This is a genomic window from Vibrio sp. B1ASS3 (assembly GCF_905175355.1).
GTDB lineage: Bacteria > Pseudomonadota > Gammaproteobacteria > Enterobacterales > Vibrionaceae > Vibrio > Vibrio owensii.
Window position 1 is genome coordinate 922,746 of the sequence record NZ_HG992743.1, and the last position, 57,671, is coordinate 980,416.

Annotated in this window: 43 protein-coding genes, 1 tRNA gene and 5 pseudogenes (2 of these 49 cut by a window edge); 41 read left to right on the top strand and 8 right to left on the bottom strand. The window is 44.3% G+C overall.

Annotated elements, in window-relative coordinates:
• The 28 genes and pseudogenes from tagH to KJB05_RS22740 all read left to right on the top strand — a co-directional run.
• On the top strand, positions 1-73 hold the final stretch of the coding sequence (gene tagH / locus KJB05_RS22610; RefSeq protein WP_208445922.1) for a type VI secretion system-associated FHA domain protein TagH. The gene continues 1,097 nt to the left of window position 1, outside the view; 73 of the gene's 1,170 nt are visible here — the last part of the coding sequence; the start codon falls outside the window, past its left edge; it ends in the stop codon at positions 71-73.
• Positions 74-82: 9 nt separating this feature from the next.
• Positions 83-537: pseudogene (tssJ, locus tag KJB05_RS22615) on the top strand (type VI secretion system lipoprotein TssJ).
• 20 nt (positions 538-557) lie between these two features.
• On the top strand, positions 558-1,883 hold the full coding sequence (tssK, locus tag KJB05_RS22620; RefSeq protein WP_208445923.1) for a type VI secretion system baseplate subunit TssK: 1,326 nt from the start codon (positions 558-560) through the stop codon (positions 1,881-1,883).
• Between the two features lie 14 nt (positions 1,884-1,897).
• On the top strand, positions 1,898-3,190 hold the full coding sequence (gene tssL / locus KJB05_RS22625) for a type VI secretion system protein TssL, long form (RefSeq protein WP_039985830.1): 1,293 nt from the start codon (positions 1,898-1,900) through the stop codon (positions 3,188-3,190).
• Between the two features lie 14 nt (positions 3,191-3,204).
• Positions 3,205-6,723: a type VI secretion system membrane subunit TssM gene (gene tssM / locus KJB05_RS22630; protein WP_208445924.1), complete on the top strand. Its 3,519-nt coding sequence runs from the start codon at positions 3,205-3,207 to the stop codon at positions 6,721-6,723.
• Positions 6,705-7,400 carry a type VI secretion system-associated protein TagF gene (tagF, locus tag KJB05_RS22635; RefSeq protein ID WP_208445925.1) on the top strand — a complete coding sequence of 232 codons (696 nt, stop codon included), beginning with the start codon at positions 6,705-6,707 and terminating at the stop codon, positions 7,398-7,400. Before tssM ends, tagF begins: the two co-directional genes overlap by 19 nt.
• Before the next feature lie 10 nt (positions 7,401-7,410).
• Entirely contained in the window at positions 7,411-8,205 is a 795-nt protein-coding gene (locus tag KJB05_RS22640) for a protein phosphatase 2C domain-containing protein (RefSeq protein ID WP_208445926.1), read from the top strand.
• Positions 8,198-9,337, top strand: coding sequence for a type VI secretion system protein TssA (gene tssA, locus KJB05_RS22645; RefSeq protein WP_208445927.1), 1,140 nt, complete (start codon positions 8,198-8,200; stop codon positions 9,335-9,337). Before KJB05_RS22640 ends, tssA begins: the two co-directional genes overlap by 8 nt.
• A 15-nt stretch (positions 9,338-9,352) precedes the next feature.
• The gene (gene tssB / locus KJB05_RS22650) at positions 9,353-9,883 is read left to right on the top strand and encodes a type VI secretion system contractile sheath small subunit (protein ID WP_005426987.1); all 531 of its coding nucleotides are present in this window, start codon (positions 9,353-9,355) and stop codon (positions 9,881-9,883) included.
• Complete coding sequence (tssC, locus tag KJB05_RS22655) at positions 9,883-11,376, top strand: type VI secretion system contractile sheath large subunit (protein ID WP_208445928.1); 1,494 nt, start codon at positions 9,883-9,885, stop codon at positions 11,374-11,376. The genes tssB and tssC (KJB05_RS22655) overlap by 1 nt, the downstream gene beginning before the upstream one ends.
• 81 nt (positions 11,377-11,457) lie before the next feature.
• Positions 11,458-12,819: a type VI secretion system contractile sheath large subunit gene (gene tssC, locus KJB05_RS22660; protein WP_244142961.1), complete on the top strand. Its 1,362-nt coding sequence runs from the start codon at positions 11,458-11,460 to the stop codon at positions 12,817-12,819.
• Positions 12,820-12,921: 102 nt separating this feature from the next.
• Positions 12,922-14,130, top strand: a complete 1,209-nt coding sequence (locus KJB05_RS22665; protein ID WP_001352368.1) for an IS4-like element ISVsa5 family transposase — start codon at positions 12,922-12,924, stop codon at positions 14,128-14,130.
• Between the two features lie 8 nt (positions 14,131-14,138).
• Positions 14,139-14,306 (top strand): annotated as a pseudogene (locus KJB05_RS22670) (type VI secretion system contractile sheath large subunit); the annotation flags it as partial.
• Between the two features lie 9 nt (positions 14,307-14,315).
• Complete coding sequence (locus KJB05_RS22675; RefSeq protein ID WP_208446211.1) at positions 14,316-15,113, top strand: type VI secretion system accessory protein TagJ; 798 nt, start codon at positions 14,316-14,318, stop codon at positions 15,111-15,113.
• Between the two features lie 8 nt (positions 15,114-15,121).
• Positions 15,122-15,586: a type VI secretion system baseplate subunit TssE gene (gene tssE, locus KJB05_RS22680; protein WP_005426975.1), complete on the top strand. Its 465-nt coding sequence runs from the start codon at positions 15,122-15,124 to the stop codon at positions 15,584-15,586.
• Positions 15,583-17,406, top strand: coding sequence for a type VI secretion system baseplate subunit TssF (gene tssF, locus KJB05_RS22685; protein ID WP_208446210.1), 1,824 nt, complete (start codon positions 15,583-15,585; stop codon positions 17,404-17,406). Before tssE ends, tssF begins: the two co-directional genes overlap by 4 nt.
• Positions 17,403-18,305: pseudogene (gene tssG, locus KJB05_RS28810) on the top strand (type VI secretion system baseplate subunit TssG); the annotation flags it as partial. The gene tssF and the pseudogene tssG, both read left to right, overlap by 4 nt.
• Positions 18,306-18,374: 69 nt before the next feature.
• Positions 18,375-20,939: a type VI secretion system ATPase TssH gene (gene tssH / locus KJB05_RS22690; RefSeq protein WP_208446208.1), complete on the top strand. Its 2,565-nt coding sequence runs from the start codon at positions 18,375-18,377 to the stop codon at positions 20,937-20,939.
• Positions 20,940-21,146: 207 nt separating this feature from the next.
• Positions 21,147-21,626 carry a type VI secretion system tube protein Hcp gene (locus tag KJB05_RS22695; protein WP_005426862.1) on the top strand — a complete coding sequence of 160 codons (480 nt, stop codon included), beginning with the start codon at positions 21,147-21,149 and terminating at the stop codon, positions 21,624-21,626.
• Positions 21,627-21,676: 50 nt separating this feature from the next.
• On the top strand, positions 21,677-23,512 hold the full coding sequence (gene tssI / locus KJB05_RS22700; protein WP_208446207.1) for a type VI secretion system tip protein TssI/VgrG: 1,836 nt from the start codon (positions 21,677-21,679) through the stop codon (positions 23,510-23,512).
• Between the two features lie 12 nt (positions 23,513-23,524).
• Positions 23,525-23,814, top strand: a pseudogene (locus KJB05_RS22705) (PAAR domain-containing protein).
• On the top strand, positions 23,815-24,645 hold the full coding sequence (locus KJB05_RS22710; RefSeq protein WP_208446206.1) for an NAD/NADP transhydrogenase beta subunit: 831 nt from the start codon (positions 23,815-23,817) through the stop codon (positions 24,643-24,645).
• Positions 24,646-24,653: 8 nt separating this feature from the next.
• The gene (locus KJB05_RS22715) at positions 24,654-28,889 is read left to right on the top strand and encodes an RHS repeat-associated core domain-containing protein (protein WP_208446205.1); all 4,236 of its coding nucleotides are present in this window, start codon (positions 24,654-24,656) and stop codon (positions 28,887-28,889) included.
• A gap of 10 nt (positions 28,890-28,899) precedes the next feature.
• The gene (locus KJB05_RS22720; protein WP_033006457.1) at positions 28,900-29,175 is read left to right on the top strand and encodes a hypothetical protein; all 276 of its coding nucleotides are present in this window, start codon (positions 28,900-28,902) and stop codon (positions 29,173-29,175) included.
• 15 nt (positions 29,176-29,190) lie between these two features.
• Entirely contained in the window at positions 29,191-29,613 is a 423-nt protein-coding gene (locus tag KJB05_RS22725; RefSeq protein WP_208446204.1) for a hypothetical protein, read from the top strand.
• Positions 29,614-29,941: 328 nt separating this feature from the next.
• Entirely contained in the window at positions 29,942-31,081 is a 1,140-nt protein-coding gene (locus KJB05_RS22730) for an exonuclease SbcCD subunit D (RefSeq protein WP_208446203.1), read from the top strand.
• A gap of 9 nt (positions 31,082-31,090) precedes the next feature.
• Positions 31,091-34,147 (top strand): SMC family ATPase, encoded by a 3,057-nt coding sequence (locus KJB05_RS22735; RefSeq protein ID WP_208446202.1) that lies wholly within the window; start codon positions 31,091-31,093, stop codon positions 34,145-34,147.
• Positions 34,148-34,291: 144 nt separating this feature from the next.
• Positions 34,292-35,305, top strand: a complete 1,014-nt coding sequence (locus KJB05_RS22740; RefSeq protein WP_213053086.1) for an IS110 family transposase — start codon at positions 34,292-34,294, stop codon at positions 35,303-35,305.
• Positions 35,306-35,565: 260 nt separating this feature from the next.
• Here KJB05_RS22740 and KJB05_RS22745 read toward each other — a convergent pair whose 3' ends face one another.
• A complete protein-coding gene (locus tag KJB05_RS22745) occupies positions 35,566-35,946 on the bottom strand; it encodes a cystatin domain-containing protein (RefSeq protein ID WP_032802381.1) in 381 nt (126 codons plus the stop codon).
• A 375-nt stretch (positions 35,947-36,321) separates the two neighbouring features.
• Here KJB05_RS22745 and KJB05_RS22750 point away from each other — a divergent pair, with 375 nt between their 5' ends.
• Positions 36,322-38,007: an immunoglobulin-like domain-containing protein gene (locus KJB05_RS22750; RefSeq protein WP_208446502.1), complete on the top strand. Its 1,686-nt coding sequence runs from the start codon at positions 36,322-36,324 to the stop codon at positions 38,005-38,007.
• Between the two features lie 332 nt (positions 38,008-38,339).
• Here KJB05_RS22750 and KJB05_RS22755 read toward each other — a convergent pair whose 3' ends face one another.
• Positions 38,340-39,719, bottom strand: a complete 1,380-nt coding sequence (locus KJB05_RS22755; protein ID WP_213053131.1) for an IS4 family transposase — start codon at positions 39,717-39,719, stop codon at positions 38,340-38,342.
• Positions 39,720-39,990: 271 nt separating this feature from the next.
• Between KJB05_RS22755 and KJB05_RS22760 the strand changes: the two are divergent.
• From KJB05_RS22760 to KJB05_RS22785, 6 genes and pseudogenes are all read left to right on the top strand, one after another.
• Positions 39,991-40,531 (top strand): annotated as a pseudogene (locus KJB05_RS22760) (adenylate kinase).
• 117 nt (positions 40,532-40,648) lie between these two features.
• Positions 40,649-40,894, top strand: a complete 246-nt coding sequence (locus tag KJB05_RS22765; protein ID WP_208444724.1) for a hypothetical protein — start codon at positions 40,649-40,651, stop codon at positions 40,892-40,894.
• A 70-nt stretch (positions 40,895-40,964) separates the two neighbouring features.
• Positions 40,965-41,618: an aspartate/glutamate racemase family protein gene (locus KJB05_RS22770; RefSeq protein ID WP_208444725.1), complete on the top strand. Its 654-nt coding sequence runs from the start codon at positions 40,965-40,967 to the stop codon at positions 41,616-41,618.
• Positions 41,605-42,033, top strand: coding sequence for a hypothetical protein (locus tag KJB05_RS22775; RefSeq protein WP_208444726.1), 429 nt, complete (start codon positions 41,605-41,607; stop codon positions 42,031-42,033). The genes KJB05_RS22770 and KJB05_RS22775 overlap by 14 nt, the downstream gene beginning before the upstream one ends.
• Before the next feature lie 27 nt (positions 42,034-42,060).
• Entirely contained in the window at positions 42,061-42,588 is a 528-nt protein-coding gene (locus tag KJB05_RS22780; protein ID WP_208444727.1) for a histidine phosphatase family protein, read from the top strand.
• Positions 42,589-42,644: 56 nt separating this feature from the next.
• Positions 42,645-43,166, top strand: a complete 522-nt coding sequence (locus KJB05_RS22785; protein ID WP_208444728.1) for a lipocalin family protein — start codon at positions 42,645-42,647, stop codon at positions 43,164-43,166.
• Between the two features lie 17 nt (positions 43,167-43,183).
• Here the strand turns inward: KJB05_RS22785 and KJB05_RS22790 are convergent, their stop codons facing one another.
• Positions 43,184-43,963: a helix-turn-helix transcriptional regulator gene (locus tag KJB05_RS22790; protein ID WP_244142906.1), complete on the bottom strand. Its 780-nt coding sequence runs from the start codon at positions 43,961-43,963 to the stop codon at positions 43,184-43,186.
• A 136-nt stretch (positions 43,964-44,099) separates the two neighbouring features.
• Here KJB05_RS22790 and KJB05_RS22795 point away from each other — a divergent pair, with 136 nt between their 5' ends.
• Positions 44,100-45,221: a multidrug effflux MFS transporter gene (locus tag KJB05_RS22795; RefSeq protein ID WP_208444730.1), complete on the top strand. Its 1,122-nt coding sequence runs from the start codon at positions 44,100-44,102 to the stop codon at positions 45,219-45,221.
• A gap of 111 nt (positions 45,222-45,332) precedes the next feature.
• On the opposite strand, the gene KJB05_RS22800 is transcribed toward KJB05_RS22795, so the two are convergent.
• From KJB05_RS22800 to KJB05_RS22820, 5 genes are all read right to left on the bottom strand, one after another.
• Positions 45,333-46,328: a succinylglutamate desuccinylase/aspartoacylase family protein gene (locus KJB05_RS22800; RefSeq protein ID WP_208444731.1), complete on the bottom strand. Its 996-nt coding sequence runs from the start codon at positions 46,326-46,328 to the stop codon at positions 45,333-45,335.
• A 145-nt stretch (positions 46,329-46,473) separates the two neighbouring features.
• Positions 46,474-48,006 (bottom strand): putative basic amino acid antiporter YfcC, encoded by a 1,533-nt coding sequence (yfcC, locus tag KJB05_RS22805; RefSeq protein WP_005443800.1) that lies wholly within the window; start codon positions 48,004-48,006, stop codon positions 46,474-46,476.
• Between the two features lie 218 nt (positions 48,007-48,224).
• On the bottom strand, positions 48,225-48,551 hold the full coding sequence (locus KJB05_RS22810; protein WP_020196259.1) for a cytochrome c: 327 nt from the start codon (positions 48,549-48,551) through the stop codon (positions 48,225-48,227).
• A gap of 78 nt (positions 48,552-48,629) precedes the next feature.
• Positions 48,630-49,634, bottom strand: coding sequence for a low-specificity L-threonine aldolase (ltaE, locus tag KJB05_RS22815; protein WP_208444732.1), 1,005 nt, complete (start codon positions 49,632-49,634; stop codon positions 48,630-48,632).
• 24 nt (positions 49,635-49,658) lie between these two features.
• The gene (locus KJB05_RS22820) at positions 49,659-50,174 is read right to left on the bottom strand and encodes an NUDIX hydrolase (RefSeq protein ID WP_017818795.1); all 516 of its coding nucleotides are present in this window, start codon (positions 50,172-50,174) and stop codon (positions 49,659-49,661) included.
• Positions 50,175-50,445: 271 nt separating this feature from the next.
• Between KJB05_RS22820 and KJB05_RS22825 the strand changes: the two genes are divergently transcribed.
• The 5 genes from KJB05_RS22825 to KJB05_RS22845 all read left to right on the top strand — a co-directional run.
• Entirely contained in the window at positions 50,446-52,107 is a 1,662-nt protein-coding gene (locus KJB05_RS22825) for an ATPase RavA domain-containing protein (protein WP_009696114.1), read from the top strand.
• Between the two features lie 9 nt (positions 52,108-52,116).
• Positions 52,117-53,571, top strand: a complete 1,455-nt coding sequence (viaA, locus tag KJB05_RS22830) for an ATPase RavA stimulator ViaA (protein ID WP_208444733.1) — start codon at positions 52,117-52,119, stop codon at positions 53,569-53,571.
• 234 nt (positions 53,572-53,805) lie between these two features.
• Positions 53,806-53,879 (top strand) — tRNA-Cys (locus KJB05_RS22835).
• Positions 53,880-54,449: 570 nt separating this feature from the next.
• Positions 54,450-57,563 carry a glycoside hydrolase family 3 protein gene (locus tag KJB05_RS22840; protein WP_208444760.1) on the top strand — a complete coding sequence of 1,038 codons (3,114 nt, stop codon included), beginning with the start codon at positions 54,450-54,452 and terminating at the stop codon, positions 57,561-57,563.
• Between the two features lie 14 nt (positions 57,564-57,577).
• A protein-coding gene (locus KJB05_RS22845) for a hypothetical protein (protein ID WP_208444734.1) crosses the window boundary here: on the top strand, positions 57,578-57,671 show its 5' portion. The gene runs 53 nt beyond the window's last position; the window shows 94 of its 147 coding nt (coding positions 1-94); the start codon lies at positions 57,578-57,580; the stop codon falls past the right edge of the window.

Genomic DNA, 57,671 nt, shown 5'->3' on the forward strand with positions numbered 1-57,671 from the left:
AAATAAAGAATCGCCATTTTATTTAGAAGATTTTGCAAAGCATTATGAAAGCGCGCTAAAAACTAAAATTTAAGGGATGATGATGAAATCGATAATGAAAACTCTAGTTCTACTTTTTACTGCACTGCTTACGGGCTGCTCCGCTGCAAACCTTGTGGTTGCCCCTTACGCTGATTTAGAGCTAGCTGCAAAACATAACATCAACCCTGATTCAATGGTAGACCTTCCCCAGTCGTAATTTATGTGTTTGAGCTCACTTCTTCGACGGTGTTTGAAAGCCAAGATTTCTTTTCAATATATGAAAACTACGACACGGTTTTGGGGCCAGATTTAGTGAACAAGTATGAGATATCGCTAACGCCTGGCCAAGAAGAGGTTTATCACGCAAGTATGTCTGCTAAGACGAAATATCTTGGCTTAGTTGCTGCATTTCGAGATATAGAAAACTCAAATTGGCGACAGGTGATTAAGGTTGATCAAACTGGGTACAACACCTACCAAATTCAACTAGACGATTTGTCTTTGTTCGTTAACTAATCTTGATTGGCGATAAAATCATGACACATTACTCCCGCACAGCATGGTGTGAGGGGATGTTTTTACGTCCTCAACATTTTCAGCAAAGCGAACGTGCGATTGAACAAGAATTCAAGGGGCTAAATCGCTTTCAACACCCCTATAATTGGGGCGTTTACAAAGTCCGTGTTAACTCAAACAGTCTTAAAGAAGGGCTGGTGGAAGTTGAGAGTATAGACGCAATTCTGCCTGATATGACGGTCGTCCAACTACAGAATACGAGCGCTGAGCTCAGCCCTTTGAGCATTGAAAAAGGTACGCAAGACACGCTCGTTAAGCTAACCGTGCCGGCGAAGAGCTTGAAAGAGAAAATGGTCGCTGATGTTAGCGAAGGCTTGGTGTCGCGATATTTGTTGAAAGATATTGATGTTATTGATGTTCAGACAGGTCAAGACGAAGAGTGTATTCAAGTCGCATCATTGAACATGGCGTTGAAAGCGAATAATGAAAAGCTTTCTGGTTTTGTTGAATTGCCCATTCTAAAAGTTAAAGGGGTAACAAGTGAAGGCGTCGTTATCTTGGATGATGAATTCACGCCACCGAACCTAAATGCGCTTAATGATCAAGCCATGATGAACTGTCTTAAAAACGTCTCCGCAATGACTAAGATTCGTGCAGATGTTGTATCTCAACGCCTGCTTCAAGGAAAGATGGCTTCTGCATCAGCGGTGGACTTCATCATGCTACAAATGCTAAACCGATATGAGATGGTTCTTAAGCACCTAGGAAAATTAGATCAAATTCATCCGCTCGAGCTTATTACTTTATTGAAGGGCTACGTCGGCGAACTCTCGACATTTTCAAGCAAGACGAAACGTATCCCTGCGTTGTCTGATTATGATCATATAAACCTGACTCCTGTTGTTCAGGAACTTAACCAAGTGTTAAGCCAATATTTAAGCGTTGTACTCGACCAGACCGCTAATAAGTTACCGTTAGAGGCTCGCCAACTCGGTATACACGTCACACCATTACCAGACAAGCGACTACTTGATTCCAGTCAGTTCGTATTGGCTGTTAAGGCTGATACGAGCACCGAAGAGATTAGACGATTGGTACCTACGCAACTTAAGTTTGGGCCAGCAGAACAAATTCGTGACCTCATTAACAACCAGATCAATGGCATCAATGTTGCGCCACTCAATGTCGTTCCGAGGCAGATTCCTTATCAAACCGGGTACGTCTATTTTGAAGTCATCAAAAAAGGACCTTTCTGGAATAGGCTAAAAGAGAGTGGAGGCATCGCTCTACAGTTATCTGGCCAATTTCCAAATGCAGATATTGAGCTTTGGAGCATTAACCAATAACGGGTGACGTCACTATGGAACAGACAATTATTAAGCCAACGCCAGGCGGAAGGCCAGTAAGCGCTAAAGTATCTCAGCCACAATCGGCAGACAGTACCGTGGTGATTTCAAAAAGCACCGAGGTTGTGAACAATGACACGGTAGTCGCCTTTGGCACTAACCCAATACTGGCGGAAGCTAATGGCATCCTTTCTATCATTGGTCAGATAAGAGCAACGGCGATGCACTCTGATGTGTTCTTTTTAAAAGAAACGTTAGCGCAGAAATTAAGAGATTACGAGAATCGACTACGACAGAAAAACATTAACTTAGAAACGATAGATACGGCACGTTACTGTTTGTGTTGTGCTATTGATGAAGCGGTATTGAATACAAATTGGGGTAGCCAATCAGCTTGGAGTCACGATTCATTATTAACGTCGTTTTATTCTAGCAGCCAAGGTGGTGAGGCATTTTATCAACACCTTGAGAAATGTATCTCTTCTCCTGAGTCTCATATAGATCTTCTTGAGTTAATGTATGTTTGCTTGTCCTTGGGCTTTGTCGGTCAATATCGATTAGAGAAGAACGGACTCGAAGCGCATCGTCGTTTGAGAAAGCAGGTGATGGCGACGCTCAAAAATCATGGTCGAGGTCTGCAACAAGGCTTGAATGATAATGTTGAAGCCCGTCTTCTTAATGGTGCGCAAATCTCTGAACGAGCGCCTTTATGGGTTGTTTGCTCAGTCACACTTGCTTTGTTGGTGTGTATTTTTATGTACTTTAGTTATGACCTAAACAAAGCCTCCAACCAAACCTTTACCAACTTAATCAACTTGATCGCTCCGGCACAAGTCGAGTCAACGGCTCAAACTGATTCTCAAGTTACCGATATTGCTGAACGTGTTTCCATGTATCTCGCGACAGAAATAAGTAAAGGTTTAGTCACGGTCGACGCGCTTCCAGATCGAGTTCGAATCTCCATCAAAGCTCAAGATCTCTTTGAGTCTGGAAGTGCCGAGGTTGTTGAATACATTCAGCCCGTGATATCCAAATTGGCTCGAACCTTAGAGGCGACAGAAGGGAAAATCTTGGTCGCAGGACATACCGATGACAAGCCAATTTTTACCAGCAAATATCCTTCTAACTGGCACCTCTCTTTGGCTAGAGCCACCGCGATGTCTGAGCAGTTAATCGCGAATAGTGCGTTAGAAGGACGTGTGTTGCCTGAGGGGTTAGGGGATGCGAGGCCGTTGGTAGATAACACTAGCGACGAGAACCGAGCGCTTAATCGCCGTATCGAAATTGATCTAATGGTTGCGAACTAAGGAAAGTGAGATAAATGAGTATCCGAGAAGTAGGCAAAATCTTTACTCAACGCTGGTTTATCGGCTTAGTTGGTGTCGCAGCTTGTTCAATCTTTATATGGGCTGTTGGGCCCCTAATTACCGTCGCAGGTTATGAACCGTTAAAGACGGATTTTCAACGTCTCGTCAGTATTTTAGTGTTGGTTTTCGTTTGGGGGATCTTCAATCTTACGAAACAACACAAGCAAAAAGTAAAAGAAGACGAGAGTATTCAGACTTTGTTAGAAGTTGACTCTCAATCGGATAAAGAAGCCGCTTCTGAAATCAATGTCTTGCAAGATAGGATTGAAAAGGCAATTAAACTCGTGACTAAAACGCATAAAGGGAAACGCAGCCTTTATGAATTGCCTTGGTACGTTTTGATTGGTCCTCCTGGTACGGGTAAAACAACTGTTCTCAAGCAGTCTGGATTGGAATTTCCTTTGGCTGAGTCAATGGGTACAGATTCGGTCGCTGGGGTTGGTGGCACTCGACATTGCGATTGGTGGTTCGCGAACAAAGCGGTGTTAATTGATACTGCAGGGCGCTACACCACGCAAGACAGTCAGGAAAAGGTCGACTCAAAAGCTTGGCATGGGTTCCTTGGATTACTTAAAAAGTACCGAACCCAGAGGCCAATCAATGGCGCTATCGTGACGGTGAGTTTGGCCAGCATGATGTCGCAGACTCGCACTGAGCGCAGCTTGCACGCAAGAGCAATTAAGGCTCGTTTACAAGAGTTGAAAAATCAATTGGGCATGCAATTTCCAATCTACGTACTGCTTACTAAGATGGACCTCGTCGCAGGGTTCAATGAGTTTTTTTCTGACTTGAGTAAAGAAGAGCGAGACGATCTCTTTGGTTTTATGTTCCCTCAAGATTGCGAGGATGAGAAAGGCGTTATTTCTCTTTTTAATAAAGAGTTTCATCACCTATTAGAACGTCTTGATGCTCGAATGTTGAGGATTCTTGAAACTGAAGATGATCTTGATAAGCGTGCGCTTATCTTTGAGTTTCCAAAACAACTGCGTGTACTGCAGGCCAATTTAGACGAGTTTCTAACCGATATTTTTGCTCAAAACAGCTTTGAAGAACCGACTCTCATCCGTGGTGTGTTTATGGTGAGTTCAGTTCAAGAAGGGATCCCTGTTAGCCGTTTAATGAATGAGTCCACAAGTGGGTTGGGGCTTGGCAAGCTTGGGCTATCAATGAGCAGTCGAAGTTCTGATAGTTATTTTGTCAAAAACCTGTTTGATCGTGTGATTTTCAAAGAGCAATTGCTTGGTACTGTGAATCGTCATTATCAAAAACAGTCTAGTTGGCTTCATCGAGGCGTTTATATCGGATGTGCAGTAGCACTGGCCGGTGCCACGGGCGTTTGGTTCACCAGTTACCAGTGGAACGTGAACCTTATTAATCAAACCAATAAGCAGACTGACCATATCAACGCAATGATAGGCGCGGATAGCTTGGACTTTGATTCAGATATTATCAGTGCAATAGAAACGCTTGATCGCATCATGATGTTACCGCTCGGTAAACAAAGCGATTATGAAGACGAAACGGCGATCAAAAAGTTTGGCCTATATCAAGGGGATAAGGTCTCTCAAGCGGCGAACAACGCTTATACCTCTGCGTTAAATAAGCACTTTGCCCCTATGGTACTTAAGAGTCTTGTCTCTGAAATGGAAGGGAACCAAGAGCATCGTCAATATCTATACGAAACACTCAAAACTTATTTGATGCTGTTTAACCCAAATAAATATCAGCAAGAGGAAGTTCTGAGTTGGTTTGGTTTCTACTATGAACGTCATTACCCAGGTGTACTTAATGAGGTGCTAAGAGAGCGCTTAATGACGCACACTCGAAACTTGCTGGACAGCAATGAGCGAGGGCTTTCTTACGACGAATCATCGGTAGCGGAGGCTCGAGAAGTCTTAACGCAAATGTCTTTGCCGGAACGTGCTTACCAACGTATGAAGTTGCAGTTTGCGAAAAGCCATGTGCCTTCATTTAGGTTGACTGACGTTCTAGGACCGAAAGGTTTAGATCAGTTCGAACGAAACAGTGGTAAGCCACTATCGCAAGGTATTTCCGGTTTTTACACTTACAACGGATTCCATAGCATTTTTCAAATTCAAATTAACCGCACGGTAAAAAGTTTGATGGAGGAAAACTGGGTCTATGGGGACGATTTAAAAGCGCATGAGATTGACCATGCAAGCGCTATTCGAGGTGTACAAGAGCGCTATTACCAAGATTATATCAATGAGTGGAAAAACCTGATTGAAGACATCCAGCTTAAACAGGCGCCAAGTTTAGAGTTGGCTTCCGCTCAGGCGAGGGTGCTCTCTGGTGTCGAAAGGCCAATTGAATCACTACTGCGTGCGATTCAAAAAGAAGTGGGCTTAACGAAAGTGGCTTTGTCAGAAAACCAAAAAGCCGCCTCTGAGGTTGCGGGAAATGTAGCAAAGGTGAAGTTTTCAAATACGGCTGACAAGCTCGATCTGTATTTACCTGAGGAAAATGCATTTAACGTAGCCTTGCCCGGGAAAGAAGTGGAGCAACACTTTACTGAAATTCTACGTTTGGATGAGCAAGATTTTGACGACATTCAGCAAGCAATGGTTAATCTGCGTTCTTACTTGTCTGATCTATCAAGCTCGGGGAACAATCAAAAAATTGCTTACAAGAGTATCCTGGATGGAACGGTTACCCAAGATGTAGCAGCTTCTTTTGAGCGGGCGCGAGAGTTGCTACCAAAGCCATTTAATCAATGGTTAGGTAAGTTGTCTCAAGAGTCAGTGAAATTTGCTGAGAGTGGTTCTAAAGACCACCTAAACCAGCTGTGGCAAACGCAAGTAGTAAAACCGTATCGTCGCTCTATCGCAGGACGTTATCCCTTTGTTTCAAATGCGGCCAAGGAAGTGCGACTTAAAGATTTTAAACGTTTCTTCGGCTACGGCGGAACGATGGACTCTTTCTTTAAAGAGTATCTTGAACCATTTGTGGACACCTCCTCTAGACGCTGGAAACTTGAGAAAGAAATTGGTGTGAGACCTGAAACATTAGCGGTGTTTCAACAAGCAAAGCGCATTAGACAAACGTTCTTTGAATCTGATAACTCGCTGAGAGTGGAGTTTGGAATGAAGCCAGTCTATCTAGACCAACACATCACTCGCTTTGTATTTGAGTTAGGTGAACAAGACCTCGTTTATAAACATGGCCCAGCACGTGCTAAATCGTTGAGTTGGCCTGCAGGTCAAGATCAAACCCGAATCGTATTTACGCCGCCGGAATCAAAGCGAGAAATTGCCCATACATATGAGGGTGAATGGGGCATCTTTAGATTGCTAGACCAATCACTTAAAGCACGTCCGGAGTCACGGAAAGACAACATCGTGATGATTGATCTCAATGGTAATAAAGTTCAGTTGGAGCTGATCCCTTCGAGCACGGTAAACCCATTCTGGTCAAATGAAATGGAGAGGTTCCGATGTCCACAAACGCTTTAACTTCTTCTTGGGGATACATAGGAAAAATGCCGGCTAAAGGGGATTTCGTTAAAGACGGTTTGTCCCAAGAATTTACTGGTCGTTGGCACGACTGGCAGCAAGCAGTGATCGCCGTTAGCCGTGAGCAATTGGGAGAAAGCTGGAGTGAGTATTTTTTGACTGCTCCTATCTGGCATTTTGCGCTCGATGTTTCTTACATGGAAGACGCCACTTATATCGGCAGTGTCATTCCGAGTGTGGATTCGTCAGGTCGTTATTTCTTTTTTACGGTGGCGCGCGCAGTACAGGGACCTGCGGTGAACTACTGGCAACAGAGTGACTGGACACAGCATAGTCAGGACCTTGCAGTTGCCGTATTGAGTGATGAATTTGTTTTCGATGCGTGGGCACAAGGACTGACAGACTCTGACAATCTACCAACCGAAGAAGCAGACGTAAGCCAAGTTCCAACGATGGTTTATGAAAGTGAACTTTCCGCCATTTATCAGCATTCGTCGCAGCTATCAGTGAGCAACCTTTTGAATCGAATGATTGGTAAGGGTTACAAAACGCCTTGCTTTTGGTGGACAGACGGCTCGGACAACATCGAACCGTGCATGTTGGTGACATCTGGCTTGCCCTCGATAGGACAATATTCAGCAATGCTAGACGGCAATTGGCAAAAGTGGAACTGGTAGGAAGCGAAGAATGAATTGGAATTACTTTACTTTTGCTAAGACGCACCCAGGCAAAGTGCGACCTTATAACGAAGATGCCTTGCTTGAGATGTCTGAAGCTGGACTTTGGGTTGTAGCGGATGGAATGGGTGGACACAGTGCGGGGGATATTGCGAGTCAGATGTTAGTGGATCGTATCGCTCGCCATATCAAAGACAGCAAAACGACGAATATCGATGAACTAAGAACGGTTGTCCAGCAAGCAAACAAAGAGATTTTTGATTACGCACAAGCCCACTTAGAGGGCAAAACCATGGGAACGACTCTTGTCTTATTGTTTATGCAAGATGGCTACTTCCACTGTTTATGGGTAGGAGACAGCCGCATCTATCAACTCAGAGAAGGTCGCTTCTCCCAAAAAACCAGAGATCACAGTCAAGTCATGGATTTGGTTGAGCAAGGTCTATTGGCTTTTGAGGATGTAGAGTCACATCCACTGGCCAATGTCATTACACGAGCGATTGGTGTGGACGAAATTGTCACGATAGACCAAGTATCAGGCCAGCTTGCAGACGGTGACCAATTTCTTTTGTGCAGTGATGGATTATCAAAAGAACTAACCAACGACGAGATGCACAAGACACTTTATGCAGACTCGGTTAATCAGGCGGGCTTAGCTTTGATGCATTCTGCATTAGTGAGAGGTGCGAGTGACAATGTCACGTGTGCTTTGATCAAAGCCTGTTGTGAGAGAAGCGAGTTAGACGGACGAACACAAGACGATGCCACTATCCCAGTATTCTTGAGGAGCAAGTCGAATGGTTGATTCAAAAAGTGTATCTGACTCTAGCAGAGTATTCGATTGGTTGGCTCCGATTCTATTGCCAGTATCAGAAGAGCGCCCAACAGGTGTAGACCCACGCGAAGACGTGTCACCTCAATCAGCATACTACCGTTTAAAAGACAGTCGAATGGCGGCACGCAATGCTGAGCGTAATGCGATTATCGAAGAAGAGAGCATATTAACGCACACTAATTTGTGGCGTGTCTTTATTGACGAAGTTCCGGACATTCTTTCTCATCAATCAAAAGACTTAGAATTTGTTGCATGGTTAATTGAGGCCCTCACGCGTCTTTATGGATTTCGTGGCATGGGGGTTGGCTATGAAATTGCCTCAAACTTCATCGACAATTTTTGGGAACAACTGTATCCAATGCCTGATGAAGACGGGATGGAGACGCGTATCTCTTCCATTATTGGCCTAAATGGCATCGATAGTGAAGGAACGTTGATTTTTCCTTTAGCGTCCATTCCCCTTACTGACATGGGGGTAGAGCAACCGTACGCCTTTTGGGAATATCAGCAAGCGATTGAGCTAGAGAGACTTGATGAAGACAAGCGCCGCTATAAGGTCGAGCAGGGTGCTGTTGAAATGTCCAAGATTAACGACACGGTGAAATCTACATCTGACGAGTTTTATCGTGAACTTATCTCTGACCTTGAGTTTGCGATGGCTGCGTTTGGCCAATTTAGCCAAAAGCTTGATGATGCGGTTGGGGATGTTACCCCAAGCTCATACATTTCCAAAAAACTAGATTCAATACATTCGGCATTAAAGCATCTGTTGGGAGTTCGTTTTCAAACTCCATCAGAAGTGACTGAAGTTATTCAGCTCGATCCGACTGAGGAGCAGGAAGCACCAACGGTACAGGGGCAAAACGGCGCTTTATTGATGACAAACATGCAATCGCGTGAGCAAGCGATTGAGCAGTTACAAAAGGTGGCAGACTTCTTTAGAGAAAGTGAGCCTCATTCACCAGTTTCTTACTCCATCGAACAAATCATTCGTTGGTGTGGAATGCCTCTGCCGGAATTACTGGCGGAATTGATCTCCGACGGAGATGCAAAGAGAAGCTATTTCCGTTTAGTTGGCATAGCAGAACAAAATGAAAATTAAGAAAGGGAGAACGGTATGACGAGTATCCACTCGAAACTGTCACGAGTAAGGAAGCCTCGTGTTCACATTACCTATGATGTTGAAACTGAAGGAACAACGCTGAAAAAAGAGCTTCCTTTTGTTGTTGGTGTAATGGGCGATTTCGCAGGACAAAATACGGAAGCGCTGAAGCCACTCAAAGACCGTCGCTTTATTCAGATCGACAGAGATAACTTCGATGACGTTCTTAAGAAAATGAACCCATCGGTTAAGTTTAAGGTTGCCAACAAACTCGCGAAAGATGACTCTCAATTTGAAGTTGATCTGAGCTTCAAGTCGATGCAAGACTTTGAGCCAGCAGCGATCGTTAATCAAGTTGACCCACTGCGCCAGTTGATGGAAACACGCAATAAGCTACGTGACCTAATGACCAAGGTGGATCGTTCAGAAGAGTTGGAAAATATCCTTGAAGATGTCTTAAACAACACGGATAACTTAACCAAGCTGGCAGGCGAGCTAAAACTAGGTGACGCTCACCCAACGGATAATCCAGAGGGGGTGAAGTGATGACAACGCAAATTGAAAAGCAGCTTGATCCCACCGTTGGTGAGCAGACTTCCTCTTTTCTAGAGCAAGCGATTGGCGCAACAAAGCAAACAGAAGCTTCACGTGCTGAAGAGCTGATTAAGACGTTAACTGAAGAAGCAATGAAAGGCACGGTCTCGTGGAATAAGAACCTAACCGTGACTTTCCGTGAAGCGATCAACTTACTTGATCGTCAGATTTCTGAACAATTGTCCGAAGTCATGCACCACCCAGAACTGCAAAAACTTGAAGGATCTTGGCGTGGTTTGAACTACTTAGTCATGAACTCAGATACCAGCTCGACATTGAAAATTCGCATGATCAGCATGACGAAGAAAGAACTTCATAAAGATTTGAGCAAAGCGGTTGAGTTTGACCAAAGCCAGATCTTCAAAAAAGTTTATGAGTCGGAATTCGGCAGTGCCGGTGGTGAGCCATATGGTGCACTGATTGGTGATTACGAATTTACCAACCACCCAGAAGACATTGAATCACTTCGTTTAATGTCGAATGTGGCCGCGTCTGGTTTCTCTCCATTCTTATCTGCGGCTTCACCTGCATTGTTTGGTTTTGATGAGTGGACAGAGCTTTCTAAACCTCGCGATTTGGACAAAGTTTTCGAATCACTGGAATATGCTCAATGGCGTTCTTTCCGTGAAAGCGCAGATTCTCGTTTTGTAAGCTTGACCATGCCTAAAGTACTGGCGCGTTTGCCTTATGGACAAGCAACTTCGCCGGTGGAAGAGTTTGGCTTTGAAGAGTTTGACGTTGACTCAGTGTCGGGTATAGCAACGAATGCTGAACATAATGATTACTGTTGGATGAACTCTTCTTATGTGCTGGGCGCGAAGCTAACCGATGCATTCTCGAAATATGGCTTCTGTACCGCTATTCGTGGTGCAGAAGGTGGTGGCCGAGTAGATAACCTACCGACGCACTTCTTCATGAGCGATGACGGCGACCCGGATATGAAATGCCCGACAGAAATTGGCATTACGGACCGACGTGAAGCGGAACTAGGTAAACTTGGCTTCCTTCCTTTGTGCCACTATAAGAACACCAACTACGCGGTTTTCTTTGGTGCACAAACCTGCCAAAAAGCAGCTAATCACGATTCTCCTGATGCGACTGCGAATGCGGCCATTTCAGCACGCTTACCTTACATGATGGCAACGTCACGTTTTGCTCATTACTTGAAGGTCATGGCACGCGATAAGATTGGTAGCTTTATGGAAGCTGAAGACGTGGAGTCGTGGCTAAACCGTTGGATCTTAAGCTACGTGAATGCCTCAGAAGGTGGTGGTCAAGAAATCCGTGCGAAATACCCACTTGCCGATGCTCGTGTTCAAGTGAAAGAAATTCCGGGTGCGCCAGGTTCCTACAATGCTGTGGCATGGTTGAAGCCTTGGCTGCAAATGGAAGAGTTGACCACGTCACTACGCTTGGTCGCAAAGATCCCTCAATCGGGTGGTTAAATAATAGGTGGTTGGCCTTTGGGTCAACCACTCCTTCCACGCTTGGGGATAGAGATTGAGTATTAAAAATGACGATTTGGAATGGCTAACGATATGACATTGAATTTCTTAGACCCAAGTGAACTGAAACACGAGTTCAGTCCACTTGGGTGTGCGGAACTTGATAGTCACTGGGTTACTCAGTTTGTCGAGTCAGTAGATTCAATACATTCGGCAAAAATTTGGCTAGAGGGAACAAAAAGTTCAACTGTTGATGATTTTCAATATAGCGTGTTGATGGCAATCGATCAGATTGACCAAATATTGGAAGAGCAATTGAATGAGATTATTCATCATCAAGTGTTTCAAGCATTGGAAAAATCATGGTTAGGTGTTCGCTATCTGTGTGAGCAAACTGCCAGCCAATCCAGTGAGCCTGTGAAGATAAAAGTTCTTTCTGCAACATGGGATGAGGTCAGCAAAGATGCACTGAAAGCCATCGAGTTTGATCAATCTGCGCTGTTTAAATTGTTGTATCAGAATGAATATGGCATGCCGGGTGGTGAGCCTTTTGGGGTGGTGATAGGTGACTATGAACTAAGACATGACCCAACGAAAAATCACTTTGATCGAGATTTAACGGTGTTAAGTAAGGTTGCGCAAACTGCGGCAGCGGCATTCAGTCCATTCATTCTGTCTGCGCAGCCAAGTGTGTTTGGTGTTAATCGATTTTCAGAGCTGTCATCGACCACTGATATCGGTGCTCAGTTTGAACAAGTTGAGTACATAAAATGGCAAAAATTACGAGAATCGGAAGATGCTAAATTCCTCGGTATTGCTGCACCAAACGTGCTGTTTCGCTTGCCTTATACCAGAGACGGTTCTCGTATTGAAGGGTTTGATTTCGAAGAAGCGATCAATGATTCTGAGCGCGAATTGCAGTGGGGAAGTGCTGCGTTTTGTTTCGCTGCGATTGCGATTCGAACGTATCAAGAACATGGCTGGTTTACTCACATGAGGGGCGTTAAGCAAGGAGATTACACACAAGGAACAATTTTAGCGCCCACGCGAAGTTCAGTGCATTTCACTAGCAAAAGTACCCGTGATAGAAGTCCTTTGAACTTAAAAGTTTCAGAGCGCAAAGAAAAAGAAATATCGGATTGTGGATTTATCACCATGTCACCGGTTGCAGAAACCTACATGGTGGGGATGACATCCAGCGTGTCCATTTATAAGCCAAGACAATTCGAAGAGCAGCATATCACTATGAACGCCAAGTTGACCTCGATGCTGCAATACACGCTTTGTGTTTCACGAATCGCCCATTACATAAAGGTCATGGGGCGAGACAAAATCGGTGGTTATCAAGATGCAGATTCAATCCAACGAGACTTCCAAAAGTGGCTTCATCAATACACAACAGCCTCTGACGAAGCTTCGGATGAACTGAGGGCAAAGTACTGATGAATCCCCTAATGATTTTATCAAAATCATTAAGTTAAGGTAGATACACATCTTGTCATATGATCAAATGGTTTCGCCAAAAATCAATAATCAGACAACAAAATGTGCGAACTCGATATTTTACACGACTCTCTTTACCAATTCTGCCCCGAATTACACTTAAAACGACTCAACAGCTTAACGTTGGCTTGCCACGCCTTACTTGACTGTAAAACTCTCACTCTTACCGAACTTGGCCGTAACCTGCCAACCAAAGCGAGAACAAAACATAACATCAAACGAATCGACCGATTGTTAGGTAATCGTCACCTCCACAAAGAGCGACTCGCTGTATACCGTTGGCATGCTAGCTTTATCTGTTCGGGCAATACGATGCCCATTGTACTTGTTGACTGGTCTGATATCCGTGAGCAAAAACGGCTTATGGTATTGCGAGCTTCAGTCGCACTACACGGTCGTTCTGTTACTCTTTATGAGAAAGCGTTCCCGCTTTCAGAGCAATGTTCAAAGAAAGCTCATGACCAATTTCTAGCCGACCTTGCGAGCATTCTACCGAGTAACACCACACCGCTCATTGTCAGTGATGCTGGCTTTAAAGTGCCATGGTATAAATCCGTTGAGAAGCTGGGTTGGTACTGGTTAAGTCGAGTAAGAGGAAAAGTACAATATGCAGACCTAGGAGCGGAAAACTGGAAACCTATCAGCAACTTACATGATATGTCATCTAGTCACTCAAAGACTTTAGGCTATAAGAGGCTGACTAAAAGCAATCCAATCTCATGCCAAATTCTATTGTATAAATCTCGCTCTAAAGGCCGAAAAAATCAGCGCTCGACACGGACTCATTGTCACCACCCGTCACCTAAAATCTACTCAGCGTCGGCAAAGGAGCCATGGATTCTAGCAACTAACTTACCTGTTGAAATTCGAACACCCAAACAACTTGTTAATATCTATTCGAAGCGAATGCAGATTGAAGAAACCTTCCGAGACTTGAAAAGTCCTGCCTACGGACTAGGCCTACGCCATAGCCGAACGAGCAGCTCAGAGCGTTTTGATATCATGCTGCTAATCGCCCTGATGCTTCAACTAACATGTTGGCTTGCGGGCGTTCATGCTCAGAAACAAGGTTGGGACAAGCACTTCCAGGCTAACACAGTCAGAAATCGAAACGTACTCTCAACAGTTCGCTTAGGCATGGAAGTTTTGCGGCATTCTGGCTACACAATAACAAGGGAAGACTCACTCGTGGCTGCAACCCTGCTTACTCAAAATCTATTCACACATGGTTACGTTTTGGGGAAATTATGAGGGGATCTCTCAGGGCAAAGTACCCTTTAAATGAGGCAAACATCAGCGTTAAAGAAAAACGTGACTCCCCCGGACACTATTATTCGGTGGTTCATTTACGGCCTCATTTTCAACTCGACCAGATGGTGTCGGCAGTCAAACTTATTACGGAATTATCACCAGAAAAAGTGGTGTAAGGGAAGACAATGAAAACATGGAAAAATGCGCTTTCTGAGGGCAACTTACAACAGGCTATAACACTGATTATCGAAGACATTAAAGCTTCACCAAAAGATGCAGGGTTACGCAGTTCTTTTATTGAACTGTTGTGTATTGACGGTGATTTTGAACGTGCTGACGATCAGCTCATACAGTCGATAAAATTGTTCCCTGAATATTTATCTGGTGCGAGTCAGTTACGTCATATGGTGAAAGCGGCACAAGCGCGAAAAGACTTTACTGGTGGGGCTGCCACTGCACAGTTTATTGAATTTGATCAGCAGGCCAACGAGCTTGTTGTAGACCTTAATTTAGCCATCAAAAATGAAGAGTTTGACCATGGCTATGAACTCGCTCAGTCACTGGAAAACATGCGAGAGCAAAAGCCTTTCCTACAAGGAACTCGAGAGTTTGAGGATGTAAGAGATATTGACGATCGTTTATCCGGATACATCGAACTTTTCTCGACGGCAGGTAACTACTTTCTGGTGCCGATCAAAAACATTAAACATCTAGACATAAAGCAAGCGAGCTCAATGCTTGAACACATCTGGCGACCTGTTGAGTTTGACATTGAAGGCTTGGGTGAAGGTGAGGGGCATATGCCTCTGACTTACATTGATTCCATTACCGACGCGCAAAAACTTGGCCGAGAAACAGATTGGAGACAATTAGGTGAAAGTGAACTGTTTGTCGGCCTAGGTCAAAAATGTTGGCTTGTCGGTGATAAAGCACTGCCTATCTTTGAGCTGAACACCTTGTCAGAAAGCAAGGCATTGGCATAGAGGTTTTTATGCCATTGGTCGCTTCTTTACTCGACAAGCTGATCGATAACGATCCACATCTTAGAGAAGACAAGGATTTTCCGTTGGGTCAGCAAGCATTGGTCGACAATCTTCTAAGAGACTTGGAGTCTATGCTGAACAGCCGTATCGGTTGGACGGAAATTTCGGATGATCTCAGAGAAGTAAAGTCCTCAATTTTAAATTATGGATTACCTGACTTTTCGTCTATGCCATACAGCAGCAAGCAGGGGCAAGATCAACTGTGTGAAATCGTTCGTGATGCGATTTTAGAGTTTGAGCCTCGCCTAGAAAGCCCGAACGTTAGCATTCTAGATGAAAAGAGCGCAGTAGACAGAACCTTGAGACTAAAGATCAGCGCGACTTGTCTGATTGGCAATAACACACACGAAGTGACATTTAACTCAGAAGTAGAACCCGTGAGTTTAGGCATGAAGTTGAGCAGAATGAAATGAGTGACGAGTTTCTTAAGTATTACAACCGAGAGTTAGCTTACTTACGCCATAAAGGGCAAGAGTTTGGCGAGCAGTACCCCAAAATTGCTTCTCGATTGGGGATCAGTGAAGAGCAAGTCGATGACCCTCATGTGGAGAGGCTTCTTGAAGGCTGCGCTTTCATGACAGCTCGTATACGTCAAAGTCTCGATAACAGTTATCCGCAGTTTACGGAATCTTTGATGGGGCAGTTGCATCCGGATTTTCATGCGCCAATCCCTTCAATGTCGATCATTAAAATGAAATGTAATGAGTCGACCTCTGCTCCCTTTGATGTTTCTAAGGGGGAAAAGGTGATGGTTGGCGCGCCGGGTTACAAAGAATGTGAATTCAGAACGTGTTATGAGACAAGAATGTATCCCTTCGATATATCGGCAGGAACCTTTGAAAATGCCCCGATACAGCCGATTGGTTCTCCTTGGGAGCGTTCGTCTAAATCTGTACTTAAGGTAAAGATCAATGCTAATGATGGTGAGTCTGCATTAAGTGAGATTGGCGTCGAGACGCTCAGATTCTACCTCAATGGCCAAGCACAGCTTACTCAGCGGTTATATCAGCTATTGTTCCAAAGCCTAATCGGGATCTCTGTCTCGGTGAATGGTTGTGAGCAGGCTTCGTACACTCCACGTCACTGCCAAGCTGTCGGTTTTATCGATAGTCAACAAGTCGTGCCCTACAGCAAGCGAAGCTTTTCTTCTTCGAGGATGTTGGTGGAATATTTACACTTCCCCGAGAAGTTTATGTTCTTTGATGTCGTTGACTTAAATCTCGAAAAGCTAGGTATTAACGAGGAGTTGGAACTCAACTTTTACTTTGACTGCAATGATGACTGGCTCCCAAAGCAAGTTGACAAAGACAGTGTGTTATTAGGTTGTGTTCCCATCATCAATCTGTTCAAAACAACAATGGAGCCAAAGCGACTAGAGCCAGCCGAGTACGAATACCAACTGTCTCCACAATACCAAGAAGCAGAGAGCAACGAAGTGGTGTCTATTTCGAATGTCACGCTTAGGAATTGGAATAAAACATACGAGAACTTGCCCAGTTATTTTGCCGGTGAACACACTCATTACATGAACAAAAGCGAGATTTTTTGGGTCATGAGGCGAGAGGATAAGAATTGGGCAGGTGGGTTCGATGAACCGGGCCGAGAAAGCTACATTTCATTCGTGGATAAAAAGCACCGATTATTTGCTCCTGAAAGTCGTGAAAACTGGCTGATGTACGTACAGGCGGAATGTTGCAATCGAAACTTACCGCAGAAACTGCCTTTTGGTGGCGGCCTGCCAGAGGTCTCGCTACCGAGTGTCAATGACAATTTTGCTGAGCTTCGATGCCTTGTTTCTTTGTCAGAAACGGTGAGGCCGGAAATGGATGAGAGCACGCGTTGGCAACTAACCAAACTGCTTACCCTGACTCATTTTACCGATGAGGATGGACTCTCTACGCTCAAGCAATTACTCAACTTGTATGCGTTTACAGGTACAGCGGAAACGAAATCGCTGATCGATGCTCTCGTAAATTTCGAGTATCAGCAAACAACGGGAAGGGTCAACGAAAAAGGTAAAGTTGGATTTGCTCATGGTGTAAAGCTCATATTGACCGTCTCTGATCAAATGATATCTAAAGAGCAAGTCTTCCTTTTAGGTTGCGTCTTGTCGGTGTACTTCTCTCAGTTTGCGGAAGTAAACATTTTTACGCAGTTAGAAGTAAAACTGAAATCGACAGGCCAGTTATTTCATCGGTGGCCAGCACTGATCGGAAACAAAGCTTTATTATGAAACCAGAAGAATTCTTAATTCAGCTGAAAAAGCGACCGTTGTTCGAAGCGATTCACTTAATCGAGCAAGCGTTGCTTCGTTCGCAAGCTCAACTCGGCTCAGATGAGTTACCCAAGAAGGAGAAGCTTGAGTTAAAAGTAAACGCCTCATTGGGTTATGAGAATGCACAACTGGTTAATGCGACACTTTCTGAGCATAAAGTTTTCCTAGAAACGAACTTGCTTGGCTTAACGGGTGAGCAAGGTGTTTTACCAAGCTACTACAGTGAATTGGCCATAGGTCGTGAAAAGGCTGGTGATGGTGCAATGGTCGATTTCTATAACATTTTCAATCATCGCTTGTTGTCACTGTACTACCGAAGTTGGCAGCTAAGTCAATTTGCGGTGCAAGCACGTGAGCACAATAAGGGCGAACGAGCACCTCTATTGAGCAGTCTTGAAGCGGTAACTGGGCACGAAAAGCACCTGAACAATTACTATGCAGGATTGTTTGCGCAGAAAGGTCGCGGTAAAGGTGCGCTAAAAGACTTAATTGAGCACCTCACCGACTGTGAAGCTAAATTACACGAGCTTCAGGGGCAGTGGATGAGTGTATCGCAAGATGAGCAAACTAAGCTAGCTGGAGGATCATCGCCTGAAGGGCAGTTTGCTCAATTAGGGCGAGGAGCTTCTATCGGTGCCAAGGCATGGAATATCAATGCAGGAATTACGATTGAGCTGTTTCCGACGAACACATTACAGGTTGAGCAATTACTGCCAAATAAATCGAGCTTAGCAACCATAAAGTCAGTTGTGCAGGACTATGTTGGTAAGCATAAGCGCATTAATTGGAAGCTCACGACACGTCATAAACATTTACCTCAAGTTCGTCTTGTTAAAGGTTCTGGTCAATTAGGGATAGGAACCGTTTTGGCAAAACATAAACGAACCAAAGATCGAAAAATAACAATTACCATTAAGGGAATCAAAATGGCTTTACTCTCACTTTCAGCGTTGGTCGAAAGGTTATCACCTGTTGCACGAGAAACACTTGAGCAAGCAGCCGCTATGGCCAGTTCGCGTACTCACCATAGTATTGAAATGACGCATTGGTTACTCACCATTGTCCAAAATCCCAATCAAATCTATGCTGAAGTTTTCGATAAATTTAATGTTGACGCGCAGGTAGTTGAATCACAGCTACTATCTCAATTAGAAAAGTATAAAACAGGTTGTGAGTCAGTTCCGGGACTTTCAGCACATACAGTTTCGGTGATGCAAAACGCCATGATGGTCTCGACGATTGAGTTTCAAGCAACGGATCTTGATTGTATCCATCTGCTAAGTGCTTATTTGTCAGATGAAAGCTTGGCGAACGTGATGAACCAAGTCAGCACAGAGCTAGACAAAGTAGAGGCAAGTGCACTCCTTGGATTATCAGAGGCGAATTCGCCACATCAAGCTGGCGTTACTGGAACTAAAGGGTCGCACGCGGCGTTGGATCAGTTCACCGTGGATCTCACTGAACAAGCAAAGGCAGGGAAGATTGATCCAGTAGTTGGACGAGAGAATGAAATCCGTCTAATGATTGATATTTTGCTTAGAAGGCGTCAAAACAACCCAATTCTGACGGGTGAAGCTGGGGTCGGTAAAACAGCGGTTGTCGAAGGACTGGCTCAAAAAATCGTCGACGGAGATGTCCCTCCAGCGCTAGAAGGCGTTTCAATTAAGTCTCTTGATATGGCTCTGCTTCAAGCAGGAGCGGGCATGAAAGGCGAATTCGAAAATCGGTTAAAAAACGTAATTAAAGAGGTTAACGAGTCTTCCACGCCAATCATCCTTTTCATTGATGAAGCGCATGGTTTGATTGGTGGTGGCGGGCAAGCCGGTCAAGGTGACGCTGCGAACATTCTCAAACCCGCTCTGGCAAGAGGTGAGCTGCGAACGATAGCAGCAACGACCTGGGCGGAATACAAAAAATACTTTGAGAAAGACGCAGCCCTGACAAGACGATTTCAAGTCGTCAAAGTGGAAGAGCCAACGCCAGCGGTTGCCGTAAACATGTTACGTGGACTACTGAGTGTTATGGCTGAACACCATGGTGTTTACATCACCAGCGATGCTTTAGAAGCCGCTGTACAGCTCTCCTCGCGTTACATAAATGGAAGGCAGTTGCCAGACAAAGCCGTGTCCGTTTTAGATACCGCATGTTCCCGCGTAGCCTTGAGCCAAAATGCCATTCCGGGGTTGCTCGATAGCAAAAGGAAATCTGTTCAACTTAAACAAGACGAGTTAAAGCAGCTTGAGAAAGAGTTTCAATTTGGCTCGGAGAATACTGAATCAGTCCAGCGCATAAGACGAGATATTGATGAGTTATATACTCAGGTCTCTGACTTGGAGTTGCAATGGAACCAAGAACAAGCGTGGGTTGAACAAGCGATAGCGTTACGCGAAAAAATTGCTCTAGAACCATTAAGTGAAGATAAGAAAAAATTAATGGAAATCGAAAGCGACTTAAACGCGAGTGCGCAGCCTTTAGTGTTTTCCCATGTTAGCGAGGCTTTGATTGCTGAAGTGATATCAGACTGGACTGGGATTCCACTAGGCAAACTGCAAGATGATGAAATAAAAGCTGTTCTAAACCTAAAAGAGAGTTTAATCGAGAGGGTTGTTGGCCAAGACCACGCGCTAGAAATCATGTCTGAGGTGATCAAAACGGCGAGTGCGCAATTGACTGATGAATCCAAGCCAAACGGAGTGTTTTTATTAACTGGTCCAAGTGGTGTGGGTAAAACGGAATCTGCGTTAGCGATTGCGGAAAAAGTGTATGGTAGTGAGGACAACGTTACGACAATCAACATGTCGGAGTTCAAAGAAGAACACAAGGTCTCATTGTTGTTAGGTTCTCCTCCAGGATACGTGGGTTATGGTGAAGGTGGTGTATTAACCGAAGCCGTCAGACGTAAGCCGTATAGTGTAATACTGCTGGATGAAATGGAAAAAGCACACCCAGGAGTTCAAGATATTTTCTACCAAGTCTTTGATAAAGGGATAATTAAGGACGGCGAAGGCAGAGATATAGATTTCAAAAATACGATTATTATCATGACAGCGAATACAGGGACGGATACCACCATGTCACTGTTCGATGACCCAGAACTTGCTCCTGATCCAAGTGCACTAAAAGGCGCACTACAAGATGACTTACTAAACGACTTTAAGCCCGCCTTTTTGGGAAGAGTGAATGTCCTTCCGTATGTGCCTTTGGATAAGGAAGTACTTGCCCAAATTACACGCCTCAAGCTGAAAAAAGTTTCAGACAGGATCGAAAAACACTATTCGGCTGAACTTCATTTCAGTGATGCCCTTATAACCGACATAGTGAATAGCAGTAACGAGTCTGGGAGCGGGGCAAGAGTCGTGCAAACAACCATTGAAAATACGCTATTACCGAAGGTTTCTCATGAAATATTGAACGCTATTCTTAATGATAAGACATTTGAAATAATTAATGTTGAAGGTTCTGTTAAATCATTGAGTGTCTCACTTATTTAACAGTTTTTCTAAAGTAAAAATTATTTGAGAGTCGCTTCATAATAAACATTTTTGATCAGAAATAGCGCTTAATTTAATTCTTAATTAAAGATATAAAAGAGCGTATTTAAAATGAAGTTTTTGATACATAAATCATTAATTATCAAAATAAAATAGATAATTAAAACATTAAGCAATATGTCATTAATAATGCTATAGGAGATTAGCATGCAGTCTAACACGTATCTTAAATATGCAGATATTAAAGGTGAAGCAACTGCTGAGCAGTACAAGGATCTAATTACACTACTATCTGTAGATTGGAGTGTTGGTCGTGAAATTTCATCATTCACTGGTACTGCTATGGACCGTGAAGCAAGTGCAACACGTCTATACGACCTGACAATCACTAAGCTTCAAGACCGCGCGTCACCGGATCTATTTAAAGAAGCGACCATTGGTAAAGGTAAACCAGCTGTATTCCACATCACCAAGCAAGGTGAGAAAGTGGAAGAAATCATGAAAATCGAGCTTACAGATGCAATGATTTCAAACTATTCAGTGTCAATTCAAGATGACCGCCCAATTGAAACTATCACTATTTCATACACTGAAATGATGATGACAGTGACACCAACTGACGATAAGAACAACACATCTGCACCATTAGTATATGGCTACAGCGGTGTGAAAGGTCAACAAATGTAATTGAATTGCGGGAAGTCAACGCTTCCCGCTATTTTATAAAGAAGTATCTAATGAAAAAAGCGACACAGAAAAATAATTTTATTCGTATTTCTACACCATTTGGTACAGATGCCATTATTCTAAATTCATTTGAATATAAGGAAAAAGTATCAGATCTTTTTTCATTACATGCGCAAGCTTATTTCAACGGGCAACATGAAGAGCTCAATAATATTATTGGAAAAGAGGTTGTTATCGCTATGGACAATGATCCAAGTGTTAGCTTTCAACCTCGTTACTTTCATGGTGTCGTTTCACGAGCTAAGTTAGCAGGATCGCGGGTGACCACTGCTCATCAAGGTGAAAACTATCGAAATATCGATTTACTTATTGAGCCTAAAGTTCGCTTTGCCGATTATCGAGTCCACTCCCGTATTTTTCAAAACAAAGACATTAAAGAAATTGTGTCGGAAGTATTATCTGAGCATGACGTAAGCTTTAGCCTAAAGCTTACCAAGTCGTACTCTAAATATACTTATAAAGTTCAATATGAAGAATCTGATCTGGCATTTGTTGAACGACTTCTGTCTGAAGAAGGGATTGCTTACTGCTTCTCACATACAAATTCAGCACACATACTGGAATTGTTTGATGATCTTAACTTTTACATACCTGGCTCAGAGTTTCTTGTTGAACATACGACGGGAACAGGTCAAGCAAGCCACATTTACTCTTGGAATGAAACGCAAATACTGACGACAAAAGCCGCACACAAGTCCGGCTTTAATATGCTCAAGCCTTTATCACCTCCACAGAATCTTACTAGTGGATCTGCACAACTGTTTTCGGTGCCAAATAGTGAGCACTACGAATACTTAGCTGAAGCTGAAACTGACGATGAGTTTGTGTTGCGAAATACACACGCGATCGAATCGCTTCAGCAAGACGTTTATCAATGCAGTGGTGAATCAAGCTGCAGAACATTTGCTGTCGGCAAACTTTTTAAATTTAAAAAGCATGAGGATAAGACTCGAGTAGGAAAAGAGTATGTGCTTTCTTCTGTCGCACTTTCTGCTGCGGTATTTAACCAAACGGGACAGGGCGGTACATCGTCACAAGGTGTTAGAGTTTCGTTTCATTGCGTTGACTCAAACACCATTCTGCGCCCAAAAATGCAGAGGCTTAAACCGCAGATTAGAGGTTTGCAAACCGCAATTGTGACAGGAAACAAGGATGGCGAAATCTACGTCGATAAATTTGGCCGAATCAAAGTGCAGTTCCACTGGGATCGTGAAGGGCAATATGATGCGAACAGTTCATGTTGGATTCGAGTCGCTCAAGCCAGTGCTGGCAATGGCTGGGGGAGTGTATTCCATCCAAGAGTCGGACAAGAAGTTATCGTCGATTTTGTAAATGGAGACCCAGATCAGCCAATCGTAACTGGGGCTCTTTATAACGGTACCCAGCTAACACCTTATCAATTACCTGCTCAGGCTTCCCAAAGCGGCTATAAGTCCCGTTCAGTACAAAAAGGCAGCGACAAGTTCAATGAGTTGCGCTTTGAAGATAAACCCGGTGAAGAGCATGTTTATTTGCATGCTGAGAAGCTCTTTCAAATGGTGGTGGAAGACAATGCCGATATTGCTGTAGAAAACAATAAAAGTGAAAGGATTACCAATGATTTCATGCAAGAGGTTGGTAATAACGCGAGTCAGAAAGTAGGCAAGAACCAAGGGCTTGATATCGGTGAAGCTCTTGTCGTTAAAGCGGGTAAGAGCATTGAAATAAAGGTAGGAGGGGCGTCCATACAAATGTCTAGTTCTGGGGAGATCAACATTAAAGGCAACAAGATCTCTATTAATGGTTCAGCCATAGCACTTAAAGCTGGTCAAATTTCTCTTAACTAAAGGTGAGCAGATATGGGTAAACCAGCCGCGGTATTGGGGAGTCACCATATGTGCCCCAAAAAAACAAACAAAGTCCCTCATGTAGGTGGTCCTGTCGTTGTCGGTTCTCCAAACGTGAAGATTTCAGGTATTCCGGCTGCACGTCAGGGAGACAAGCTGTCTTGTGTGGGGCCTCCAGACACTATTTCATCCGGGTCTTCGAGCGTCAAATCAACGGAAAACCTGCGGCTAGGCTGGGAGACTCCACCGCGCATGGCGGTAAAATTGTCGCCGGTAACTCAGCAATATTAATTGGTGGGTAAATGGCGCTATTGTTTCAATCGCAACTTTGTATGCTGGGCGATCAAGCGTTTTCTGTAGAGCAATTGGAAAACAATACGCTAAGGCCATCAGAAAAAAACGAACTGATTCCACAAGCCAGGGAAAGCTCAGTCCTGCCTGCCTATGACAAATTAACTCACTATTCAAAAGCACTGTCTGAATGTGGTGTCGAAGGGCAAGTTTATCTTCTGTTACCAAAGCTATCGGACAAGGTTGAGCTTCAACGTATTACAACGCTGCTTCTTTCGGTGTTTCAACGAGTAGAACCACAACATTTGGCGTTATATCCGTATGGGAACGCGTCTTTTTTGATGGCGCTGAGTCGGATCCAACGAGCAGTAAAACAAACTAAACTATTATGGATTGTCGCTTTAAATGTTGCCGATGCTAAAGGGGAGCATGACTCATTAGTTGTCGCGCGTTGCTCCACGCAAAAACAGGGACTTATATTCAATAAGATCGCAATTGATCTTCAACTCGATAGTAACAACACCGCGGTTTCAAATGTCGTCAAGCAACTTGGAAAGTCGTGTGTAGAGGAGTTGGATGAATTGATGTTGTCAGCCGAAGGCGATGAGCCTGTGTGGCTGGAATCAATTCAATTCCTTTCTCCTTGGGTTAATAGAGACACCTCCTATCGGCTAATAGGTACCACGACTGGCCCTTTGGGGGCGAGTGGAGGGGTATTGAAGGCGATTTGTGCTTGCCTGCAGCCGAAAGAAACACACGATAAAAACTATTCAGGTATTCAGCTTGATATTGAGCGTGGTGGGTACGCCGTTGGTGCCACTTACCGCAGGGGTAGTGAGTAACTTACAAAATGAATATACAAAGGATTGTCAAACTCACATCTTTAAACGGAATCACGTTTTACTTTTCCTCGCAGCGACTTAGTACCGGCTCGGAACAAAGCTTTGCAACCGCTCGAAGTGCAGAAGCGTTTATTGAGAATTTTCATTTTTCCGATTTAGAGGAGCTCAGTGAAATTGCGTCATGGACAAGCATGAGTGCAACTTTTTCACATGAATACCAGACAAAGACTAAGTCTGAACTTCTTCAAATTATTGCTCAAGGATTACAAGAAAAAATCCTTTTTGCTATTGAGTTGCCTAAGACTGCGCCAAGCACATTTTATCCATCAGCCAACATACCTTCCCAAGTCATAAACCAACTGGCGAAGGTTGAGCGTAATAACTCGAACGCTACTCACTCAGGCACCAACACTGTCGCAAGTAATGGTAATCCTCAAGAAGAAAGTAGCAAAAGGCATGTAAAAGCAGGCGATCCTGTCTCCATGGTCACAGGGGAAGAAAATCTCTCATTGTCTGATGTCGTACTGCCGAATGGATTGGTTTGGTCACGAACGTATCGCTCATCGTTGTGCGATTCTGCTACCACGCTTGGCTTTGGTTGGAGACATATTTTTCAATATGAGCTAACAGACGTATTGGATGAAAAATCTAATATTACGGGGTGGCTGTTCATTGACGAAATGGGGGACACAATCCTATTTCCTAATGTCGCCAAAGGCGGAATTAGTTACCAAACTTATGTAGGTGCGAGTTGCCAGTATCATCACAGCGGTTATCGGTTAGTTACGTTAAGTAATGAAGCTCAAATCAAGTTTTTCTTAAAGAATGAGCAGTGGGTTGCTACTGAAATCCGTCTAGGTCATATGAAAACGGTAAATCTCGAATACTCTCGAAATCACCGTATCACCCATATATGCGTCAACCGACAAAACCAGCTTGAGCTCCAATACAATCATCAAGGCCAACTAATAGAGATTAGAAACCCAAAGACTCAACATTTGCTAGCCAAGTACGATTTCGATGTTGATGGGCGATTGATAGCTGCTCAGAATGAAAATGGTTTAATCGAACAATACCAATACGATGACACAAACCTAATTGTTAAACGAACGAGAGCTAGCGGGCTTTCTCATTACTTTACATGGTCTGGGCGAGGGCCTGATGCGCAATGCATAAAAAATTGGGCGGATGAAAGCGTTTATGATTACTCGTTTGAGTTTGATGGGACCGAATCCAAATACCGAAATTCACTTGGACACTGTTGGCACTATAAACACAATGAACAAGGTAAGTTGCTTGAGAGTGTAAGCCCTGAATCGAGATGTAGGGCATTTGAGTACGACTCACTCGGTAGATTAGTTTGTACTATCAATGCAGATCAGACATACACCCATCATAGCTACAACCCATTTGGCTTGCTCGAGAAAAACACACACTCGTCTGGGGCTACAGAGGGTTTTGAGTACAACGAATTTGGTCAATGCATTAAGCATCAATTTCCTGACGGTGAAATCGAGTTTAAAGAGTTCAATGCACTTGGTCAGCTCGTATGGCATCAACACAGTAATGGGCTTCAAGAACGCGCCGTATTCGATAAATATGGCAGACAAGTAGAAAGGAGTGCTGATACAGGATCTCGTACACAATGGTGGTGGAATGAGTCGCATCAGCTGTTAGCAAAAAAAGTCGATCAAAGCTTGATTCGCTATAGCTATGACGAGCGCGATCGAGTGAACGGAGTCGCTTACCCACATGGCCTTATAAGCGGATTTGAGCGCAATGAAAGCAACTTACTCACACGCCTATACTTCCAAAGCTCGGAAGATGGCACGTCTCGAGAGCATCGCTACCAATACGACGAAGTTGGGCGAGTTAAACAGCTTAATACGCCAAGAGGGACGACCCAAATTGTTTGGGGGAACTTTGCTCAACCAACGGAAATTGTTAAACCAGATCATAGCTCTTTTTCCTTCTCGTACGATGCGGAAAGGAACCTGATATCTATCGAGCGTTCTGACGGTTGCCAATACAAGTTTGCATACACTCCAGATGGCCAGATCAGCCAGACAATTAGCTTCGATCAAGTGCAAACAAACTACACCTATGACCGGGCTGAAAGATTAAGTGAAATCTTGCATTGTAGTGGTCGCATCTCTTTTGAGTATGACGAAGTTGGTCGCATCGCTAGGGTGAAAGCCCATGGCAAAAATAGCGGTGTTGAGGACCATTACCAACACACCTTAGGCGGCAAGTTAATCCGCGCGCACAACCATTTTTCAAATGTCTCCTATACGTATTTAGGTACAAAATTGGTAAGTGAAGAGCAGGGACGCTTTTCTTTCACCAATCAATACCAAGATAACGGCTTACTTCGCTCTCAATGTTATGACGACGGCACAGAGGTTATATATGAGCATGACCAATTTGGCACGGTATGCGGGTTAACGATTCATTCAAACGGCTCTGAAAGAGAAGATTCAATTAAGTTTGAATACGATGAATTACAACGTTTATCGATAATCACCTGTAGCGCGGGAAAAGAGCGGAGAGAGTTCGATGGAATAGGTCGCTTGAAGCGCCAAACATGGACTGGTTTTGAGCGTAAATACCATTTCAACGCACAGCATTTTCTTTCGCTCATCATCGACAGTGAAAAGGGAGCTCAGCATTATCAATATGATGAGCTCGGCCACTTAGAAAGAGTAAAGACAGAAACCTCTGAAGAGTCATACGTCTATGACAGTTTTGGCAACTTTAATGACGAAAGTGTACAGCGAGAACATGACCGTCTTATTGAATACCATGGCATCAAGTATGACTACGATGAACTAGGAAACAGAACTAGCAGTCAAGGAAATGGAGGAGAGCAGCATTGCACTTACGATGCTAAAGGGCAATTGATTGGTGTCGAAAGCGAAGGGCATTTATGTCAATTTGAATATGATGCGCTAGGTCGAAGAACGAAGAAAATCAGCGAAAACGGGACCACCGAATTTATTTGGCAAGGAAGTCATTTAGTCGGCGAGTATTCTCGTTCGGGTTATCGGTGGTATCTATATCAACCAAACAGTTTTGTTCCGCTTGCTCTTATTGAAAACGGTGAGTGTTATTTTTACCAATGTAATCAAATTGGAACTCCTGAACGTTTGGTGGACTCTATTGGGCAGGTAGTTTGGCAAGCAACATACGATACCTTTGGATTTGCTCACGTTGAAATCGAGACGGTTAAAAACAACCTTCGCTTACAGGGGCAGTACTTCGATATTGAGATTGGTCTGCACTACAACTTAGCACGATACTATGACCCTCAAATAGGTCGATTTATCCAACCCGATCCCCTAGGGCTGCTTGGCGGAACAAACCACTATCAATTTGCGCCAAATCCAGTTTCTTGGGTCGACCCCTTAGGTTTGTGTGCAAAAGAAGATACACCGACAGTTTTTGCCGGACATAATGATAATTCGCCTGAGAAGTCGGTGTATTACGCAATGGGGTCGGGGAATTATGAAAAGTTATCTCAGCATAAAAATTCTCAATATTTATTGATGAATGCTCCTTGCCCAAGCGTTTATGACTCTTCTAAATCGTTGGATATTAATGGCTTGTTTGAAGATTTTACTGTTGATAACTATGTCGCAGTAACGAGCAGTTTTGGTTATGCATACCCCAGTGAGTATGCGATAAGGCCAGTAGGGGCCACAGTAAGTCCCGAGACTATCTCACAAGTCAAGAATTTGAGTATTGCGGGTGCTTCCTTATTAGCAGTGCCTACTCTCTCAAAACTTAAGAAAAGCCCTAGGATAGCGGAACGGATCCCTAAAAAATATCAAACTTTGATCGATGATAGAGTAAACGTTATTGCTCAAGATACATCTCTTGCACCATGGACCAAAGAGAGTTTTTTAGATAGTAACTATAGAACTGTTAGGACAACAGAAGATATTAAAGTTTATAGAGTTTTTGGCGGATCAGCAAAACCAGGTGGTGCTTTCGTCACGACAGAGCCTGCTTTAAGCAAAATCCAAGCGAAAATCGATGCGGCATTATTACCAGAGTGGAAAAATACGCGTCAGTTTGAAGCAGAGATCATAATTCCAAAGGGAACTGTCCTTAGTGTTGGGAAAGTTGCTCCTCAAACGATAGTATCTTCAGGTACAATTTTAGCAGGAAATGTGGATCAAGTCTTAATGCCCTTGAATTGGCCTAAAGAGTGGGTTCAAACGGTTAGATTGTTAAGGCCATAGGATGTGTAAAATGTTGAAAAATTTACTAGTAGACCAGATTAAATATACGATTAAATTGCTTGATGATAAATACAAACGGTCAGGTGAAGTTATAATACTTGAGTATACAAATATGTATAAGGAGGTGCTTGCTTCAATTGAAAATGATGATTCAAATGACAGCGTAAAAATGAAAGCATTACGGTTGTTAAATCTCACTCGCGGCTATATGGAGAGCTCGTCTGATTATCAGCAAAAATTCTTAGATGAAATGTATAAAACAGAGAAATTAATAAGATCTTTTTAAATTAAGTAAATTATTTTGCGTTTTTTATCTGTTATTTTACTGGCCCTGTCAGGGGCATTTGCTTCAATGGCAGATGATTTTGACTCGATACTAACCATACTAACAAAAGAAGAGTACAAACATTGTATTGCATATCCTGAACATTTCGGTTCTCACTCTCTTAATGATTGTGCTGATTATATTTATGGAATGAACAATGTGCTCAACGATATTTGGTGGGATTCGAGTGTTGATAAAAACACCGTAATGTTCTTTGACTATTTGTGGGAGAATAGCGAAGAGATAGTTATGCTCGAAAACCCACTGATTAAGTTAAACTTGGCATTCCTGTTAGGGCAAACTTTATGGAGTGGGATGCCATGCAACCATTGTGAATCTCTGCGTTCCTATACAGTGTCGTATATTTTGAACGACAATATTGAAATAGTCGCTTCCTGACTGAGCGCCCTTGGAGTAGTAGGGCGATCTGATGATGTGTTTTTGCTAAGACCTATAATCTTGAAGGAGATGGAAGGGGTAGCTGAAAAAACTGTCAGAACAGCAACCAAGTTATTGAACGATAAAAAGTTAGTTAATGAATTTTTTGCTGAGCTATATCCTGAAATCGGGAGGGGGTCATTGAGAAGATATATAGAACGCTACATGAAGGATTAACGATTTTCGATCTTCAGTTTTTGTACACAAACCACATGAAAAGCTTACGAACTCACGATATCCTAGGGGGATAATAAGATAGCGCCATGTAGATGGCAGAAAGTGAATTCGAATGAAGTTTATCCATACCTCAGATTGGCACCTTGGCCGACAGTTTCATAACGTCTCTTTGCTTGACGATCAGCAAGCCGTTCTTGACCAGTTAATCCAATATATTGAAAACAACCCTGTTGATGCGGTGGTAGTTGCTGGTGATATTTATGACCGTTCTGTCCCACCAACCATTGCGATTGAACTACTTAACAAAGTAGTGAAGCGAATCTGTGGTGAGCTAAACACGCCGATGATTCTGATTTCTGGTAACCATGACGGTGCTGAGCGCCTAGGTTTTGGCTCAGAACAGATGAAAAATGCAGGTCTTCACATTATCAGTAACTTCGAAGACATGCTTACCCCTGTTGTTATTGAAACCGCAAGCGCAGGGCAAGTTGCTTTTTATGGCATGCCTTATAACGACCCTGAGCAAGTCCGTTTTGCCTATCAAGAACCCGTTTCGACCCACGATCAAGCGCACAAGTTACTTGCCGAGAAAATCACGGAGCAGTTCCAACCAGAACAACGCAACGTGTTAGTCAGCCACTGCTTTGTCGATGGTGCCATTGGGTCTGAATCTGAGCGTCCACTTTCGATTGGTGGTTCTGACCGCGTCAGTCACGAGCATTTCCTAAACTTTGATTATGTAGCGTTGGGGCATTTGCACCAGCCACAGAAAAAAGGCGAAGAGTACATTCGTTATTCTGGTTCACTTATGAAATACAGCTTTGGTGAACAAAACCAAAAGAAAGGTTTCACGCTGGTGGAAATTGACCAAAACGGTTTTGTCTCGGCAGAGCATATTGACCTTGCCGCACCTCATGAGATGCGAATCGTTGAAGGCGAACTTGAACAAGTAATAGAGCAGGGCAAAACCGATCCGAAAAACGAAGACTACCTGTTGGTACGTTTGATGGATAAGCACGCGATCTTAAACCCAATGGAAAAGCTACGTGCTGTTTACCCAAATGTTTTGCACCTAGAAAAACCGGGCATGTTAATTGGTGTCGAGCAGGAAATGGCGCAAGCGAAGTTGGCGAGAAGTGAGATAGACATGTTCCGAGATTTCTTTTCGGAAGCGCAAGACGGCCAATTATCGCAAGAACAAGATCAAGCGATCAGTGACATCATCAAACAACTTTCTCAGCAAGCTCAGTAAGGACCAAACATGAAACCCATTAAACTGACAATGCAGGCTTTTGGTCCGTTTGCTCAAACAGAAACGATTGAATTCGACAAGCTGGGAACTAACCCTCTGTTTCTTATCAATGGTCCTACTGGTTCGGGTAAAACCTCGATTCTCGATGCGATTTGTTTTGCGCTTTATGGTGAAACAACGGGTAACGAGCGCCAAGGTATTCAAATGCGTTGCGATATGGCAGCACCAACGTTATTGACCGAAGTGACGCTAGAGTTCTCTTTACACGGCAAGTCTTATCGAGTGATTCGCTCACCAGAACAAGAAGCACCAAAGGCGCGTGGTGAGGGCATGACGGTGCGTAAGCATACCGCAGCTTTGTATGAGATTACGGACGAAGAAAAGCTCATCACCAGCAAAACAACTCAAGTAAAGACAGAAGTGACCAATATCATTGGCTTGAACGAAACTCAGTTCCGCCAAGTGATGGTGTTGCCACAAGGTAAGTTTCGAGAGTTGTTACTTGCGACATCCAAAGAGCGGGAAGAGATTTTTGGTCAGCTATTCCAAACGGATATCTACAAGAAGATTGAATACGCACTGAAAGACAAAGCGAGTGCTATTAGCAAAGCCAAAGACGAGTTTGATAACCAAATTCGAGGCGCACTGCAGGTGGCTGGTGTTTCTTCAGAAGCGGAGTTGACAGAGCAGCGCGAAGCCTTATCTGTTCAATTTGAATCTGTACAAAAGCAAGAGCAAGAATCTCTGGCGCAATTAAATGCGGTAAAAACGGAACTGCAAAAAGCAGAAGCATTGAGCAATGAGTTCAAAAAGCGCGAGCAAGCCGAAATTGCATTGAAGCAACATTTGGAGCAGAGCGATGCTGTCTCATCACGTCAATTGCAGCTAGACAATGCGAAGAAGGCAAGCAAGGTTGAGTTGCCTTATGTCACGTTACAAAATGCCTCAAAGCAAACGCAAGAACTTGAGCAAAAGGTAGCTAAGCTTTCTCAAGATCTTACGGTGGCAAATGACGCGGTAAAATCCAAAGAAGGCGCATTGCAAACCGCGAAAGAACAAGCCGCACAATTGCCAAAACTGACAGAGCAGCAATACCAACTTGAAGGCATGAAAGTAAAGCTGGTTGAAAAGGCAGAGCTAGAGAAAGCCATTAACGCAGGTTTGACGCAAAAGTCGGAGTTTGAGGCAACGCTTAAGAAATATATCGCTCTGAAAGAGAAGTTAACGCTAGAGGCGCAACGAGGTCAGAGGTCACTGGATCAAGCCCGAGTCGATGTTGCAAGTATTGGCAGTGTCGAGGCAGAGATAACGCAGCAGCAACGTTTGATGCAAGACCTACAGAAGCTCACTGGCTTAAACCAAGAGCTGGCGAAATTGGATGCATTGACGCCTAGCAAACAAGCTTCGGTTGACCAAGCAAAAGCGCGATACGTAGAACTTCAACGCTCAGCAGATACACTTGAATTGAGCTGGCACAATGCTCAAGCTGCTGTATTGGCTCAGCGCTTACGGGCCGGTGAAATGTGTCCGGTGTGCGGTAGTGTAGAACACCCTCAACCCGCTCAATTTGTTGGTGAAGAGGTAACAAAAGAGCAAGTTCAGCGTGCTCGAAATACGGAGCGAGAAGGGCAAGTTGCGCTTAACCAATTGAGCAATCAATTGGAGCAGCACAATATCGCAGTCGGACAATACAAGCAGCAGATTGAGCAACTATCCGTTGAGCTTGGCCAAAACGCATCAATGGATTTAAGCGCGTTACAAGCGTCTATGCAGCAGCTCAATGAACGTTTACAGCAATTGTCATCGATTAACTTGGTTCAGCTGGAACAAAACGTCAATGAGTTAAACCAACGTTGTGTTACGGGGGAAGGTAAGATCAATGATCTGCAAAACCAGATGGCAGCAAACGAATCGACGGTGAAAGGGAACCAAGAGCAACTGGCTAAACTCTCGGCTTCGTTAGATGCTAAGTACTCATCTCTTGAAGTTCTTGAGCAAGACATTGTTGCGATTCAAAAACAGATTGCGGAGTTGAATACCGCATTCGAGTCTGCACAAAACCATTTACAACAAGCCGTGCTGGCGAAGACCAATATTGAAAGCCAACTGACAACTAATCAACAGTGGTTGAATGAGGCACTAGAGCGTTTGAACACAGCTAAAGCTGATTGGGCGCAAGCGTTGCAGGTGAGCGCATTCGAGGATGAAGCGCAATTCCTAGCATGTAAAGTTGATGAAGCCGAGATGCAGGTTTGGCAGCAAGAAATTGAGGCGTTCAAACAGACTCAAATCAAGCTAGAACAAACCTTGGCAGACTTGAGTTCCACGTTGAAAGACTTGGCGTTGCCTGATTTAGAAGGTCTTAACGTTAAATTAAACAGTCTTCAGCAAAGTTACGTTGAAGCGCGTAATCAGCTTGATAGCACGCGCTCTTTGTTTGAACGTATAGAGAAAGTCCGCAATGACATCGCGACGTTACATGATAAGAACACTAAGTTAGAAGACGAATATAAAGTGTTTGGTACCTTGTATGACGTTGCTAGCGGTAAAACGGGTAGTCGTATCAGTCTGCACCGATTTGTCCTTGGTGTGTTATTAGACGACGTGTTGATTCAAGCGTCACAGCGCTTAAGTCTGATGAGTAAAGGCCGCTATATCTTGGCTCGTAAAACCGAAGGCTTTAAAGGTGCAGCAGGACGAGGCTTGGATTTGGTAGTTGAGGATAGCTACACAGGTAAAACGCGCGATGTTGCGACGTTATCAGGTGGTGAATCTTTCATGGCAGCGTTGGCATTAGCGCTCGGTCTATCTGATGTTGTGCAGTCTTACAGTGGTGGTATTCGTTTAGATACACTGTTTATTGATGAAGGTTTTGGCAGCTTAGATCCGGAATCTTTGGATCTTGCGATTCAAACCTTGGTCGACTTACAACAAACGGGTCGGATGATTGGCGTGATTTCTCACGTATCCGAGCTGAAAGAGCAAATGGCGCAGCGCATTGATGTTGAACCGTCGCGACTTGGTTCTACAGTTTCTGTGAAGTCTCAGATGGCATTTGATTCTTAATCGGTAACGGTCAACGGTACTGGTAAACATTGATAAACAAAAAGCCCCGCTAGATTACGGTGTAAAATAGCGGGGCTAATTATATGGTCCGCCTCACTCTCAAGCCCTACGCTTAGAGTTGGCTCTCAGAACGAGGTGAACCATATGTCTACCATTCACATCTTAGGTATCGATTTAGGCAAGCACTGCTTTCATGCGGTTGGTAACAATCACACTGGCAAAGACGTTATTCGCCGTAAGTTTAGTCGAATCCAACTACTTCGTTTCTTATCTGTACTTGAACCTACCATCATCGCTTTTGAAGCCTGTGGTGGTGCTCACTGGCTTGCGAGAAAGTGTGAAGCCTATGGGCATCGAGTTCGACTTATCCCGCCTCAATATGTAAAACCTTACGTCAAAGGTAACAAGAACGACTTTATTGATGCAGCTGCGATAGCAGAAGCAGCGAGTCGACCAAGCATGAGATTTGTCTCTGCCAAGTCAGAGGAAGCTCAGGTAATCGCAGCTATCCATCGAGTGAGGGATGGTTATATAAAAGAACGAACGGCTTGTATGAGCCGAATTGGAGCAATACTACTTGAGTTTGGGCTGAGTTTTCCTAAAGGCCATGCCAAGATGAAAGCGCTATTTCAGTGGTTGGCCGAGCAAGATATAAAACTACCACCGAGTCTGGTCGCTGAGTTGCTCTCGATTCATGAGCACTATAAATACCTAAATGAGCAAGTATCTACTCAAGATAGAAAACTGAAAGCAATTACTGAAAATAATGAAAATGCCGAGCTTTTGAAGAGTATTCCTGGTATTGGTGATTTAACAGCAACGCTGTGTGTGGCTAATATCAGTTCTCCTTCAAACTTTGGTGGAGGTCGCGAGATGGCTGCATGGCTAGGACTCGTTCCAAGGCAGTATTCAACGGGTGGCAAATCAAAGCTATTAGGCATGAGTAAACGAGGGAACAAACACCTTCGCGCTCTATTTATACATGGAGCGAGGTCCGTGCTATCTAGGATAGAAACAACAGGAAAAGTGTTTGGAGATTGGTTAGTCAATTTACGAGCAACAAAGCCGTTTAATGTAGTGGTAGTCGCACTTGCCAATAAGCTAGCAAGAATAGCTTGGGCGGTGTTGTACCACCGCCAAGCTTTTAAGGCTGTATAGCCATAACCAAGTTTGCAACGCCAATGAACGTGATGACAAAAACGGTCGATCGGCCAGATTAGTAACCTGATACAAAAAATAGCACCTAGTTGCTTTGGGGCTTTTAAGGATAATCTGGCGCGGATATCATCGTGGAGCGGGAAGTTAATGTTCCCAACGTGGACTCCGAATACATTAGCGCAAACCAACTCCGTTATTACTAAATTGTAGTTGCAATAACGGGGCGGACCATACATTTTTGGTTCTCAGTCTCGAAGCATTTATTGTTCGCAGAAGCGACCTTCTTTCGGTGACTGCGTAATCGCATACTCACCATCAAGGTTGCGGTAAACAACCGTGTTCCAAACTGAACCGTCATTCAATTCAAACTCTATCGCGTAGTTCACACCACTCACAATTTGTGCATGAACGGACAAGATCTGTTTAAACGAAGAGAGAGTTTCCATTTTGTTTAGGACAAAGGCCATTGCCTTTTGAGCGTCTGGGGTAGCATCGAATTCGTTCCACCCACCTGGCATATTTCCTTGTGTACTACATACATCTGCCGAGGTTGTTGGCTGTGTCGCTTCATCTTGAGTTTTTTGCTGACATCCGACAAGCAAAACCAAGATTGCGCAAGCTGACACTGTTTTTAATTTCATAAAAATAACCTCTATTTATGCAAGCCCGCATTATATAGGTTGGCATTCCAGCCCAATGTCTACGTTGTGCAAACTTTTTATATGAACAGGGTTAAATCCTGATTAAATCGTTGCGAGTGACCTCCAAAAAATAGATTTTGGTTAACTTTTTGCCTGATTTTGATAGTAAGTCACGCTTGAGAGCGAACGCTAATTTTCAATTCATTTCGCGTCGTGAATTAAGATCACAATTATAAAATAGACATGGAAAACATAACTTTGCACGTGTATCTGTTTTCTCAATACGGCCATATAATCCAATCAAAATTCATTAGGCACCAATAGAAAGTGCTGAATGATTGTTGTGATGAAACAAAATGGATGAGAGGTAACACGATGAAGCAAAAAGCGCTATATCTAGCAGTAGCATTGGGTTTGAGTGGTCTTTCAAACGTAGCATCCGCTAATGAGATGGTGAATCCAGATGGTGGTGTCGTAGTCGGTTATTGGCATAACTGGTGCGATGGGGCTGGTTACAAGGGCGGTAACGCACCGTGTGTGACGCTGGATGAAGTTGATCCTATGTACAATGTGGTTAACGTCTCCTTTATGAAGGTGTTCAATACCAGTGAAGGCCGTATTCCTACCTTTAAGCTCGATCCAAATATTGGTCTTTCAGAACAACAATTTATTGATCAAATTGGCGCACTAAACCAACAAGGACGCGCCGTTCTTATTGCGCTTGGTGGTGCAGATGCACACGTTGAGCTGAAAACTGGCGATGAGCAAGCATTCGCACAAGAGATCATCCGCCTGACTGATAAATTCGGCTTTGATGGTCTGGATATCGATTTAGAGCAATCTGCAGTAACTGCGTCAGACAACCAAACCGTAATCCCAGCTGCACTTCGCCTTGTAAAAGAACACTACCAACAGCAGGGTAAAAACTTCCTAATTACGATGGCGCCTGAGTTTCCATACTTAACAGAAGGTGGCAAATACGTTCCTTATATTACTGGATTAGAAGGGTACTACGATTGGATCAACCCTCAGTTTTACAATCAAGGTGGTGATGGCATTTGGGTTGAAGGTGTGGGTTGGATTGCACAAAACAATGATGCGCTAAAACAAGAATTCATTTACTACATTTCAGACTCTCTATCGAACGGTACACGTGGTTTCCACAAAATTCCGCATGACAAATTGGTGTTTGGTATTCCATCTAACATTGATGCAGCCGCAACAGGCTTTGTACAAGACCCTCAAGATCTTTACGATGCGTTTGACCAACTTAAAGCGCAAGGGCAGGCACTTCGTGGCGTAATGACATGGTCGGTGAACTGGGATATGGGCACAGACAAGAATGGTCAGGCGTACGGTGAAAAGTTTGTGAAGGATTACGGTCCGTTCATCCATGGCCAGACTCCACCACCGCCAAGTGAAGGCGAACCGGTGTTCAGCGGCATCAGTGATGTTCGCGTGCATCACGGTAGTTCATTTGATCCGTATGCTGGTGTTACCGCGTCTGATAAAGAAGATGGAGACCTAACTAACAGCATCACTGTCGAAGGTTCAGTTGATGTGAACACCGTTGGCACATATGTTTTGGTTTACAGTGTAAAAGACAGCGACAACAATGAAACCAAGCAAAGCAGAACAGTTGTTGTTTACAGCCTAGTGCCTGAGTTTGAAGGTGTAACGGATACGACCATACAGCTTGGTGACGCATTTGACCCAATGGCAGGCGTAAAAGCGACGGATGCAGAAGACGGTGATTTGACTGATCAAGTTCGTGTTGAGGGCAGCGTAGATGTTAACGTGCTAGGTGTCTACGACTTGGTTTATCGAGTAACGGACAGTGCAAATCAGACTACGACAGCTCAACGCTCTGTGGTTGTTTCTGATGGCAGCAGTTACCCTCCGTATGAATCTGGAAAAACGTACGAAGCAGGTGACATTGTCACAGGTTCAGATGGTAACTTGTATCAGTGTAAACCGTGGCCATACACGGGCTGGTGTTCAAACCCTTCTTATGCACCTGGTGAAACCGTTTACTGGTCAGACGCATGGGATAAGTTGTAATTAGCTCATGAATTTAGGTATACCCAAGCAACCTCGAGGTGCTAGGTTCAGCGAGATTGACTTGGTTTGTAGACGCGGCGGCGATTTAAAGGTTTAGTGGGTCTAAATCAAGAATCGACAACAAAGTATACAAGCCAAGTCAACTCGCCCTCAGGGAGCGTGTCATTGACCCGATTACTGCGTCAAACAACTTGGAAAGAGCTCGCTATTCCGCTTCGTTGTTTTCCTTGCTTACTTTCGGTAAACAGGGAATCAATGACAACGCTCTGAATCAGCACCTTGAAGTCACTTGGGTATAGACCTCCTTAATTGGCTGTCTCTTGATCACAAGTCTAGTGATCAAGAGACATTGCGAGTTCGTGGCCTTCAAGGATGGTTTGTAGTTTAAACCATCCTTCCCAAAGTGCCTTTATTGAAGCTCTGCCCGTCCTCTTGGTATCTTTCCAACCGCCTAATTTAGCGAGATTCTTGTACGCCCAGCCCATATCCGGCGTTTCTTTAGGTAACGTCTTACTTTCTAGTTTCAACCACAGCAGCTTCCAAGCTTTTTTGCCCAAGACCTTTTCACAACTTTCTGTTGATAGCTCATCAACCTCTTTAATGAAGCGTAACGCCAATAAACGTGTCGCAACAAAGGCATAGATGACACTTAACCTCTCTAAGTTACCTTTACTTTGGAGTCTTAGTGACTCCACATCCGTACCTTCACTTTTCCAGACTTTATGGAAGTCTTCAATCAGCCATCGACGCTCGTAATAACCGATAATTCTCATGGCGTCTTCAGCGTTGTTTACTGGCTCCGACGTCAAGAGGTGCCATGCTAACTTGTCTTTTGATGTCCCTTGCTCAAGGCAACCAACATAATAAACAGGTATGCCTGCGTGCTCCTTTTTGTTTGCTGGAGCCTTTAATGTCACCTGACCATATTTAACATCAAGATTTACATCTCTCGCTTTTCTTCCTCCTTTTTGGGGGATGGTAAGCTCTTTTGTCTGGACGCTTGGTAACGCTTGCGCATAGTCGTAAAGCTTTTGAGCGTGCTCTTCTAGACAGCGGCTTTGCATTGAACGAACGACAAAACGCTGCTGATGTTGACGTTTATAAGTTAAGTATTCGAATAGGTCAGCTTCTCGGTCACAGACCGAGATAACATCTAACATCTTATCCCCTAGGCGCTCAACGACACGGCGAGAAGCTTGCTCCCATTTGTAACTCTCTTTCTCCTCGTAAGGACGAGTCGCGTGTTGGTGCTTTTGCCCACGCTTAGTAATATCTCGGCTCCATCGTTGTTGCTCTATAAGACCAACAATGGTCTGACTTTGTGGTGCAAAAAGTAACGTCGAATGTACATGGAGAGCTCGAATTCTGTCGCCTTGATTCGTGTGCCCGAGTTCATCTTTTATACTTCGATGAGGAAAACAGAGCGTTGTTGTATCTTCAAGCGCGAGTAATTCCTCATGCTCGTTAGCTCGAGATACCGTTGATTGAAAACCTGCTTCAGCGATGTCTTTTGCATCGATGTTTTCATTGCGGATAAAGCGATATGCCCCTTCCATATCGGCGGGAGAAAAAGGAAGTTTAGCCACGGAGACTCCTGGTTGATTAGCAATGGAAGTCGCTAAACTGATGAGGCGTTGTGTTCTTCGAGGGTCTTTAAGTTGTGCTTGTCCAAATTGTTCTTGTGCCCAAAGTTTAGCGTCTGAGTGTGTCATCTTAGTGTTTCAGTAAGGATTCTTAAGTGATCAGAGCGCACACACGTTAAAGAGTTCAAAAAAAATCCCCAAGCTATAAGCTTGGGGATTTGTGTATAAGAGACAGCCTTAATTGGAGGCTTTTTTATGCGCGTAACTTCACATCTTATTGAACCTACACTAGAACTTTAAAGCGTAATCATTAGTATCCCGCCTCCGCATTTTCCAGACTTACCTATAGTTGGAATGCGTCGCTCTTTGTCAATTTGGTACGGTCACCTAGGAGGATTTAATGAAAAGGATCAATGTAGTAGGCAGCAGTGGAAGCGGTAAATCGACGTTTTCAAAGCAGCTCGCAATGAAATTAGGTGTCACGTACATAGAAATGGACAGGTTGTTCTGGCTTCCCGATTGGAAAGAACTCGATGATGAGACGTTCTTCGATAAAGTCGTGGACGTAACTCAGCAAGACGCTTGGGTACTCGACGGGAACTACAGCCGAACACAACCATACAAATGGCAAAGGGTCGATACCATCATCTGGCTTGATTATTCACGTTCTATCACCACTTATCGCTCCGTCACTCGTGCTATCAAAAGGGCATGGACTCAAGAAGAGTTTTGGGAAGGAACTGGCAATAGAGAAAGCTTTAGAAAAGCGTTTTTGAGTAAGGATTCGATTATTTGGTGGTCGGTTAAGAATTACCGAAAGAATCGGAAGCGTTATCTAACTGAAAGAGGACTTAAAAGGTTCGCCTATCGAGTTCATCCACATCACTTCGCCCAAAATGGCACAAGATTTTCTTGGATCTCAAAATTTTATAAATAGATAAGTAACTTATTTAAGGGACTTTTTGGCAACGGCTCGCAGCTGTGTAAATCCTGACATTCCGCCTCCGCTAGATGATGAATACTAACCACGTTCCTGTCGTATTCATTGTGGAGGTATTATGATCGGTTACGAGGAAATGGCGATATCCGGCTACTTAGGTTGGTTACTCGCTGTTTTGTTGGTTTACCCCTTTGCCTATGTTGGTATTCATATCGGAGTATTCGATATAAAAGTTCGTACCAAAGTCAGCCGTTATTTCAATCGCTTTATATTCGCTTTGATTGCATTTTTACTGATTATGCATATGCAAACTGAAGTGGTTTACGGCAAGTACTTTCTTGGTCTTTGGGAAGCACAACAGTAACTCTGATCGCATTAATTCCCATCGCCTTGTGCTAAGTTGTCGAAATTGAACTAAAAATCGACAACTTAGCATGAAGCCATACGACCTTTATTTTCTTCATACTTCACCCGTACACATTCCACCTTTCTCCGAACTGATGACAGAGCTCGCACCTGATTTAAAAGTCGCACACTTTGCCGATGCTGACTTATTGGAACGTTTGGTTGCTGGGGAGGACGAATCTAAGGTGAAGCAATCAGTACAAGACAAAGTACGAGAGCTTTCTGAACAAGCAAACTTGGTGGTTTGTACCTGCTCCTCAATTGGTCGCTTTGCTGAATCACTTACGGAGCAGGGAATCAATGTTCAGCGTATCGACCGCGCGATGGGTGACCAAGCTGTAACTCATGAGCGAGTGTTGTTACTCGCGGCATTATCGACAACCATTGAGCCCAGCTTGGCGTTACTTGAGACAAGTGAGGGCAATTATATCCGTCAGTTAGATACGTTTGTGGTTGAAAGTGCTTGGGAACGCTTTCTCGACCAAGATTACCAAGGCTATTACGACAATATTAAAGCAGTAATAGAGAGAAAGGCTCGTGATTATGACGTAATTGTATTGGCGCAAGCTTCGATGTCAGGTGCTGCATCATTAGTTGATGTCGACATTCCAGTATTAAGCAGCCCACGTTTAGGCGTAAAAAGGGCAATTGAAACCTTAAGGATATTCCATGCAAATAACTAGTTGGATTCAGCTTTGCTTACGCGAGCTTGAAGGAGCGCCCATAAAAGAACATTCCGATTTCGAAGCGTCTTTTGCGGAGTCTGAACGTTTCTCAAAATGGAAGGCAAGCAAAAGAGAAGTACGCTTGGAGGAGGTGGGAGACCGTTGCTGGATCAAGAGCTGCACAGGTGGCTACATCACAGAGGTGCACTTGCATGCGGATGGTTCACTTGATGAATACACCTTGTTTGGACGCCTTCACACCAAAGGGCATTGGGAGCTAGAGGCTGGCGTACTTCATATCACGATCTACAAAGGTGAAAACACTTATGAACTTTCTGTTGTGGGAAACCGTGAACCTTCCATCCACTCTGCGATTGAATACAAAAATGGAGAAGTGCACTCCTATCTAAAACTGACTCCAATTTCTCAATAGCAATTTAACAAGGACGAGTACCACAATATGGACATTGTGTTTGTAAGGCATGGCGTGCCAGATTTTACGTTAGCGGATGAGCGGCAGATGACCCAACTTGAGAAGGACTATGCGCCGCTTTGCCGAGAGCATTTGCCTGTGTTGCAAGAAAAACTCAATCATTCAGTCTTCAATGATGCTGAAATCATCATCAGCTCTCCTTATACAAGAGCCCTTCAAACTGCAGAAATTCTGAATCGTCATCGCGATTTGCCTTTGTTTGTTGAGCATGACTTGAGAGAGTGGCGTGCGGACAAAGAAGGTGGCTACATTACATTGAATGAAAGAGACCGACGCTGGCTCGAATACCGAGAGCTGTTAAAAGCGGGTCTTCCAATGGCCGATAATCGCTACGAACATGTTGATGAGCTAAAAGCACGGGCTGAGTTGGTGCTGGATCGTTACCGCCAATATCGAAAGGTTGTTGTCGTGAGCCACTTTAATGTGTTTGAAGCACTACAAGGTTTCCAAGACGTAGGACTGTCCTGTGGAGAATTTCGATACATTAATTTCTGATCGAATTTTTATCTTCTATAGTAAAATCAGTCACTAACTTAATTTCAGGTTACTGTATGAAATCTCTTAAAACACTTTTACTTTTGTCCCTTGCAACGTTGTTTGGCTGTACGTCTATACCGGATGGCGTGGAGCCGGTCAATAACTTTGAACTTCAACCATATCTTGGCAAGTGGTATGAAATTGCGCGTCTTGATCACTCTTTTGAGCGCGGTTTATCGAATGTGACGGCTGAATACGAGCTTCGTGAGGATGGTGGCGTAACGGTTATCAACCGAGGTTATTCAGAAGAAGATAAAGAATGGACGCAAGCTGACGGCAAAGCGTATTTCGTTGATGGTGAAAACACAGGGCATTTAAAAGTGTCTTTCTTCGGTCCGTTTTATTCGTCTTACATCGTATTTGAGCTAGGTGAGAACTACGACTACGCGTTTATCTCTGGTTTCAATCACGACTACCTATGGCTACTGTCACGCACACCAACTGTCGATAAAGCAACGGTCGAGCGTTTCAAACAAGTAGCAAAAGAGAAAGGCTTTGCGTTGGACGAATTAATTCTCGTAGACCAAACCAAATAACACACGAAATGATCGCCTTATAACAACGACCTGTGCTTCATAAAACTCAGTGGTGTCTGTCCGGTTTGTTTCTTAAAGAACGCAATAAATGCGCTATCTGATGAGAACTCCAAACAATGGGCAACATCACTGACTTGTCTTTCTTCACATAAGAGCTCAATAGCCTTAAGTAGCCGCCATTGTTGACGCCAATCTTGATAAGACATGCCAGTCTCAGCCTTAAATAGGCGAGTGATAGTTTTGCTGCTCGCGCCAACGGTTTGTGACAGTTGGTTTAACTCAGGAGCTATAAAATCACCCTTGGTCATTGCCTTGCGAAACCCTGTTAAACGCCTATCAGAAGGCAAGGGTAAAGAGAATTCAAACTGCTTCGCTTGGTAAAACTCTTCCCAAAATAAAGTGCTCGTTGCCTGAGTTTTCGTTTCTTCAATATCCCACTCCCATAACGCCATTTTGTCGATCAGTGCTTTTAAAAGGTCGTTCACCTCAATCATCACTATCTCATCAGGGCAGGTGTATTTACTGCAATCGAAATAGAGTGAACGGTAAGCTACAACGTTGGTCATGACGGCTCTGTGAGAAGTATGCGGCGGAATCCACACCGCTTTGGTTGGAGGTAATATACAAATAGAGTTATCGAGTGCGAACGTCATGCATCCTTGTGGCGCATAAAGCAATTGTCCTTTCTTGTGTTCGTGCATACCGGAATCATGTTTGCCGACATCCGCTGCGATGCCAACTACACTCGCGGCAATTGCGTCCGCATCAAATCGAGTATTGTCTTCAATAATTGCCATTTGTCCGAATCTTGATGTTTTTGGTTTTAATGTTGTTAATGGGTAAAGCATAACGCCTTCTATACTGCACGCCAAGTTAAGTTCGTTACCCACTTAAGCCAACAAATACCGGCAGGGGTGGGACAGAGAGGTAAAAATGAAAACGAAACCTTCTATTGGATTGATGGTGGTGATGCTGATGTTTCCGCAAATTGTGGAGACCATATACAGCCCAGCGCTAGGTAATATTGCTCAGTCATTTGCTGTGACGTATTCGCAAGCAGCACAAACCCTATCTATCTATTTTTCTGCATTTGCTATTGGCGTGGTGGTTTGGGGAATCTTGGCAGATAAGTGGGGCAGACGCCCGACCATGCTGGCAGGGTTGCTGGTCTACGGCGTATCTGCTTTGGTCGCTATGCAAACAGAAAGCTTTGATGTGATGATGATAGCTCGCGCGTTCAGTGCTTTCGGTATTGCGGTTGGGTCGGTCGTGACACAAACCATGCTAAGAGACAGCTTTTCAGGCGATGAGCTAAGCAAAGTATTTAGCGTTATGGGTATGGGTATTTCCATTAGCCCAGTGATTGGCATGTTGCTCGGTGGTCAGTTAACAGCACTCGGTGGCTATCAGGTTGTGTTCTTTACATTGTTTATTTTGGCGCTTGTTTTGCTGTGCTACAACGCGGTTAATCTACCTGAAACACAAACTCAAAAACAGCCGCTAAACATAGGTTCATTACTTGGACGAATGTTGAAAGATGCTCAAATCTGGCAATCTGCGTTGTTGGTTGCGCTCTACAACATTGCTTTATTCGCATACTACCAATTAGGCGCATTCAGTTTTGAGCAGCTCGGACTAAGTTCTGAGCAGTTCGGATACAGCGGTGTGATATTAGGCGTTGGTACCTTAATCGGCAGTTTGATGAACAAATCATTGTTAGCAAAAGGTCGCTCACAAACGCATCTACTTTGGATTGCATCAGCATTTTTGATCATCGGAGGCCTCGGTGTTTTTATGTTGCAAACATCGATTTGGTTCTTGGCGCCAATGTTATTCATTGTGATGGCATTTGGTATCGCCATTCCAAATGTACTGAGTACCGCTTTGGTTGATTACAAGCAACAAGCGGGCAGTGCAGGGGCATTGCTAGGATTGATGTACTACTTGATGATTGGTTCAGGTCTAGGCTTAGCTGGAATGATTCAAAACCTTGGATTTGTTCTTATGTCGTGTGCAGCTTTGGTTTTATTGGTGACATTGTCACGCAAAGCTTAGCTGAAACGGTTGAAGAGACCAACAAAGAAAAGCCCTGCAAGTTATGCAGGGCTTTGTGTTATTGGTTTGAGTTTAACAGTCTGAAATTACGAACTATTAAATTCAAAGGTATTACTTAATCAGTCGAACAACCAAAGAGCCTGGTGCTCGGAGCGATTCAATGTTGTGGCTCAGTACCGTGCCTTCTGTTGGGGCTGTATAACGCTGAATCTCATCACCAAAGCTGTCGTATTGAATTGCAACCAATTGACCTTGTTCTACCTTATCCATCATCTTCACTTGTGGTAGTACAAAACCACCTAATTCAGCGCGAATGCTGATGATGTCTTTGCCTTCTAGGCAAGGCGTGCTCTCTGCAACTTCACCGGTCACTACGTCATGACGAGCAAGGATATTGAAGATGCCAGTCACGGTACGGTCAATCAGCTCTTGTTCTGTGTAACGACCCATGCCCACCTCGATGGTGATGCTTGGAATGCCGCTGTTGTTCCAGACGGTTTCAAGTACTCCAGTGTCACCCGGATCGTTAAGAATCGCATCTGGGTTAATGAGGCGAGCCATTTCTAGAGATTGCTCAATACGGAAATCGGCAAATACGTACAGCGGGTAAGCAGCACCAGTGGTTTGAGTGTGCAAATCAATCGCCAGCTCAGCGTTCGGCTTAAGAAGGTTATTCCATAAAGCAAACAGGAAGCGGTTTGCTTCGTTGCCATTTGCATCGCCAGGGAAGAAGCGGTTTAAGTTTGCAGGAGATGCATCAGGATCCGCAGAGAAGAAGTCGCGGCTGTGGTTCAGCATACCCGTTAGGTTGATGGTCGGAACGACAGTTACAGTACCTGCGATGTCTTTACCAATCAGTTCACGAGCGGTCTTTTGCGCCGCTAAAACACCGTTGTATTCATCACCATGAACACCTGCTGTGATCATGATTTTCTTGCCCGGTTTTTCGCCTTTGAAAACCAACACAGGCAAATGTTGCCATTGAGATAGGGCGTTGGTTGCGATACGGAACCAAAACTTGTGCTCGCCTGCAGGCAAGTCTTTTACGTCAAGAGATTGAATGACTTGATGACCTTGAATTACGTCATCCAGAAATTGTGTTGCCATTAAAGTTGTCACTCCAAAACATCTTACTTCGATGCTTGTTTGCCATACGGCTTGAATTAAAAAAGGCGAGAACTTGTCTCGCCTTATTCTTTATACCCAAACTCCGCTTTCGCGTTTAAGTTGCTTGGGGATATTGGTAATCAGTTTACGCAAAACCCATCACGTGAGCTGCGACGACGACAATGCTCGATAGGGTAAAGAGTAATAGCATAAAGCGCCAGCAGAATTTCGCCCAGTCACCCCAGTCGATACGACACACACCCAGTGTTGCCATTAGAGACGCTGAAGTAGGAACGATAACGTTAGTGAAACCGTCACCAAGTTGGAATGCTAGAACCGCAACCTGACGTGTAACGCCAGCGATGTCTGCAAGAGGAGACAAGAGAGGCATTGTCAGCGCTGCTTGACCAGAACCTGAAGTCACGAAGAAGTTGAAAATAGATTGGAAAACATACATCAACCAAGCCGCAGCAACGTCAGGAAGACCGCTGATTACGCCACCAGCGCTGTTCAGGATCGAGTTCAGTACGCTCGCTTCATCAGTAGTACCGCCACCTAGGATAAGCAATACACCTTTCGCACAACCAACCAATAGAGCAGGGGCAAGCATGATTGCTGCGCCTTCTTTAAATGCGTCAGCCGCACAGTTTAGCGTCATGCCGTTCAGACGGAAGATCGTACCGATAATCGCAACGACAAAGCCCATAGTGAAGAATTGAGACGCGATTTCTGGAATGTACCATGCGTTAGCCACTACGCCCCAAACAACCCATACTGTGGTTGCGATAACCGTAAGGATAACTAGGGTGTCACCTAGGTTCCAACGAGAATCGTGGTCACCTAGCTCTTGCTGACGGAAGTATTTGTCAGTGCGACGGCTGTAAGAAAGCTCAGGGTTTGCTTTGATACGCGCTGCATAGATCATAGTGAAAGCAATACCGATAAGTGTAAAGCCAGCCCACAGACCCATACGTACAGTCATACCAGACAGAACCGGAATACCAGCAATACCTTGCGCGATCGCTACCGAGAATGGGTTCATCCAAGACGTTGCAAAACCAATCTGAGTCGCAACGTAGGTCACCATTACTGTAGTAATACCATCGTAGCCAAGGCGAACCATTAGTGGCGCGATAATAATCGCAAATGCAACGGCTTCTTCACCCATACCAAATACTGCGCCGCCCAAAGAGAACAGCAAAAACAGAACTGGAATGAATAGCGCTTCGTTACCTTTGGTCTTGTCGATAAGGCGTAAGATACCGTTGTCGATTGTGCCTGTGCGCATTACCACACCAAATGCACCACCGATAACCAGCATGAACATGATAACGCCAATCGCGCTGCCCCATTTAGAGCCTGAAACCAGACCTTCGAATGGGAAGTTCATTAGACCAATGCCACCGCCTGAAGCGAACAGTCCAACCTTGTTGTAAACCAATTCACCGTTTTCGTCGGTTGCATAAGAGAAAGAAGATGGATCGATAACTGTGCGAGTTTTTTCTGCACCGTCGACCATGTAGGTCACCTGTTGGCTATCGAAATGACCAGCAGGGATTAAGTAGGTAAGAATCGCAGCAAGAATACCAACAATGAAGATCAAAATGAGGGTATCAGGCATCTGCCATGATTTAGGGGTTGCCGCCGATTCCGATGGCTGAGCGTGTGTGTGAGACATAACCTATTTCACGTCGAATTATAGAAAGCATGAAATATCGATAAAATAGAATAAAAAGTCAATATTAACTGAGTTGATGAACTATAAATTCATCAATAATTTGATCTGAAGAGGGTTGAGTTGCTTATCAATGATTTAATGGTTAATTGTTTTGGTTAGATGTTGTGCGAATGAAAACGGAGTTAGGACTTGTGGTGATTCACAAGCCCCATAATTATTCACTTTTCTGCATGAGGTGTTTGTTCTGAATAAAACGCGGCAACATCGCGCAAATCTTCATCATTCAGCATGCGTAACTGGGCTGCCATCATTTCTGCCAAAGGACCTAAGCGAAGCCCATCTTGATAGGCTTTCATAGAATCATACAGGTACTGAGCATTCTGACCGGCTAGGTTAGGGTAAGCGTCGTTTGTCGTCATGCCGTTCGAGCCATGACAGTAAACACAGCTTGGCGATTTGAGTTTGCCTTTATCAACGTCACCGAAAGGTTTCGCCACAACAGAGGAAGAGATAAGAAGAGACGTTAGAAGCACGTATCTAAGCATGAAATGCACTCATTGTAGTTCTTTAAAGCGCATAGAATAAAGCTTCCCCTTAGGGGAAGCTCAATGATCAAAATCAAGTTAAAGCAGAGATTTAAGGCTAGATAGGAAGGTATCGATGTCTTGTACCGAAATATCTTTGTGCGTCACGAAGCGGATTGGGTTTCCTGGAGTAATCGTGATGCCTTGCTCCTTCATCTTTTCTGCAATACCAGCGATATCCACTTGTGGATCAAGCTTGGCAAAGACGATGTTGGTTTGAACAAACTCTGGATTAACAGAGAAACCAGGCAATTCCGCTAAACCTTCCGCCAAGGTTTTTGCATTGATGTGGTCTTGTTTTAGTTGTTCTACTTGCTCGGTAAGGGCTAGTTTACCAGCTGCAGCAAGAATACCCGCTTGGCGCATACCACCGCCGACCATCTTTCTTAGGCGGCGTGCTTTTGCGATGTACTCTTTGCTACCAAGCAGTAGCGAACCAACAGGAGCTGCCAATCCTTTCGACAGACAGATAGTCATTGAATCAAAGTACTGACCAATCTCTTTCACTGGAACATCAAGCGCAACAGCTGCGTTGAATACGCGAGCGCCATCTAGGTGCATCTGCAAGTTATGTTTGTTTACGAACTCACGAGCCTCTGCAAGGTAAGAAAGAGGAATCACTTTACCGTTGATGGTGTTCTCTAAGCTAAGTAGGCGAGTACGTGCAAAGTGCGCGTCATCTGGCTTGATAGCAGCTTCTAGCTTATCGAATGGCAAAGTACCGTCTGGGTTGTTTTCAATCGGTTGAGGTTGAATAGACCCCAGTACCGCCGCGCCGCCAGCTTCGTACTTGTAGTTATGCGCTTGCTGACCACATAGGTATTCATCACCGCGCTCACAATGCGCCATTAAGCCAAGTAAGTTTGCTTGTGTACCAGAGGTCGTGAACATTGCCGCTTCAAAGCCCGCAAGCTCAGCCGCAAATTGCTCTAACTCGTTAACGGTTGGGTCATCACCGTACACATCATCGCCGACAGGAGCGGTAAACATTGCTTCACGCATTGCTTGTGTAGGTTGCGTAACGGTATCTGATCGAAAGTCCATAATTCTCTCCTCGGTCGAAAAGACCTAAATATAACCGCAAAGACGAGCTTTGCTTAGGCAAGCGATAGTTTTGGCATCCGTAATAATGCCTTGAATAATTTGTTGTTCGAGTTCTTCTCGTGACAATGTCACTACTTCAATAACTTCGTCGTCGTCACACTCGTATCGATTGGTTTTGTTCAGTTGTTCGGCAACAAACAAGTACTGGATTTCATCACAGAAACCAGCAAGAGGGGTAACTTGACCAAGCGATGTGAACTTTTCGGCGCTGTATCCTGTTTCTTCTTCCAACTCTCTTTGAGCACAGTGCAATGGATCTTCATCGCCTTCACGTGTGCCAGCAGGCAATTCAAGCAGCCATTTGTTAAGAGAGGGACGGAATTGATTAACAAGAACGATGTTGCCATCTGAAGTAATAGGTAAGATAACGGCAGCACCGGGGTGTTGGATAGTGGTATGTGTGATCATCCGACCAGTTGGTAGTTTAACTTCCTCTTCGACCAGAGAAATCTGCTTCCATTTATGAATTGTATTGCTCATGCAGTTGTGGATCCTAGCTGTAACCGCGCATTGACGTGTTTTGCACATTAACCACAAACCACCGGAAACAAAAGAAGAAAATGGTTTCATACTCTTGCGAAATCAGCACATTCAGTGAGTTATGTCTCATAAATGAAAACTATGGTTGCTCGCGCACGCGCGCGAAGAGCATCTGGTATAAACGAGGTTCACTAAAAAATACACTTGTAACAAAGTGATAACAAATGTATAAAATTATATATACAGCCTCAGTTCAACAGCCGGAGCTTCTATGATTCAACCATCTTTCGCATCTAATGCAGAAAAGGCGCTTCTTTCAGAGCGTATCAACAAGCTAGCGAAAGCGTTAACTGATGGCGTTTACGAACGCGAACACACCATCAAACTTTGTCTTCTTGCCGCTCTTGCCGGCGAAAGCGTCTTCCTTCTTGGTCCTCCAGGGATCGCAAAAAGCTTAATCGCAAAACGACTTATCCAAGCTTTTGATAATAGCAGTTATTTTGAATACCTCATGACACGTTTCTCAACACCCGAAGAAGTGTTTGGTCCATTGAGCATTCAAGAGCTAAAAGACAACGGTCGTTATGTCCGTCTTACTCAAGGGTACTTACCAACGGCGCAAGTCGTTTTCCTTGATGAGATTTGGAAAGCAGGTCCTGCCATTCTGAACACGCTTTTGACCGTTGTGAACGAAAAGACATTTAAGAACGGCAGCGATATTGAACGTGTACCGATGCGTCTTTTAGTTTCTGCGTCAAACGAGCTGCCAGATGAAGACAGCGGCTTAGACGCACTTTACGACCGTATGTTGGTGCGCGTGTTTGTAAACCGCATTCAGGATAAACAAAACTTCAAATCCATGCTGACAGTGGGTACGTCTCAAGAAGCGCAAGTTCCAGAGGGCTTGGCGATCACAGATGAAGAATACCACCGCTGGCAGCAACAGCTCGACAAGCTCACTCTGACCGACAACGCATTCGAAAAACTATTCCAACTAAAAACGATGTTGGAAACCAAAGTCGAGTCTGAGTTTGGCGATGCATCATTAACAGACATGTACGTGTCTGACCGCCGTTGGAAGAAAGCGGTGAAACTGCTTAAAGCGAGCGCGTTCTTCAATGGGCGTGACGAGATCAACCCACTTGATCTTCTGCTACTTCAAGATTGTTTATGGAACAGCCCTGAGTCACGCGATGTCGTTCGCGGTGTGATTCAAGAGTTCGCACTTAAACATGCCTTTGACCAGCAAGAAGCAGAGCAAGAGATCGAATACTGTCGTGAATCTTTGGTTGATGTACAGCATGAGCTTGAAGACAAATATCGCATGACGCTAAACGCAGAAGCCGCAACGGGTCTGCTTCGCAAAGAAACCATGAGCTTCGATACATCCAAAGCGAAAACTTACAAAGTAGGCGCGGCGGTGAATCTGGTTAAGCTGGTTATTCTGCAAAGCAACATGTCGGTGTCTGAATCAGAGAAAGGCGACAGCCGCTGGGTATACGTGCCAAAAGATGAGCTTGACCGAGTGATCAAAGAAGGTCATGGCGATGTGTATGGCTACGTAAACCAAAACACCAATATGTGTCGTCTGCGTTTTGATGTCGATGCCGCCAACAACCTAGTGATCCGTGACATTGCCAACCGTGGCGTGTTGGTGAGCTTGGTTACCCAACAAGGTTTGGATGTTGAGCTTTACCAAAAATGGTTGGCAGAAAGCGAAAAAGCAGTCAGCCAATTAAGTGAAGCTGAACATCATATGCGCAAGGTTAAAGCCAACTTCCATGGCGCATTACCACACAGTTTCGTGGATCCAGAGTTACCACGTCTAATGGAGTCGAGTCTGCAACAGGTGAGCCAGAGACTTGAGTCTATCCAAGGTGAAAGCGAGAAGATCATTCAACGCTTCAAAAACTTACATCAGTTTTTCTCTTAAGGAGACGACATGTTAGGTGCAGACGGACTCAACTTAGCGCTCATGGTGGCAGATTCAGGCATCATTGATAGTGCGGTTAACGATTTAATGGCGCGTTCACAAGTCATGATGATGGCAGAAAACCGAGGCATGAAATCCTCCGTGAAAAACCATCTGCTCAAATGGCGTGGCAACGTGAAAAAGCGCATGACGAAAGTCTGTGAGACAGAACGTTTTCAACAAGAACTCGCACTCTACCAAGAAGTTATCTATTGGGATGAGAACGAGTTCTTTGAACGCATTGATGACGTGATCAAGAAGCTTGAATGGCACTCGGCGTTTTACATGCAAGCGCGTCGCATGATGGAAAAGAACAAGGGCGTGAATAACCCAATGTTCCCTCATTACTTCTGTGACCAGTGGTATCAAAGCCTTGCAGAAGCAATCAAACAAGCGCAAGTCTCTGAGCTTGAAGAGAACAAAGAAAAAGTCCTTAACGACCTTTATCAGCGTATGGAAACCATGCGTAACATGGATAAAGTGACGGAGTCTGGTGACGAAGAAAGCGTAGGGCGTTTATGGGATATGGCGTCAGCTAAGTTAAGTAAAACTGACCTAATCGTGATGAAGCGCCACGCAGAGTTCCTTAAAAAGCACAAAGGCTTACAAGAAATCGCAGAACAGCTTGGTCGCATGGCTGGACAAGTGAATGATCCTGACCTTAATCGCGCGCCAGCAGAAGAGCTGCAAATGGTTGAGGAAAAGAGTGACGAGGCAACAGACGATATCGTCGGTATTCATGAAAGTGACGATCTCAACAAACTGCTCCCTAACGAAACCATGTTTTTGGCGTACCCAGAGCTGGAAGTGGTGTTCTACAAGTATTTGGTTGATAAACGCTTGATGAACTACCGCACGCAAGGTAAGTCTCGCACACTGCGTAAGGTAAAAGCGCACAAACCAGATCATAAAGCGGTCGACGTTGAAAAAGGACCGTTTATCGTTTGTGTTGATGCGTCAGGCTCGATGAGTGGCTTCCCAGAGCAATGTGCTAAGGCTATGGCTTATGCACTGATGCAAATCGCTTTGGCGGAGCAACGTGATTGTTATGTGATCATCTTCTCCACGGAGCACATTACTTACGAGCTAACTCGTCAGGATGGCTTACGTGAAGCTGCCGACTTTTTAACTTACAGCTTCCATGGTGGCACGGATTTGGAGCCAACGTTGATTAAATCCATCGATTTGATGAACAGCGACAAATACAAAAACGCCGACATGGTTGTGATTTCAGACTTCATTGCGCCAAAACAGCAAGATGAGTTGCTCGCAAAAGTCGATGCGTTAAAAGCGAAGAAGAACCGATTCCATGCCATTAGTTTGTCGAAGTACGGCAACCCAGCGTTAATGTCGATGTTTGACCACACTTGGTCTTACCATCCAAACGTAGTAGGACGCTTGTTTAAACGCGTTGCCAACGGTTAACCACGAGAGTTAAGAGAGAAAAGCGGCACTGATTGCCGCTTTTCTTTTGTCTATCTGTTTTGATTTGTCTTAACCAAAGTAAGTAAATCTGGACGGTTTAGGTCGAATTAACATCGGATTGGTTTAAAACAAAGCAAACAAACAGAAATTTTGGATTTTTGTTTGACTATATTTCCTGAATCCGTAAAGTAGCAACCAACGCAACGGGGCAGAGCCTTTAAGCGTAAACAATTTGGCGCCTTGGCAGAGTGGCTATGCAGCGGATTGCAAATCCGTGGACCTCGGTTCGACTCCGGGAGGCGCCTCCAAATTCTTAAAAAGAGACGTCTTTATGGCGTCTTTTTTTATACCTCAAATTCCTCTCGGTAAGCTCAATCATCCAATCTCATTTCTCTTGAAGTTAACTCGGCAACCAACTTAAAACGCAGTAAAAAATAATCGACGTCATTTGTGTGAATATGCTTCAAAGTTATGCAACTTAATGCCAATTTAATTTGTTGAATATGGAAGAGCTATCACTAGTGCGTTTTTTCAAGATTTGAAAATAAATCACATTTCTATGAATCTGTGAAATAACGTTCACCTCATTAAAAAGTACCACGCGCCTTTTGCCATCGAGCTTTGCGAACCTTATCAAGACCAGCAATTTGTTTATTTGTTTCATGAACTAACGTGGTAATCCGATCGGCTAATTTCTGTGATTAACACAGAATTATTTATCATTTATTTCAGTAGTCTAAATAAAACCCCTGTAGTGAAAAATTAGTCGTGACTAGCACGTTTCTGACGTGTGGTCCCGTTGGATAACAAGATATTTCAGGAGCAATAACGTGCTACGAACAAAGAAAACAATCGTCAGTATTCTCGTCTCAATGGCGATGATCTCAGGCTGCAATGACTCAGACAGTGACACGACTTCAACCAGTCCAATTCCTTATTTTGCAGAATGGACGGATGTCGACAGTGCCATCAAGAAAGACGATGCAATGGAAGCGGAAATCCAACGCATCCTTGCGTTAATGACGCTGGAAGAAAAGGTGGGGCAAATGATTCAGCCTGACCTTCGCGAAGTCACTCCTGAAGAAGCGAAAACCTATAAGTTAGGTTCTATTCTAAACGGCGGAGGCGGCTTCCCGAATGATGATAAATACTCAACCGCGCAAGATTGGGCGGACGAAGCGGATAAACTCTGGCTGGCACTAGAAGAAGCTTACGCAGAGAGAGGGTTCCGAATTCCTTTTATGTGGGCAACCGATGCGGTTCATGGCCACAACAACGTTTTTATGGCGACGGTTTTCCCTCATAACATTGGTTTGGGTGCAGCTCGTAACCCTGATCTGATTGAAGAAATAGGAAAAGCGACCGCAAGAGAGGTTGTTGCGACCGGTCTTGATTGGACATTCGCACCGACCGTTGCCACGCCACGTGATTATCGCTGGGGCCGTGTATACGAAGGTTACTCGGAAGATCCTGAAATCGTGTATGAATACGCGAAGCGCATGGTAGAGGGGATTCAAGGTGGTGAAGAAGGCTTAAAAGGAGACACCAACGTAATCTCCAACGTGAAGCACTGGGTCGGTGACGGTGGTACGTTGGGTGGCGTTGACCATGGTGAGAACCGTTACACAGAAGAGTATCTGCGTAACATCCATGCAATGGGCTACATAGGTGGCTTGAATGCAGGCGCACAAGTGGTGATGTCTTCGTTTAACTCATGGTGGAACGATGCGAACTACGACTCTATGGTCGGTATCGACGGTGCTGAGGATGGTGGCGATTACATGCAAAACCAGAAAATCCACGGCTCACAATACCTGATTACTGACGTCTTGAAGGGCAAATTAGGCTTTGACGGCTTAGTCGTCACAGATTGGAACGGACAAGGTGAGATCAACGGCTGTACAGCAGCAAACTGTCCGCAAGCTGTAATCGCAGGTAATGATGTGTTTATGGTGACCTCGCGTAACGATTGGCAAGCGTTCTACCAAAATGTGATTGACCAAGTAAACGCAGGCATTATCCCAATGTCTCGTATTGATGATGCCGTAACCCGTATTCTTCGCGTCAAAATGCGTGCAAACCTTTGGGAGAAACCTAAGCCATCTGAGCGTTCGTTAGCGGGTGACCAATCAGTACTTAGCGCGCCAGAACACGTTGCCATTGCCCGCCAAGCAGTTTCAGAATCGTTAGTTCTATTGAAGAACCAAGACCAAATTCTACCTTTGAAATCAGATGCGAAATTCTTGGTAACGGGTTCGGCTGCCAACGACATCACCAAACAAACTGGTGGTTGGTCGCTTACTTGGCAAGGTGATGGTAACACGATAGAGAAAGACTTCCCGAACGCACAAACGGTGCTTATGGCAATGCAGCAAGAAGTCGGTGAAGAAAACGTGTTTACTGATGCTTCTGCAACAACACCTGAAGAAGCTATTGCGCTTGTGGTTATCGGTGAAGATCCTTATGCAGAAATGTTTGGTGACATCAGCAAAGCACAAACACTTGAATTTTCGAAGCTAAAAGCCTCTTATCAAGCGGATCTTGATACGATCAAAGCGCTAAAAGAGCAGGGATACAAAGTGGTTACAGTATTCTTCTCTGGGCGTCCGCTTTACGTCAATGAAGAGATCAACAACTCTGATGCATTCGTTGCAGCTTGGCTGCCGGGAACGGAAGGTTTAGGTATTACTGATGTACTGTTCGCAAAAGATGGCGCGGATTTCAAAGGAAAGCTCTCTTACTCGTGGGGCGCAAAGAAGTGTTCGACCACAATCAACCGCAAGGCGCTCAATATCCCTAACTACACAACACCTATTGATGGCATAAACGGTGAGTTGATTGAGCAGGATATTGAAGGCGAACATAAGCCGTTATTCCCGTACGGTTATGGTTTGAACTACGCGAACCAGACTGATGTCCCAGCGCTGTATGAGGATTTAAGCGACATTCCACTCGATCAACGTGATTATGGTTGTGGTATGGACGAGCCAGACAACGGTATTGCTGAGTTCCCGTTAGAGATCTTCGGTAAAGACGCAAAAGGCGAGTTTGTTGCGAGAATGTCTGGCAGTGCGAATGGTTGGGCTGGCGTGGAAATCAGCAAAGACACCACCACAATTGGCTCAGTAACGACGAAAGGCATTAACTACGATGGCATGCAGCAGTCAGCAATCAACGTAAAATTCTCTGGAGAAACTGGCGACTTCGTTGGTAATTCAGCCGCGCAAATTTACATGCAAACGCCAGATGAAAAGGGTTCCGACTACAACAGTTACATGAATGCCGATTCAACTTTGGAGTTTGATATTCGCATGGTAACTACAGCGCCAGAGAGCTTAGTGCTGTCGACACACTGTGAGTATCCTTGTCGCGGTGAGGTAAACATCAACAAAGTCTTACCTGAACCGTCAGATAGCACTTGGACGACGGTCAAAGTACCGCTCCAGTGTTTGAAGGACACAGGGATGAGTTTCCAAATGTTGAACACGTCATTCTTGATGTATTCAACTGAGGCTGTGGAGTTTGATTTGGGTAAGATTCGTTATGTTCCGAACCCAGATGGATTACCTGAGGATGCAGTTAGCTGTGAAGACATGCTTGATGAAGCGCTACCACCATTGACGGGGGACATGTACAACATCATTACCGACTTTGGTGCGCAGATAAATACCTCAGACCAATACACGACAGAAGGTTGGGGACCTATCCCTGACGGTGAAACTCACATGACGGCAACACAAACTGCTGATGGTGCATCGGTTACTTATAACAACGCGAGTCCAGAGGCTTACAAAGGCCTGTTGCATTTTAACTTTGATGCACAGAACTTAGAAAACTTTGTTGAAGCGGGTTCGTTGGTGTTTACGGTGAACGTATCGACGTTGGGGACGCAAAAGCCTGACAACGATCAAACCGGATTGGTGTTGAAGCTGGCGAATGCTGATGGGGATACTGTTTTGTCACGGAATTGGCCGGGGAGAATATTACGCTGAATACGGATATTAAAGTGACCGTGCCAATGGCCAACTTCGCAGAGAAGTTTGATAACAAGTACTGGGCTCAAACCGTTAAAACTTTCACTATCTTCCCCGCATGGGCAA

Coding starts and splice junctions, on each gene's coding strand:
- tssK (WP_208445923.1), top strand. CDS start 558: ATGACACATTACTCCCGCACAGCATGGTGTGAGGGGATGTTTTTACGT.
- tssL (WP_039985830.1), top strand. CDS start 1,898: ATGGAACAGACAATTATTAAGCCAACGCCAGGCGGAAGGCCAGTAAGC.
- tssM (WP_208445924.1), top strand. CDS start 3,205: ATGAGTATCCGAGAAGTAGGCAAAATCTTTACTCAACGCTGGTTTATC.
- tagF (WP_208445925.1), top strand. CDS start 6,705: ATGTCCACAAACGCTTTAACTTCTTCTTGGGGATACATAGGAAAAATG.
- KJB05_RS22640 (WP_208445926.1), top strand. CDS start 7,411: ATGAATTGGAATTACTTTACTTTTGCTAAGACGCACCCAGGCAAAGTG.
- tssA (WP_208445927.1), top strand. CDS start 8,198: ATGGTTGATTCAAAAAGTGTATCTGACTCTAGCAGAGTATTCGATTGG.
- tssB (WP_005426987.1), top strand. CDS start 9,353: ATGACGAGTATCCACTCGAAACTGTCACGAGTAAGGAAGCCTCGTGTT.
- tssC (WP_208445928.1), top strand. CDS start 9,883: ATGACAACGCAAATTGAAAAGCAGCTTGATCCCACCGTTGGTGAGCAG.
- tssC (WP_244142961.1), top strand. CDS start 11,458: ATGGCTAACGATATGACATTGAATTTCTTAGACCCAAGTGAACTGAAA.
- KJB05_RS22665 (WP_001352368.1), top strand. CDS start 12,922: ATGTGCGAACTCGATATTTTACACGACTCTCTTTACCAATTCTGCCCC.
- KJB05_RS22675 (WP_208446211.1), top strand. CDS start 14,316: ATGAAAACATGGAAAAATGCGCTTTCTGAGGGCAACTTACAACAGGCT.
- tssE (WP_005426975.1), top strand. CDS start 15,122: ATGCCATTGGTCGCTTCTTTACTCGACAAGCTGATCGATAACGATCCA.
- tssF (WP_208446210.1), top strand. CDS start 15,583: ATGAGTGACGAGTTTCTTAAGTATTACAACCGAGAGTTAGCTTACTTA.
- tssH (WP_208446208.1), top strand. CDS start 18,375: ATGGCTTTACTCTCACTTTCAGCGTTGGTCGAAAGGTTATCACCTGTT.
- KJB05_RS22695 (WP_005426862.1), top strand. CDS start 21,147: ATGCAGTCTAACACGTATCTTAAATATGCAGATATTAAAGGTGAAGCA.
- tssI (WP_208446207.1), top strand. CDS start 21,677: ATGAAAAAAGCGACACAGAAAAATAATTTTATTCGTATTTCTACACCA.
- KJB05_RS22710 (WP_208446206.1), top strand. CDS start 23,815: ATGGCGCTATTGTTTCAATCGCAACTTTGTATGCTGGGCGATCAAGCG.
- KJB05_RS22715 (WP_208446205.1), top strand. CDS start 24,654: ATGAATATACAAAGGATTGTCAAACTCACATCTTTAAACGGAATCACG.
- KJB05_RS22720 (WP_033006457.1), top strand. CDS start 28,900: ATGTTGAAAAATTTACTAGTAGACCAGATTAAATATACGATTAAATTG.
- KJB05_RS22730 (WP_208446203.1), top strand. CDS start 29,942: ATGAAGTTTATCCATACCTCAGATTGGCACCTTGGCCGACAGTTTCAT.
- KJB05_RS22735 (WP_208446202.1), top strand. CDS start 31,091: ATGAAACCCATTAAACTGACAATGCAGGCTTTTGGTCCGTTTGCTCAA.
- KJB05_RS22740 (WP_213053086.1), top strand. CDS start 34,292: ATGTCTACCATTCACATCTTAGGTATCGATTTAGGCAAGCACTGCTTT.
- KJB05_RS22745 (WP_032802381.1), bottom strand. CDS start 35,946: ATGAAATTAAAAACAGTGTCAGCTTGCGCAATCTTGGTTTTGCTTGTC.
- KJB05_RS22750 (WP_208446502.1), top strand. CDS start 36,322: ATGAAGCAAAAAGCGCTATATCTAGCAGTAGCATTGGGTTTGAGTGGT.
- KJB05_RS22755 (WP_213053131.1), bottom strand. CDS start 39,719: ATGACACACTCAGACGCTAAACTTTGGGCACAAGAACAATTTGGACAA.
- KJB05_RS22765 (WP_208444724.1), top strand. CDS start 40,649: ATGATCGGTTACGAGGAAATGGCGATATCCGGCTACTTAGGTTGGTTA.
- KJB05_RS22770 (WP_208444725.1), top strand. CDS start 40,965: ATGAAGCCATACGACCTTTATTTTCTTCATACTTCACCCGTACACATT.
- KJB05_RS22775 (WP_208444726.1), top strand. CDS start 41,605: ATGCAAATAACTAGTTGGATTCAGCTTTGCTTACGCGAGCTTGAAGGA.
- KJB05_RS22780 (WP_208444727.1), top strand. CDS start 42,061: ATGGACATTGTGTTTGTAAGGCATGGCGTGCCAGATTTTACGTTAGCG.
- KJB05_RS22785 (WP_208444728.1), top strand. CDS start 42,645: ATGAAATCTCTTAAAACACTTTTACTTTTGTCCCTTGCAACGTTGTTT.
- KJB05_RS22790 (WP_244142906.1), bottom strand. CDS start 43,963: ATGGCAATTATTGAAGACAATACTCGATTTGATGCGGACGCAATTGCC.
- KJB05_RS22795 (WP_208444730.1), top strand. CDS start 44,100: ATGAAAACGAAACCTTCTATTGGATTGATGGTGGTGATGCTGATGTTT.
- KJB05_RS22800 (WP_208444731.1), bottom strand. CDS start 46,328: ATGGCAACACAATTTCTGGATGACGTAATTCAAGGTCATCAAGTCATT.
- yfcC (WP_005443800.1), bottom strand. CDS start 48,006: ATGTCTCACACACACGCTCAGCCATCGGAATCGGCGGCAACCCCTAAA.
- KJB05_RS22810 (WP_020196259.1), bottom strand. CDS start 48,551: ATGCTTAGATACGTGCTTCTAACGTCTCTTCTTATCTCTTCCTCTGTT.
- ltaE (WP_208444732.1), bottom strand. CDS start 49,634: ATGGACTTTCGATCAGATACCGTTACGCAACCTACACAAGCAATGCGT.
- KJB05_RS22820 (WP_017818795.1), bottom strand. CDS start 50,174: ATGAGCAATACAATTCATAAATGGAAGCAGATTTCTCTGGTCGAAGAG.
- KJB05_RS22825 (WP_009696114.1), top strand. CDS start 50,446: ATGATTCAACCATCTTTCGCATCTAATGCAGAAAAGGCGCTTCTTTCA.
- viaA (WP_208444733.1), top strand. CDS start 52,117: ATGTTAGGTGCAGACGGACTCAACTTAGCGCTCATGGTGGCAGATTCA.
- KJB05_RS22840 (WP_208444760.1), top strand. CDS start 54,450: ATGATCTCAGGCTGCAATGACTCAGACAGTGACACGACTTCAACCAGT.